Annotated in this window: 54 protein-coding genes, 2 tRNA genes, 2 rRNA genes, 1 pseudogene and 1 riboswitch (2 of these 60 only partly in view); of the genes and pseudogenes, 19 read left to right on the top strand and 40 right to left on the bottom strand. The window is 67.6% G+C overall.

Annotated features, from left to right (window positions below):
* The 4 genes in view from H0B43_RS32165 to H0B43_RS32150 are tightly spaced (each overlapping or abutting the next) and all read left to right on the top strand, a layout consistent with a single transcriptional unit that may run on beyond the window.
* Positions 1 to 17: the end of a heme oxygenase (biliverdin-producing) gene (locus tag H0B43_RS32165; protein ID WP_185724246.1), read on the top strand. The gene continues 670 nt to the left of window position 1, outside the view; the window shows 17 of its 687 coding nt (coding positions 671-687); the start codon falls outside the window, past its left edge; it ends in the stop codon at positions 15 to 17.
* Entirely contained in the window at positions 14 to 1051 is a 1038-nt protein-coding gene (locus tag H0B43_RS32160; RefSeq protein ID WP_185724247.1) for a hemin ABC transporter substrate-binding protein, read from the top strand. Before H0B43_RS32165 ends, H0B43_RS32160 begins: the two co-directional genes overlap by 4 nt.
* Complete coding sequence (locus tag H0B43_RS32155; protein WP_185724248.1) at positions 1048 to 2121, top strand: iron ABC transporter permease; 1074 nt, start codon at positions 1048 to 1050, stop codon at positions 2119 to 2121. Before H0B43_RS32160 ends, H0B43_RS32155 begins: the two co-directional genes overlap by 4 nt.
* A complete protein-coding gene (locus tag H0B43_RS32150) occupies positions 2118 to 2996 on the top strand; it encodes a heme ABC transporter ATP-binding protein (RefSeq protein ID WP_185724249.1) in 879 nt (292 codons plus the stop codon). Before H0B43_RS32155 ends, H0B43_RS32150 begins: the two co-directional genes overlap by 4 nt.
* A 9-nt stretch (positions 2997 to 3005) precedes the next feature.
* On the opposite strand, the gene H0B43_RS32145 is transcribed toward H0B43_RS32150, so the two are convergent.
* Positions 3006 to 3359, bottom strand: coding sequence for a hypothetical protein (locus H0B43_RS32145; protein ID WP_185724250.1), 354 nt, complete (start codon positions 3357 to 3359; stop codon positions 3006 to 3008).
* 185 nt (positions 3360 to 3544) lie between these two features.
* Here H0B43_RS32145 and H0B43_RS32140 point away from each other — a divergent pair, with 185 nt between their 5' ends.
* Genes H0B43_RS32140 through H0B43_RS32130 form a run of 3 tightly spaced genes read left to right on the top strand, consistent with a single transcriptional unit; the run spans position 3545 to position 5882 of the window.
* Positions 3545 to 4555, top strand: coding sequence for a YncE family protein (locus H0B43_RS32140; RefSeq protein ID WP_185724251.1), 1011 nt, complete (start codon positions 3545 to 3547; stop codon positions 4553 to 4555).
* Positions 4556 to 4801 (top strand): DUF5703 family protein, encoded by a 246-nt coding sequence (locus tag H0B43_RS32135; RefSeq protein ID WP_185724252.1) that lies wholly within the window; start codon positions 4556 to 4558, stop codon positions 4799 to 4801.
* A gap of 10 nt (positions 4802 to 4811) precedes the next feature.
* Positions 4812 to 5882: a quinone-dependent dihydroorotate dehydrogenase gene (locus H0B43_RS32130; protein ID WP_185724253.1), complete on the top strand. Its 1071-nt coding sequence runs from the start codon at positions 4812 to 4814 to the stop codon at positions 5880 to 5882.
* A gap of 70 nt (positions 5883 to 5952) precedes the next feature.
* On the opposite strand, the gene H0B43_RS32125 is transcribed toward H0B43_RS32130, so the two are convergent.
* Together H0B43_RS32125 and H0B43_RS32120 are read right to left on the bottom strand one after the other, a co-directional pair.
* Positions 5953 to 6483: a YbhB/YbcL family Raf kinase inhibitor-like protein gene (locus H0B43_RS32125; protein WP_185724254.1), complete on the bottom strand. Its 531-nt coding sequence runs from the start codon at positions 6481 to 6483 to the stop codon at positions 5953 to 5955.
* 34 nt (positions 6484 to 6517) lie between these two features.
* Positions 6518 to 7870 (bottom strand): M20/M25/M40 family metallo-hydrolase, encoded by a 1353-nt coding sequence (locus H0B43_RS32120; protein WP_185724255.1) that lies wholly within the window; start codon positions 7868 to 7870, stop codon positions 6518 to 6520.
* A gap of 111 nt (positions 7871 to 7981) precedes the next feature.
* On the opposite strand from H0B43_RS32120, the gene H0B43_RS32115 reads away from it, so the two are divergent.
* The 9 genes from H0B43_RS32115 to H0B43_RS32075 all read left to right on the top strand — a co-directional run bounded on the left by H0B43_RS32115 (position 7982) and on the right by H0B43_RS32075 (position 18489).
* Positions 7982 to 8067 (top strand) — tRNA-Leu (locus H0B43_RS32115).
* 72 nt (positions 8068 to 8139) lie between these two features.
* Positions 8140 to 9594: an SDR family NAD(P)-dependent oxidoreductase gene (locus H0B43_RS32110; RefSeq protein WP_185724256.1), complete on the top strand. Its 1455-nt coding sequence runs from the start codon at positions 8140 to 8142 to the stop codon at positions 9592 to 9594.
* Between the two features lie 104 nt (positions 9595 to 9698).
* The gene (locus tag H0B43_RS32105) at positions 9699 to 10115 is read left to right on the top strand and encodes a universal stress protein (protein WP_185724257.1); all 417 of its coding nucleotides are present in this window, start codon (positions 9699 to 9701) and stop codon (positions 10113 to 10115) included.
* A 75-nt stretch (positions 10116 to 10190) separates the two neighbouring features.
* Complete coding sequence (locus H0B43_RS32100) at positions 10191 to 10601, top strand: DUF2784 domain-containing protein (RefSeq protein WP_185724258.1); 411 nt, start codon at positions 10191 to 10193, stop codon at positions 10599 to 10601.
* Positions 10602 to 10637: 36 nt separating this feature from the next.
* Positions 10638 to 11882 carry a trans-acting enoyl reductase family protein gene (locus H0B43_RS32095; protein ID WP_185724259.1) on the top strand — a complete coding sequence of 415 codons (1245 nt, stop codon included), beginning with the start codon at positions 10638 to 10640 and terminating at the stop codon, positions 11880 to 11882.
* Between the two features lie 262 nt (positions 11883 to 12144).
* The gene (locus H0B43_RS32090) at positions 12145 to 13110 is read left to right on the top strand and encodes a sulfite exporter TauE/SafE family protein (protein WP_185724260.1); all 966 of its coding nucleotides are present in this window, start codon (positions 12145 to 12147) and stop codon (positions 13108 to 13110) included.
* A gap of 130 nt (positions 13111 to 13240) precedes the next feature.
* Positions 13241 to 15424: a malate synthase G gene (locus tag H0B43_RS32085; RefSeq protein ID WP_185724261.1), complete on the top strand. Its 2184-nt coding sequence runs from the start codon at positions 13241 to 13243 to the stop codon at positions 15422 to 15424.
* Positions 15425 to 15550: 126 nt separating this feature from the next.
* The gene (locus H0B43_RS32080; RefSeq protein ID WP_185724262.1) at positions 15551 to 17338 is read left to right on the top strand and encodes a substrate-binding domain-containing protein; all 1788 of its coding nucleotides are present in this window, start codon (positions 15551 to 15553) and stop codon (positions 17336 to 17338) included.
* Positions 17335 to 18489: a metallophosphoesterase gene (locus tag H0B43_RS32075; RefSeq protein ID WP_185724263.1), complete on the top strand. Its 1155-nt coding sequence runs from the start codon at positions 17335 to 17337 to the stop codon at positions 18487 to 18489. The genes H0B43_RS32080 and H0B43_RS32075 overlap by 4 nt, the downstream gene beginning before the upstream one ends.
* Positions 18490 to 18534: 45 nt before the next feature.
* Here the strand turns inward: H0B43_RS32075 and gcvP are convergent, their stop codons facing one another.
* The 15 genes from gcvP to H0B43_RS32000 form a co-directional block, all read right to left on the bottom strand.
* Entirely contained in the window at positions 18535 to 21387 is a 2853-nt protein-coding gene (gcvP, locus tag H0B43_RS32070) for an aminomethyl-transferring glycine dehydrogenase (protein ID WP_185724264.1), read from the bottom strand.
* 175 nt (positions 21388 to 21562) lie between these two features.
* Positions 21563 to 21684: riboswitch (glycine riboswitch) on the bottom strand.
* A 69-nt stretch (positions 21685 to 21753) separates the two neighbouring features.
* Positions 21754 to 22374: a MerR family transcriptional regulator gene (locus tag H0B43_RS32065; protein ID WP_185724265.1), complete on the bottom strand. Its 621-nt coding sequence runs from the start codon at positions 22372 to 22374 to the stop codon at positions 21754 to 21756.
* 283 nt (positions 22375 to 22657) lie between these two features.
* Positions 22658 to 23131 (bottom strand): bifunctional nuclease family protein, encoded by a 474-nt coding sequence (locus H0B43_RS32060; RefSeq protein WP_105422646.1) that lies wholly within the window; start codon positions 23129 to 23131, stop codon positions 22658 to 22660.
* A gap of 141 nt (positions 23132 to 23272) precedes the next feature.
* Positions 23273 to 24013 (bottom strand): MerR family transcriptional regulator, encoded by a 741-nt coding sequence (locus tag H0B43_RS32055; RefSeq protein ID WP_185724266.1) that lies wholly within the window; start codon positions 24011 to 24013, stop codon positions 23273 to 23275.
* Positions 24010 to 24510, bottom strand: coding sequence for a glycogen accumulation regulator GarA (garA, locus tag H0B43_RS32050; RefSeq protein ID WP_185724267.1), 501 nt, complete (start codon positions 24508 to 24510; stop codon positions 24010 to 24012). Before garA ends, H0B43_RS32055 begins: the two co-directional genes overlap by 4 nt.
* Before the next feature lie 318 nt (positions 24511 to 24828).
* Positions 24829 to 25233, bottom strand: a complete 405-nt coding sequence (gene gcvH, locus H0B43_RS32045; protein ID WP_185724268.1) for a glycine cleavage system protein GcvH — start codon at positions 25231 to 25233, stop codon at positions 24829 to 24831.
* A gap of 42 nt (positions 25234 to 25275) precedes the next feature.
* Complete coding sequence (locus tag H0B43_RS32040) at positions 25276 to 26022, bottom strand: DUF881 domain-containing protein (protein ID WP_185724269.1); 747 nt, start codon at positions 26020 to 26022, stop codon at positions 25276 to 25278.
* 7 nt (positions 26023 to 26029) lie between these two features.
* The gene (locus tag H0B43_RS32035) at positions 26030 to 26392 is read right to left on the bottom strand and encodes a small basic family protein (RefSeq protein ID WP_073367324.1); all 363 of its coding nucleotides are present in this window, start codon (positions 26390 to 26392) and stop codon (positions 26030 to 26032) included.
* A gap of 32 nt (positions 26393 to 26424) precedes the next feature.
* Positions 26425 to 27288 (bottom strand): DUF881 domain-containing protein, encoded by an 864-nt coding sequence (locus H0B43_RS32030; protein WP_185724270.1) that lies wholly within the window; start codon positions 27286 to 27288, stop codon positions 26425 to 26427.
* A complete protein-coding gene (locus H0B43_RS32025) occupies positions 27288 to 27911 on the bottom strand; it encodes a CDP-alcohol phosphatidyltransferase family protein (RefSeq protein WP_185724271.1) in 624 nt (207 codons plus the stop codon). The genes H0B43_RS32030 and H0B43_RS32025 overlap by 1 nt, the downstream gene beginning before the upstream one ends.
* 115 nt (positions 27912 to 28026) lie before the next feature.
* Positions 28027 to 29073: an SMP-30/gluconolactonase/LRE family protein gene (locus H0B43_RS32020; protein ID WP_185724272.1), complete on the bottom strand. Its 1047-nt coding sequence runs from the start codon at positions 29071 to 29073 to the stop codon at positions 28027 to 28029.
* A 41-nt stretch (positions 29074 to 29114) separates the two neighbouring features.
* Positions 29115 to 29732, bottom strand: a complete 618-nt coding sequence (locus tag H0B43_RS32015) for a CoA pyrophosphatase (protein ID WP_185724273.1) — start codon at positions 29730 to 29732, stop codon at positions 29115 to 29117.
* 63 nt (positions 29733 to 29795) lie between these two features.
* Positions 29796 to 31316, bottom strand: coding sequence for a long-chain fatty acid--CoA ligase (locus H0B43_RS32010; RefSeq protein WP_185724274.1), 1521 nt, complete (start codon positions 31314 to 31316; stop codon positions 29796 to 29798).
* A gap of 31 nt (positions 31317 to 31347) precedes the next feature.
* The gene (locus H0B43_RS32005; protein ID WP_185724275.1) at positions 31348 to 32469 is read right to left on the bottom strand and encodes a DUF5938 domain-containing protein; all 1122 of its coding nucleotides are present in this window, start codon (positions 32467 to 32469) and stop codon (positions 31348 to 31350) included.
* A gap of 41 nt (positions 32470 to 32510) precedes the next feature.
* Positions 32511 to 33314 carry an SDR family NAD(P)-dependent oxidoreductase gene (locus tag H0B43_RS32000; protein ID WP_185724276.1) on the bottom strand — a complete coding sequence of 268 codons (804 nt, stop codon included), beginning with the start codon at positions 33312 to 33314 and terminating at the stop codon, positions 32511 to 32513.
* 210 nt (positions 33315 to 33524) lie between these two features.
* On the opposite strand from H0B43_RS32000, the gene H0B43_RS31995 reads away from it, so the two are divergent.
* Positions 33525 to 34160: a TetR/AcrR family transcriptional regulator gene (locus tag H0B43_RS31995; RefSeq protein WP_185724277.1), complete on the top strand. Its 636-nt coding sequence runs from the start codon at positions 33525 to 33527 to the stop codon at positions 34158 to 34160.
* A gap of 6 nt (positions 34161 to 34166) precedes the next feature.
* Here H0B43_RS31995 and H0B43_RS31990 read toward each other — a convergent pair whose 3' ends face one another.
* Positions 34167 to 34607: an SRPBCC family protein gene (locus H0B43_RS31990; protein WP_185724278.1), complete on the bottom strand. Its 441-nt coding sequence runs from the start codon at positions 34605 to 34607 to the stop codon at positions 34167 to 34169.
* Positions 34608 to 34762: 155 nt separating this feature from the next.
* On the opposite strand from H0B43_RS31990, the gene H0B43_RS31985 reads away from it, so the two are divergent.
* A complete protein-coding gene (locus tag H0B43_RS31985; RefSeq protein WP_185724279.1) occupies positions 34763 to 36232 on the top strand; it encodes an MFS transporter in 1470 nt (489 codons plus the stop codon).
* A 14-nt stretch (positions 36233 to 36246) separates the two neighbouring features.
* On the opposite strand, the gene H0B43_RS31980 is transcribed toward H0B43_RS31985, so the two are convergent.
* Positions 36247 to 37128 (bottom strand): sigma-70 family RNA polymerase sigma factor, encoded by an 882-nt coding sequence (locus tag H0B43_RS31980; protein ID WP_185724280.1) that lies wholly within the window; start codon positions 37126 to 37128, stop codon positions 36247 to 36249.
* A 149-nt stretch (positions 37129 to 37277) separates the two neighbouring features.
* Between H0B43_RS31980 and H0B43_RS31975 the strand changes: the two genes are divergently transcribed.
* Positions 37278 to 38072 (top strand): L,D-transpeptidase family protein, encoded by a 795-nt coding sequence (locus H0B43_RS31975; RefSeq protein WP_397517436.1) that lies wholly within the window; start codon positions 37278 to 37280, stop codon positions 38070 to 38072.
* A 67-nt stretch (positions 38073 to 38139) separates the two neighbouring features.
* Here H0B43_RS31975 and H0B43_RS31970 read toward each other — a convergent pair.
* The 20 genes and pseudogenes from H0B43_RS31970 to H0B43_RS31870 form a co-directional block, all read right to left on the bottom strand.
* Positions 38140 to 38216, bottom strand: a tRNA-Pro gene (locus H0B43_RS31970).
* Positions 38217 to 38302: 86 nt separating this feature from the next.
* Positions 38303 to 39730, bottom strand: a complete 1428-nt coding sequence (gene der, locus H0B43_RS31965) for a ribosome biogenesis GTPase Der (protein WP_185724281.1) — start codon at positions 39728 to 39730, stop codon at positions 38303 to 38305.
* Positions 39727 to 40416, bottom strand: coding sequence for a (d)CMP kinase (cmk, locus tag H0B43_RS31960; RefSeq protein WP_185724282.1), 690 nt, complete (start codon positions 40414 to 40416; stop codon positions 39727 to 39729). The genes der and cmk overlap by 4 nt, the downstream gene beginning before the upstream one ends.
* Positions 40413 to 41465 carry a pseudouridine synthase gene (locus H0B43_RS31955; RefSeq protein WP_185724283.1) on the bottom strand — a complete coding sequence of 351 codons (1053 nt, stop codon included), beginning with the start codon at positions 41463 to 41465 and terminating at the stop codon, positions 40413 to 40415. The genes cmk and H0B43_RS31955 overlap by 4 nt, the downstream gene beginning before the upstream one ends.
* Before the next feature lie 16 nt (positions 41466 to 41481).
* The gene (scpB, locus tag H0B43_RS31950; protein WP_185724284.1) at positions 41482 to 42174 is read right to left on the bottom strand and encodes an SMC-Scp complex subunit ScpB; all 693 of its coding nucleotides are present in this window, start codon (positions 42172 to 42174) and stop codon (positions 41482 to 41484) included.
* Positions 42171 to 43043, bottom strand: a complete 873-nt coding sequence (locus tag H0B43_RS31945; RefSeq protein ID WP_185724285.1) for a ScpA family protein — start codon at positions 43041 to 43043, stop codon at positions 42171 to 42173. Before H0B43_RS31945 ends, scpB begins: the two co-directional genes overlap by 4 nt.
* Complete coding sequence (locus H0B43_RS31940) at positions 43044 to 44051, bottom strand: ParA family protein (RefSeq protein WP_185724286.1); 1008 nt, start codon at positions 44049 to 44051, stop codon at positions 43044 to 43046.
* A 58-nt stretch (positions 44052 to 44109) separates the two neighbouring features.
* Positions 44110 to 44319 (bottom strand): annotated as a pseudogene (locus tag H0B43_RS31935) (tyrosine-type recombinase/integrase); the annotation flags it as partial.
* 98 nt (positions 44320 to 44417) lie between these two features.
* Complete coding sequence (locus tag H0B43_RS31925; protein WP_185724287.1) at positions 44418 to 45086, bottom strand: NUDIX hydrolase; 669 nt, start codon at positions 45084 to 45086, stop codon at positions 44418 to 44420.
* Positions 45087 to 45100: 14 nt separating this feature from the next.
* Positions 45101 to 46873, bottom strand: coding sequence for a CTP synthase (locus H0B43_RS31920; protein WP_185724288.1), 1773 nt, complete (start codon positions 46871 to 46873; stop codon positions 45101 to 45103).
* Positions 46874 to 47014: 141 nt separating this feature from the next.
* Positions 47015 to 47965, bottom strand: coding sequence for a copper transporter (locus H0B43_RS31915; RefSeq protein ID WP_185724289.1), 951 nt, complete (start codon positions 47963 to 47965; stop codon positions 47015 to 47017).
* On the bottom strand, positions 47962 to 49146 hold the full coding sequence (gene steA / locus H0B43_RS31910; RefSeq protein WP_185724290.1) for a putative cytokinetic ring protein SteA: 1185 nt from the start codon (positions 49144 to 49146) through the stop codon (positions 47962 to 47964). The genes H0B43_RS31915 and steA overlap by 4 nt, the downstream gene beginning before the upstream one ends.
* Before the next feature lie 98 nt (positions 49147 to 49244).
* Positions 49245 to 51017, bottom strand: a complete 1773-nt coding sequence (gene recN / locus H0B43_RS31905; RefSeq protein ID WP_185724291.1) for a DNA repair protein RecN — start codon at positions 51015 to 51017, stop codon at positions 49245 to 49247.
* 2 nt (positions 51018 to 51019) lie between these two features.
* The gene (locus tag H0B43_RS31900; RefSeq protein WP_185724292.1) at positions 51020 to 51982 is read right to left on the bottom strand and encodes an NAD kinase; all 963 of its coding nucleotides are present in this window, start codon (positions 51980 to 51982) and stop codon (positions 51020 to 51022) included.
* A complete protein-coding gene (locus H0B43_RS31895) occupies positions 51979 to 52809 on the bottom strand; it encodes a TlyA family RNA methyltransferase (protein ID WP_185724293.1) in 831 nt (276 codons plus the stop codon). Before H0B43_RS31895 ends, H0B43_RS31900 begins: the two co-directional genes overlap by 4 nt.
* A 1-nt stretch (position 52810) precedes the next feature.
* Positions 52811 to 53038, bottom strand: a complete 228-nt coding sequence (locus H0B43_RS31890; protein ID WP_043943807.1) for a hypothetical protein — start codon at positions 53036 to 53038, stop codon at positions 52811 to 52813.
* Positions 53039 to 53115: 77 nt separating this feature from the next.
* Positions 53116 to 54111, bottom strand: a complete 996-nt coding sequence (locus H0B43_RS31885; RefSeq protein ID WP_185724294.1) for an HAD-IIA family hydrolase — start codon at positions 54109 to 54111, stop codon at positions 53116 to 53118.
* Positions 54108 to 55073: a M48 family metallopeptidase gene (locus H0B43_RS31880; protein WP_185724295.1), complete on the bottom strand. Its 966-nt coding sequence runs from the start codon at positions 55071 to 55073 to the stop codon at positions 54108 to 54110. Before H0B43_RS31880 ends, H0B43_RS31885 begins: the two co-directional genes overlap by 4 nt.
* Before the next feature lie 60 nt (positions 55074 to 55133).
* A 5S ribosomal RNA gene (rrf, locus tag H0B43_RS31875) occupies positions 55134 to 55250 on the bottom strand.
* Between the two features lie 123 nt (positions 55251 to 55373).
* Positions 55374 to 57671 (bottom strand): 23S ribosomal RNA (locus H0B43_RS31870); it runs 836 nt beyond the window's last position.

Genomic DNA, 57671 nt, shown 5'->3' with positions numbered 1-57671 from the left:
CGTATCTCGCGCGATGACATCGGTGTTCCGGACGCGCACGAACAGGTCACTGTTCGCCGTCCTCGTCCTCCTCCTCGGGTCGCTGGTGGCGGGGGCGGCGTGCAGTTCCGGCGCGGGTGCCGGCGGTGAGGGAACCGGTGCGCGCACCGCGGTCCTGGGCGACCTGAATCCCGAACCTCTCGGGTCCCCCGCCACGCCGGCGCTGCCAGTCACCGTCCGGAGTTTCGACGGAGTCGACGTGACGATCACGGACGCGAGCCGGATCGTCACCGCGGACCGCTACGGGACGCTCACCGAGACGGTCTTCGCGCTGGGGCTCGGCGACAACGTGGTGGGCCGGGACATCGCCTCCGCCTTCCCGGCCGCGCAGGACGTACCGGTGGTGACACCGGGCGGGCAGTCGCTCAACGCGGAGGCCGTCCTCGCCCTGGCACCGACGGTGATCCTCACCGACACCAGCGTCGGACCGCAAGCCGTGCAGGATCAACTGCGGGCCGCCGGCATTCCGGTGGTCTACTTCGACCCGACGCGCACGCTCGACGGCGTCCCCGGCCAGATCACGGCGGTCGCGGACGCGCTGGGCCTGCCCGAGCAGGGCCGCGAACTTGCGGTGCGCACCGAGAACGAGATCGCGGCCGCCCGGAGCCGCGCCCCCGAGGGCGACGATCCGCTGAAGATCGCGTTCCTCTATCTGCGCGGCACCGCGATCACCATGATCGGCGGCCCGGGCTCGGGTGCCGACTCCCTGATCGACGCGCTCGGCGCCGTCGACGCCGGCACCGCCTCCGGCATCACGCAGCAGTTCGCTCCGATCACCAGCGAGGCACTGATTGCCGCCGCCCCCGACGTACTCCTGATGATGACGGGCGGGCTCGACTCGATCGGCGGCGTCGAGGGGCTGGCGAAAATTCCCGGCGTGGCGCAGACGCCGGCGGGCAGAAATCAGCGCGTCGTCGACATGGAGGACGGAGTGCTGCTCAGCTTCGGCCCCAACACGGGTCGCGTCCTGGCTGCGCTGGCCGATGCCGTCTACCCGCCCGCCAATCCATGACGGTCACCGACCTCGACGCGCCCCGCACACCGTCGTCACGTACTCGAACCGGTGCGGTTCTCGGCGGTCTGCTGATCGCCCTCGCCGTCGCCGCGGTGTTCTCGGCCTGCATCGGACAGGTCCCCACCGGCCCGGGAGAGGTTGTCGGCAGCATCCTGCACCGCCTCGGACTCGACCTCGGGCCGATGCCGGCGCACCCCAGCGGTGAAGTGACGCTGTGGGAGGTCCGGTTCCCGCGCGTGGTCCTCGCCATTCTGGTGGGGGCCGCGCTGGGATGCGCGGGAGCACTGCTGCAGGGTGTGTTCGCCAATCCGCTCGCCGAACCCGGCGTCATCGGGGTGTCCGCCGGTGCCGCGGTCGGCGCCAGCGCCGCGATCGTAATCGGTGGTGCGTTCGCTGCCGGGTGGACGGTCGCGGCGGCCGCATTCGTCGCCGGACTGATCACCACCGTCGCCGTCTACGTCCTCGCCCGGCACGAGGGCCGCACCGAGGTGGTCACCCTCGTCCTCACCGGGGTGGCGGTCAACGCGTTCGCGGGCGGTCTCATCGCCTTCTTCACGTTCATCGCATCTCCCGCGGCACGCGATCAGATCGTCTTCTGGCAGCTGGGGAGCCTCAACGGCGCCACCTGGAACGCCGTGGCGGTGGTGGCGCCGATGACCGTCGCCGGCATCGCGGCCACCATGATGATCGCCGGGAAACTCGACCTGCTCTCCCTCGGCGAGAGCGCGGCGCGTCACCTCGGCCTCGACGTCGAACGGCTCCGGCAGATCGCCGTGCTGATCGTCGCCCTGCTCGTCTCGTCCAGCGTGGCCTTCACCGGCATCATCCTGTTCGTCGGACTGGTGGTCCCGCACCTGATGCGGATCGCCGTCGGGCCCGGCCACCGTGCCCTCGTTCCGGCGAGCGCGCTGTGCGGATCACTCGTCCTCCTGCTCGCCGACCTGGGCGCCCGCTCGCTGGTGGCGAATGCGGATCTGCCGCTCGGCATGCTGACGGCACTGGTCGGCGGACCGTTCTTCTTCTGGTTGCTGCGCCGCACCCGGGCCAGCCAGGGCGGGTGGGCATGAGTCCGGCGATCCACGCGTTCCGCACCCGAATCGGCGCGGCCATCGAGCAGAGCCTGTTCCGGCGGACCGATCCGGTGCCCCCGCACCAGCCTGCCGGGTCCGTGACGCTCCGCGCGACGGGAATCGCGGTGGCCCGTGGCGGCCGGACGGTGCTCGACGACGTCTCCGTGGATGTGCGGATCGGTGAGGTCCTCGTCCTCGTCGGCCCCAACGGGGCGGGCAAGTCGACCCTCCTCGCGGCGCTGTCGGGTGATCAGGATGTGCGGTCGGGCAGCGTCACACTCGACGCACGGGACCTCGGCGCCTGGACGGCGCTCGACATGGCTCAGCGCCGGGCGGTCCTCCCCCAGCAGAACACCGTCGGATTCTCGTTCACCGCACGTCAGGTGATCACGATGGGCCGATCCCCGTGGGCACGCACACCCCGCGCCGACGACGACGCTGCCGCGATCGCGGACGCGCTGCGGATCTGCGACGTCGAGCCGTTCGCCGACCGGCCGTTCACCGCGTTGTCGGGGGGCGAACGCGCCCGCGTGGCGCTGGCGCGGGTACTGGCGCAGCGGACCGAGACCATCCTGCTCGACGAGCCGACCGCCGCCCTCGACCTCGGCCACCAGGAGACGGTGATGCGTCTCGCCCGCTCCCGCGCCGCACAGGGCACGGCCGTGGTGGTCGTCCTCCACGACCTTGCGCTCGCCGCGGCGTACGCCGACCGGATCCTGGTCCTCGAACGGGGTCGCGTCGCTGCGGACGGGCCACCCGCCGACGTCCTGTCCGAGGAATTGCTGACCCGGGTGTACGGGCATCCCGTCGAGGTCATCGAACACCCGGTGACCGGTGCGACTCTCGTCCTCCCCCGCCGCGATCACCGCTGAGCGGGGTGGTCAGAGTCCGTCGATGACGACCCCCAGCCTGCTGAGGACCGCCCGCACCGTCATCCCGTCCTCCGGTCGTGCCGACAGGGAGTCGGGATCCGATACTGCGTCTCGCACGACGGCGACGATGCTCCGTTCGTCGGTCAGGTCGATCTCGCGGACCGATCGCCGCGACGACGCCACGATGTCGTCCGGCGCCGGTACCTCGGTTTCGACGTCGGCACGGTAGACCTCGACGTGCATCGTGCTCTTGCGCACCCGGAATGCGTAGGAGTTTCCTTCCGCGGTCCGGCCGAAGCCGTGCGCATGCGGTCCTACCGAGATGTCTTCGACGGTGAACGTCTTCGATTCGGGTATTTCCACGGCCTTCTCCTCGATGACCTGGGCCGGGTGGTCGGGAAACCGCCGGGCGCGGGGTCGATGGTCCTTACGGTATCGCCTCCGAACCCGCTCGGCGCCGACCGAATTCGTAGGCGTTTCGCGGATCAGGGATGCTAGTGGACAGTTGTGCAGGTGTAGGTCGATGAGAGAACCCCGAGGAGCAGCACATGGGTAGACCGGGAGTGCGCGTCGTCGCCTCGTGTATCGGACTGGCGTTTCTGCTGGTCACGGGTTGTTCGTCGAACTCCGACGAGGATCAGGCGATCACGATCGCACCCGCGACTGCCGCGCAGTCCCCCACCCAGAGCACCACCCCCGCGGGAGTCGTCCACCCCGTCGGCTTGCCGATCGATTCCACCACGTACGACCCCGAGACCGGTACGACCGTCGTCCTGGGGGGTGAGAACAACCAGATCCTCCTGTTCCCGGCCGGGGATTTCGCCGCCGCTCCGCGGGTGGTCCCGCTGGACGGCGCCGTTGCGCAGGTCTCGCTCGCGCGCGGCGGTGTCGCGCTCCTGGCCATGAACACGCAGGTAGGACGCCTGGATCTGCGGACGGGCACCGTGACGTTCGTGCCCGCGAGCGGCGATGTGCGCTCGGTGGCCGAACTGCCCGACGGACGGCTCGCAATGGGTCTGAGCAATGGCGAGATTCACATCGTGAACACCGAAACGAACGAATCACAGGTGATCGGCGGCTTGACGTCCGTCGACGGGCTGGCCGTCGTCGACGACTCCCTCACCGCACTCGACCGTGGTCAGACGTCCGTCACCGCCGTCGACGTCCCCGGTTCCGCGCTCGGCGTCGCCTTGCGGGCCGGGGAGGGTGCCACCCAGCTCACGACCGATCATTACGGGCGCATCCTCGTCACCGACACCACCGGCGACGAACTGCTCGCGTACACCACCGACACCCTGATGCTGCGCCAGCGTTTTCCCACCGGCCTCGCGCCGTACGCCGTCGCCTACGACGACACCGCCGACCGGGCGTGGGTCACACTGACCGGGACCAACGAAGTGGTCGGATTCGATCTGTCGAGCGGTGTGGGCGTGGAAACTGCACGCTATCCGACCGTCCGGCAGCCGAACTCCGTCACTGTCGATACCGTGAACGGTGACCTCCTGATCGGATCCGCGACGGGAGACGGCCTGCAGCAGATCCCGACGAGGAGTTCGTAGATGGCATCGCATTCCCATTCACGTCGACTCCCCTCGGGGTGGGAGACCGAATCCGAGGACTTCGAATACGTACCACTGCGGCTGCCACCCGACGTCACGCGCATCAGCGCCTCGATGAGACTTGCCATCCAGGCGGAGTTCGGCGGCTGGGAGCTGTCGCGCGTCCGCCTGTACTCCGACGGAAGCCGCCGTGTCCTGCTCAAGCGAAGGAAAACCGCGCACCATGTCCCCGACCCTGCAATCTAGGGAGACCTCCTTGTACCACCTGCTCTTGAGGGTGATGTTCCGCTTTCCTCCGGAGCGAATTCATCATCTGGCCTTCGCGGCGATGCGCCTGGTCACACGGTTCTCGCCGCTGCGCCGCCTCGTCGGGGGGGTTCTCGTCGTGGACGATCCGGTGCTGCGCAACACCGTGTTCGGACTCGACTTCCCCGCGCCGCTCGGATTGGCCGCCGGGTTCGACAAGGATGCGACCGGCGTGGACACCTGGGGTCCCCTCGGATTCGGGTTCGCCGAGGTGGGCACCGTCACCGCGCAGGCACAGCCCGGCAACCCGTCTCCCCGCTTGTTCCGGCTCCCCGCGGACCGCGCCCTGATCAACCGGATGGGTTTCAACAACCACGGCGCGGGCAACGCAGCCAATCACCTCCGCCGGCGCAGGGCCGGCGTCCCGATCGGCGCGAACATCGGCAAGACCAAGATCGTCGACGCCGCGGACGCCCCGGCCGACTACACGGCCAGCGCGCAACTGCTCGGCCCGCTCGCCGATTTCATGGTGGTCAACGTCAGCTCACCGAACACCCCGGGACTGCGGGACCTGCAGGCCGTCGAATCCCTCCGGCCCCTCCTGCAGGCCGTTCTCGACACCGTGACCGTCCCCGTTCTGGTGAAGATCGCGCCGGACCTGTCCGACGACGACGTCGATGCAGTCGCGGATCTCGCCCTCGAACTCGGTCTCGCCGGGATCGTCGCGACCAACACCACCATCCGCCGCGACGGACTGAACACCCCGGACGCCGAGGTCACGGCGATCGGTGCGGGCGGACTGTCCGGGCCCCCGGTCGCCGAACGATCCCTCGAGGTTCTCCGCCGTCTGCACGCACGGGTCGGTGACCGTCTGGTGCTGATCTCCGTGGGTGGCATCGAGACCGTCGACCAGGCATGGGAACGGATCCTGGCCGGGGCGTCCCTCGTGCAGGGGTACACGGGCTTTATCTACGGGGGGCCCTTCTGGGCCCGGCGAATCCACCGGGGGCTGGCGCGGAAGGTCCGTGAGGCCGGATACTCGTCCGTCGCCGACGCGGTCGGTGCGGGTGCCGTGCGCTGACCCGTTCCGCGCAGAGACCGGTGGCCGGCGAATCCCGAGGATTCGCCGGCCACCCGTGTTCTATCCGGATCTACTGCTCGTACGTCCCCTGGATCTTCGCGCGCGCGATGGCGTGGGAGAACAGGTTGAAACCCAGGAACGCCGGTGTCGAGTCGGCCGTGACCCCGTCGAGGGTCTCCACGTCGAGCGCGTGGACCGCGATGATGTATCGGTGCGGACCGTGACCTTCCGGCGGAGCGGCGCCGAGGAAACGGCGCAGTCCGGCGTCGTTCTTCAGGGTGATCGCCCCGGCCGGGAGCCCGGTTCCGTCGTCGTCGCCCGCGCCGTTCACCAGCGTCGTCGTGTCGGCCGGAATGTTCGCGACCGCCCAGTGCCAGAACCCGGACGCCGTCGGCGCGTCGGGGTCGTACACCGTCACCGCGAAGCTCTTGGTCTCGGCGGGGAATCCCGACCACGACAGCTGCGGTGAGTTGTCGTAGCCGCCGGCGCCGAAGATTCCGCTGACCTGGTCCTTGTTCAGCGGCTGCCCGTCGGTGACGTCGGTGGAGGTCAGCTCGAAACTCGGCAGGTCGGGTAGGGCCTCGTACGGGTCGTGTGACATGCGGGTCCTCTCTTGTCGCGTATCGGTTTTCGGATCAGCTGTGGAGCAGAAAATGTTCCAGCACGCGTGTCCCGAACAGTAGTGCGTCGACGGGTACCCGTTCGTCGACGCCGTGGAACAGCGCACTGAAATCGAGGTCGGCCGGCAACTGCAGCGGAGCGAACCCGAAGCACCGGATGCCGAGCTTCGCGAACGCCTTGGCGTCGGTTCCGCCCGACAGCATGTACGGCACGGTCCGGGCGTCGGGATCGTGCGCGAGGATCGCGTCGTTCATCGCGTCGACGAGGTCCCCGTCGAACGTGGTCTCGTAGGAGTCGAGCTTGGTGATCCATTCACGCGAGACGTCCGGCCCGATGAGTTCGTCGATCGTTGCCTCGAACTCGGCCTGCCTGCCGGGCAGGATGCGGCAGTCGACCACGGCTTCGGCGGTCTGCGGGATGACGTTGGCCTTGTAGCCGGCCGACAGCATGGTCGGGTTCGCGGTGTCGTGGAGCGTGGCGCCGATGATGTTGGCGATGGTGCCGAGTTTCGCGAGGGTGCCGTGGAGGTCCGGCGACGTGGGGTCGAAGTCGAGTCCGGTCTCCTCGCCGGCCGCCGCGAGGAATTCGGCCACCGAGTCGGACATGACCAGCGGGAACGTGTGCGCGCCCAGCCGGGCGACCGCCTGAGCCAGGATGGTGACGGCGTTCTCGCCGTGCAGGAACGAACCGTGTCCGGCCCGCCCCTTGGCCGTGAGCCGCATCCATCCGAGACCCTTCTCCGCGGTCTCCACGAGATAGAGCCTGCGGTCGGTGCCGTCCGGGCGAGCAACGGTCAGGGAGAAGCCGCCGACCTCGCCGACCGCTTCCGTGACGCCCTCGAACAGGTCGGGACGATTCTCGACCAGCCACTGGCAGCCGTACTTGCCACCGGCCTCCTCGTCGGCGACGAACGCGAACACGAGGTCGCGGGGAGGAACGACCCCCTCGGCCTTGAATTGGCGGGCGACCGCCAGGATCATCCCGACCATGTCCTTCATGTCGACTGCGCCGCGACCCCACACGTAACCGTCCTCGACAGCTCCGGAGAACGGGTGGACACGCCAGTCGGCCGGCTCGGCGGGGACGACGTCGAGGTGACCGTGCAGCAGCAACGCGCCGCGGTCGGGGTTCGCACCCTTCAGCCGCGCGAACACGTTGCCGCGGCCGGGTGCCCCCGACTCCACGTACTCGGTCTCGTAACCCACTTCCTGCAGTTGGGCCGCCACCCACTGCGCACACTCGCGCTCGCCCTTCGTCGTGGCGAGTTCTCCGGTGTTGGACGTGTCGAAGCGGATCAGTGAACTGACGAGTTCCACGACTTCGGCTTCGGCGCGACCCTGGCCTGGGGTTTCCTGTGTAGTTGGCACTCCACTTTCCTACCACCGGAGCAGCGGAAACGCTCCGGTGAGAGGGGCGATTTGGGCCGTGGCGGTTCATCGGTTAATCTTTTGCAGCACCCAGGAAATGGGGGCAGGCAAGTCCGAGTGGCGGAATGGCAGACGCGCTAGCTTGAGGTGCTAGTGTCCTATTAACGGACGTGGGGGTTCAAGTCCCCCCTCGGACACTCTGAGTTGAGACAGACGAGAAAGCCCCGGTTCATCGAACCGGGGCTTTCTTCGTGAGAGGGCGAAGTTCGATGGGTGAAACAACGACGACGATCGATCCGGCGGATCTCGAGGTCTGCCTGAAGGTTCTCGATCAGGCGGCGGAACTCGACGATGCGGATCCCGATTCCGTCACGGTCCAGCGTGCCGTCGGTCACCTCTTCAAGAAGCTGAAGAAGCGTCGGCGCATCGCCGCCCGGGACGCCGTCTCCGAGGCCGACCGGCAGGTCGTCGCCGCGACCGCGACCGGGTCACCCGATCGGATCGACGACGAGACCGCGGGCATCCCGCTCACGTCGAACGCCGACGGCGCGTCTGCAGGAACCCTCATCCGGCCCCGCCCCTGCTACATCTGCAAGCAGCGCTACACCAGGGTCGACGCCTTCTACCACCAGCTGTGCCCCGAGTGCGCGACGAAGAGCCGGGCCAAACGGGACGCGCGCGCCGACCTCACCGGACGCCGGGCACTGCTGACCGGTGGCCGCGCCAAGATCGGCATGTACATCGCGCTGCGGTTGCTGCGCGACGGCGCCCACACCACGATCACCACACGGTTCCCCAACGACGCCATCCGCCGGTTCAAGGCGATGGAGGACAGCGACCAGTGGATCCACCGCCTGCGGGTCGTCGGTATCGATCTGCGTGATCCGGCGCAGGTCGTGGCGCTCGCCGATTCCGTTGCAGCGCAGGGCCCGCTGGACATCCTGATCAACAACGCCGCACAGACAGTCCGGCGCTCCCCCGGCGCCTACAGCGCACTCGCGGACGCCGAGTCCGGCGCCCTGCCCTCCGGCGACCTGCCCGACGTCCTGACGTTCGGGAAGACCAGCGATGCCCACCCGGCAGCACTCGCGGGCTCACTGTCCGACGTGTCCGCGATGGCGGGCGCCGCGCTGTCCCCCGACGCCGTGAGCTCGCTCGCGCTGGTCGCGAAGTCGGCGTCGCCCGAACGCATCGACCAGGGTCTCGCGATCGACGCCGGAGGCCTGTTGCCCGATCTGGCGCACACCAACAGCTGGGTCCAGACGGTCGAGGAGGTCGACCCGATCGAGCTGCTCGAGGTGCAGTTGTGCAACTCGGTCGCGCCGTTCATTCTCGTGTCCCGCCTGCGTCCCACGATGGCGGCGGCCGGCGCCCGCCGCAAGTACGTGGTGAACGTCTCCGCGATGGAGGGACAGTTCAGCCGCGCCTACAAGGGTCCGGGGCATCCGCACACCAACATGGCGAAGGCCGCGCTGAACATGCTCACCCGCACGAGCGCCAAGGAGATGCTCGACGACGGCATCCTCATGACCGCCGTGGACACCGGGTGGATCACCGACGAGCGGCCGCACTACACCAAGATGCGCCTGGCCGACGAGGGGTTCCACGCCCCGCTCGACCTCGTCGACGGCGCCGCCCGCGTCTACGATCCCATCGTCCAGGGTGAGCAGGGCGTCGATCTGCACGGCTGTTTCCTGAAGGACTACGAGCCCTCACCGTGGTGATCGAGCACCGTCCGGATCCGCCGACGAGAGCATCGACACAGTGGGAGCATTCTCCGGCACGGGGATAATGGGGTCGTACCGATCCTTGAACAGGGAGGCCCTTCATGGCGATAGCCGTTGTCCACCGAGACAGCCCGGAAGGCCGGGCGGCCATCGTCCACGCGGCCCGCGAGGCGGTGCAACGACGGGAACAGCTACTCGTCCTCCACGTCCTCGACGACGACCCCGAGCAGGACGCCGAGTCCGACCGGTCCGCTCTGCGCGCCGAGATCCAGGCCACGCTCGAGGCTGGCGGGGTCGGCGAGTCGTCCTGGGAACTGCGCACCAACGAACACGACGGAGATCAGGTGAGCGCGCTGCGCACCCTGGTCGACAGCAGCGGTGCGGATCTTCTCGTCGTCGGTACCCGGCGCATGTCGCCGGTCGGCAAATTCCTGCTGGAACGATGGCTGCAGCGGCTCCTCCTCGAGGTCGACATTCCGATCCTGGTGGTCAAGGAAGACCTGCGCGGCACCGCCTGAACCGATACCGCGCGGACCCGGCCGGGCGACGCCTACGATGGCGTAGGGAACACTTCGGACGTCAGGGGTGCATCGATGGGGAGCGTGGTCTTCTATGAGATCGGCGCCGACGTCACAGTCGTCGCGCACCTGATCTTCATCCTGTACGTCGTCTGCGGCGGGTTCCTCGCCTGGCACTGGCCGCGCACGATTGCACTCCACCTCGCTGCCGTGGCCTGGGGTTTCACCGGTCTCCTCGTCGGTATCGACTGCCCACTCACGCACCTGGAGAGCTGGGCCCGGGTTCGTGCCGGGCAGGAACCACTCCCCTCGTCCGGTTTCATCGCCCATTACCTCACCGGGGTCGTCTATCCGGAATCGGCCGCCGGCGCGGTCGAGACGCTCGTCGCGCTGGGCGTCGTCACCTCCTGGGTCGGGTACCTCGTCCTCCGCATGCGCACCCGGACGCCCCTCGCACCTACCCGCCCCGGCGGTGCCGGAGTCTGAGCCCACCCACTCCCTACCGGCGAGTAGGGTCGTGCCATGACAGACAGCGCACGTGAATTGGATCTCGTCGTCTACGGGGCCACCGGTTTCGTCGGCAAACTTCTCGCCGACTATCTCGCGCAGCACGCCCCGGACGGCGTGCGGATCGCGCTCGCCGGGCGAACGGCGGCCAAACTCGAGGCGGTACGGTCGTCGCTCGGCCCGCGGGCGGCCGACTGGCCCGTCATCGTCGCGAATTCCGACGACGCCGCATCGCTGGCCGCCCTGGCCGGACGCACCCGCGTGGTCGCGACGACGGTCGGCCCCTACGCCAAGTACGGCCACGCTCTCGCCTCCGCCTGCGCCGAGGCGGGCACGGACTACGTCGACCTCACCGGGGAGGTACTGTTCGCCCGCGAGAGCATCGACGCCAACCACGACCGGGCCCGCGAGACCGGCGCCCGGATCGTCCATTCCTGCGGTTTCGATTCCGTTCCCTCCGACATCGGCGTGCACGTGCTGCACGGGAAGGTCCAGGCCGACGGCGCCGGCGAGCTCACGGACACCACGCTGGTGGTCACGTCCGTACGCGGCGGTGTCAGCGGCGGCACGATCGATTCCTTGCGCACCCAGGTGGACGTGTCGAAGAAGGATCCGGCGCTGCGGCGCCTCGCAGCGTCGCCATACTCGCTGAGCCCCGACCTCGCGAAGGAACCGGACCTCGGTAGGCAGTCGGACATGAACGTGGTCAACGGCACGGACATCGCTCCCGATCTGAAGGGCTGGAAGGCGCCCTTCTTCATGGGGCCCTACAACACCCGGATCGTGCGGCGCAGCAATGCGCTCCGGGACTGGGCGTACGGCCGGCAGTTCAAATACCGGGAGGTCATGAACGTCGGAAGCTCGCCGCTCACACCGGTCGTCGCGGGTGCGGTCGCGGCCGGACTCGGCGCGATGGTCGTCGGGATGGCGATCCCACCCACGCGCTACCTCCTCGACCGCGTCCTGCCCTCGCCGGGCGACGGGCCCAGCGAGGACGCGCAGCGGAAGGGCCACTTCACCATCGACCTGTACACGACCACCTCCACGGGGGCGCACTACACGTCACGGGTGAAGGCGAAGGGCGACCCCGGTTACAGCGCCACCGCGGTGATGCTCGGTGAATCCGCGCTGAGTCTCGTCCTCGGCGGCGACGCGCTTCCGGACGCGGCCGGCGTCCTCACTCCCGCGACGGCACTCGGCGACGTGCTGGTGGCACGACTGCGGGACGCGGGGTTCGAGATTTCCGCACGTAAATTGTGAGGGGATCGGGCGCGTGTGAAGATGACACGCGCCCACCACTCCCGCTAATGTCGACCCTTGTGCGCGGACAACCTCGCGCGAGACGAGAGATCCGGGAGTCCGAGTGAACGGCACGAGCGCGCAGGCAGGCCCCGCGGCCTCGCTCGCCCTCGAGCCTTTCTGGCCCTCCCGCCGAGGCCACGCCTTCGACCAGGGATGTTGCTGACCAGCCTGCTCGCTGGTGTTGCTGCCCTGACGGTTCGTTCTCTCGGTCGGAGTCTCGATGTTCAAGCTCTTGATTTTCACGCTGGTCGGCGTGGGTGCCCAGCTGGTCGACGGCGCTCTCGGCATGGCCTTCGGCGTGACTGCGACCACCCTGCTCGTGTTCAGCGGCGTCGGACCCGCGCACGCCAGCGCGGCGGTGCACTTCGCGGAAGTCGGGACCACCCTCGCCTCCGGTGCGTCGCACTGGCGGTTCAAGAACATCGACTGGCCCCTCGTGCTTCGACTGGGCGTCCCCGGCGCCATCGGCGCGTTCCTCGGCGCCACGGTGCTGTCCCAGCTGTCGACGGCCGCCGCCGTACCCGTGACGTCCACGATCCTGCTGGCGATCGGCGTCTACGTCCTCCTCCGCTTCTCGATCCGACCGCCGGCCGTCAACGACGCCCGAACCTCGCCGCACACGGCGAAGTTCCTCTCGCCGCTCGGGCTGTTCGGCGGTTTCATCGACGCGAGCGGCGGCGGCGGTTGGGGGCCGATCACCACCAGCACGCTGTTGTCGCGAGGAAAGACTGCGCCGCGTACCGTCATCGGTTCGGTCAGCGCATCGGAGTTTTTGGTGTCGGCCGCGGCAAGCATCGGATTCATCTTCGGTCTGGGCAGCGACTTCTTCGACAACATCCCCATCATCGCCGGCCTGGCCCTCGGCGGCATGCTGGCCGCACCCATCGCCGCGTGGCTCGTCAGCCGGGTGCCGGCGACCCTGCTGGGAACCGGTGTCGGCGGAATCATCATCATCACCAACGCGCAGAAGCTGTTCAAGACGTTCGACGTGGCCGGCGTCGCCGCCGCCTTCGGATACAGTGCGCTCGTCGCGGTCTGGGCCGGGTTGCTCGTCGTCGCGTGGCGCCGTTCGCGTCTCAGCGCTGCCGAAGCGGCCGGGGACTTGCACCGGATCGACGCCGACCACGACACTCCGGTCGAGTCGAACGCCCCCGCGTTCGAGCCGTCCACCGGCGAGAAGGCCTGACCACACCGTTCACTCGCTCTCCGGCATTCGCCGCCGGACATCGCCACACTGCATCCCTACCAGCGGGTAACATTGCTCCTGGTTCATGGCACCTGTCCGGTGCTCCGAAAACGGAACAGTGAGGCTTTTCATGACTGAGCGTGTTGAGGTCGGCGGTCTGCAGGTCGCGAAGGTGCTCTACGACTTCGTGAACGAGGAGGCGTTGCCGGGGACCGGGATCGACGTCGACGGGTTCTGGTCGGGTGCGGTGAAGGTGTTCGACGACCTGGCGCCGAGGAACCGGGCGCTGCTCGCCACCCGCGACGACCTGCAGGCGCGGATCGACACCTGGCACCGCGACCGGGCCGGGCAGCCGATCGACCCGGCCGAGTACCGGGCGTTTCTGACCGAGATCGGGTACCTGGTGCCCGAACCGGCCCCGTTCACGGTGTCCACGGCGAACGTGGACACCGAGATCACTTTCACCGCCGGCCCGCAGCTGGTGGTCCCGGTCCTCAACGCCCGCTTCGCCCTCAACGCCTCCAACGCCCGCTGGGGGTCGCTGTACGACGCCCTGTACGGCACCAACGCCATCCCCGAGGACGGTGGCGCGGAGCCGGGCAGCTCGTACAACAAGGTCCGCGGCGACCGGGTCATCGCCTGGGCCCGGCGGTTCCTCGACACCGCCGCCCCGCTGAGCGCCGGGTCGCACGCCGACGCCGTCCGCTACACCGTCGACGGCACCACCCTGGCGGTGGAGCTGGCCGACGGCACGGTCACCGGGCTGGCGGAGCCGGGCAAGTTCGTCGGCTACCTCGGCGACCCCACCGCCCCCACCAGTGTGTTGTTGCGCAATCACGGGTTGCACGCGGAAATCGTGATCGACCCCACCTCCCCGATCGGATCCACGGATGCGGCCGGGGTCAAGGATGTGGTGCTCGAGTCCGCGGTCACCACCATCATGGACTTCGAGGACTCCGTCGCCGCCGTCGACGCCGACGACAAGGTGGTCGGCTACCGCAACTGGCTCGGCCTCAACCGCGGGGATCTGACCGAGGAGCTGACCAAGGGCGGGCAGGCGTTCACCCGCCGCCTCAACCCGGACCGCACCTACACCGCCCCGGACGGGTCCGAGCTGACCCTGCACGGGCGGTCGCTGCTGTTCGTCCGCAACGTCGGGCATCTGATGAGCACCCCGGCGATCCTGCACGCGGACGGCACCGAGGTCCCCGAGGGCATCCTCGACGCCCTGCTCACCTCCCTGTGCGCGATCCACGGACTCGGCAAGTCCGAGGCGACGGGGCCGTGGGACAACTCCCGCACCGGGTCGATCTACATCGTCAAACCCAAACAGCACGGCCCCGACGAGGTCGCGTTCACCACCGAACTGTTCGGCCGCGTCGAGCAGGTCCTCGGGCTGCCCGCCAACACCCTCAAGGTCGGCATCATGGACGAGGAACGGCGCACCACCGTCAACCTCGCCGCCTGCATCAAGGAGGCCGCCGAGCGGGTGGTGTTCATCAACACCGGGTTCCTCGACCGCACCGGCGACGAGATCCACACCTCGATGGAGGCCGGGCCGATGATCCGCAAGGCCGAGATGAAACAGCAGACCTGGATCACCGCCTACGAGGACTGGAACGTCGACGTCGGCCTGGCCTGCGGCCTGCAGGGCAAGGCGCAGATCGGCAAGGGCATGTGGGCGATGACCGAACTGATGGCCGAGATGCTCGAGCAGAAGATCGGCCACCCCAAGGCCGGCGCGAACACCGCCTGGGTGCCGTCCCCGACCGGGGCCACCCTGCACGCCACCCACTACCACCAGGTCGACGTGTTCGCCGTCCAAGACCGGCTCGAGGGCACCCGGCGGGCCACCCTCGACCAGATCCTGACCATCCCGCTGGCCCCGGACACCGACTGGACCGAGACCGAGAAGCAGGAGGAACTCGACAACAACTGCCAGTCCATCCTCGGCTATGTGGTCCGCTGGATCGACGCCGGCGTCGGCTGCTCCAAGGTCCCCGACATCCACGACGTCGCCCTGATGGAGGACCGCGCCACCCTCCGCATCTCCTCCCAGCTGCTCGCCAACTGGATCCGGCACGGTGTGGTCACCGCCGAGCAGGTCGTGGCCTCACTGCAACGGATGGCCCCGATCGTGGACCGGCAGAACCAGGACGACCCGACCTACCGGCCGCTGGCCCCGGACTTCGACACCAACATCGCCTTCCAGGCCGCCAAGGAACTCATCCTCGACGGCACCAACCAACCGTCGGGCTACACCGAACCGATCCTGCACCGCCGCCGCCGCGAATACAAAGCCGCCAACGCCTGACCTCCGCGCTCGACGATCGGCCCCGTCACCTGCCTGGTGGCGGGGCCGATTTTCTCGGGGCGATCTCGCGCATCACTACACTGCGAGGGTCAACGTCGAACCCGTCGGACAGGAGCAGGAAAGCACGTGGGGCAACATCGCGGCGAATCGCGCGCCAGGGGTATCAGCAAGGGACCTTTGATTGCGCTCGGTCTCGTCGTCGTGATCGTGCTGGGGGTGTTCGGCTGGATTCAACTGCGCGACCGGATCAACGATCAGGGTGTGGCTGCGGCGGGTGCGTGCGTCGAGGGCGAGGCCGAACTCGCGGTGGCTGCGGATCCCGACATCGCGCCCCAAATCCAGTCTCTCGCCGAGCGCTACACGGCGACGGCGCCGGTGATCCGCGATCAGTGCGTGTCGGTGATCGTCACTCCCGTCGCGTCCGACACCGTGCGCGACGCCTTGTCGAAAGGACCCGACGGTGCCTGGGACTCGGCGGCGCTCGGGCCACGCCCCGCACTGTGGATTCCCTCCAGCTCGCATTCCGTCAAGCAGCTGGCAGCGGCCGGAGTCGTCAGCGGCGAAGCGCGTCCCCTCGCCACCAGCCCGGTGGTGCTTGCGGTCCGGACGGCGTTCGCCGGCGCACCGGCGACCGCGGCGATCGACTGGAAAGACCTGCCGTCGCTGCAGACGGGACGTGATTCCCTCGCGTCTCTCGGGTTGTCCGGCTGGGGCAGCCTGGGCATGGCGCTTCCCGTCGGGCCCGGTGCCGAGAGCACGGAGATGGCGGTCGAAGCGGTCACTGCATCGGTCACGGGGAGCACCACTGGTCCGGTGACGGACGAGCAGGCACGTTCGGTCCCGGTGACGTCGGCACTCACCGGTCTGGCGCTCGGCTACGAGACGACCTCGGGGACGAAACCCGCCACGACGCGTGATGCGCTCACCGCACTTGCGGAGCAGGGTGACCCCGCCACCTCCGCCGTCCACACCGTCGCGGCCACCGAGCAGCAGGTCTACCAGACGTTGCGCGACGCACCCGGAGCCGACATCACCGCATTCATCCCGAAGGGCCCGACTCCTGTGGCAGATCACCCGGCGGCCGTCCTGGCCGGTCCCGCCGTCGACGAGACGCAGAGCCGCGCCGCCGCGCAGTTCGCGGAGTTCGTCCGACAGCCCGAACAGGCTCAGGTCCTGGCCGACGCCGGTTTCCGGGTCGAGGGATCGGCCCGCCCCGGCGACACCACGCTGGCCTTTCCCGGTCTCGGTCCCATCCTGGTCCCTGCCGACGCCACCGCGGCGACCGAGCTGATGCGCGTGATCCGGAACCCGGTCACCGCACGCACCTCGACCGTCCTGCTCGACCTGTCCAGCTCGATGGGACAGGTCGAGGGGTCGTCGACCCGCCTGGAGAACACGACGTCAGCGCTCGCGGCGCACGTCGACCGGTCTCCGGACACCTCGAACCTCGGACTGTGGGAGTACAGCACGGCGCTCGACGGCTCGCGGCCCTACACGACGGTGGTCGCCACCGGTCCCCTCTCCGCAGGCGGTTTCACCGAGGGCACACGCAGGCAGGCCCTCGACGCGCGGCTGGCCAAGGCGACACCGGCCACCGGGTCCTCGACGTACACGTCTCTCGAAGCCGCCTACAAGAGTGCCGTCGACGGGTACACGGCAGGACGCACCAATTCGGTTCTGCTCGTCACCGACGGCGCCAACGACGATTCGGTGTCGCGCGCGGACCTGCTGTCCGCCATCGCCGCGGCCTCGAGTTCGTCCAAGCCGGTGCGCATCGACGTCGTGACGATAGGCCAGAATCCCGACCTCAACACGTTGCAGGCGCTGGCCGATCGCACCGGTGGGTCGCTGGAGAAAGTCGCGTCGTCGGACGGAGCGGCGTTGCCGACCGCGATCAGCAAGCTGCTGTCGTGACGCGGCTTCTCGTCTTCGCGGTCTTCCTCGCACTCGTCACGTGGTGGCTTCATCGGCGACTCGTCCGGGCCACCGGGTTGGGACGTCCGTGGTCGCGGGTCGTGGACCTGACGCTCGTCGTGCTGTGGATTCTCGCCGTCGTCGGCGTCGGCAGCGGCGAAGCCTTCGATCCGGGGTGGGCGCGTCCGCCGGGGTGGGTGGGCTGGGTGTGGCTCGGCGCGATGTTCTATCTGGTGCTCGGGCTGCTCGTTGTCGCCCTGGTGTCCTTGCTGAGCAGGCTGTTCGCCCGCCTGCGCGGTACCGGGAACACCGAACAGGTCGATCTGTCGCGTCGACGCGGCCTGCGCATCGCGACCGCTGCCGTCGTGGTGGGTGCCGTCGGCGCCGCCGTTTACGGGGTGTCGGAGGCTGCGCGACCACGGATCGTGCGCGTCCGGGTGCCACTGCGGCGCCTGCCCGCCGAATTCGACGGTGTGCGTGTGGCGCTCGTGTCCGACCTCCACGTCGGCCCGGCGCGGGGAGTGGATTTCACCCGCCGTGTCGTCGATCTGGTGAACTCCGAGAAGCCGGATCTGGTTGCGATTGCGGGCGATCTGGTCGACGGGACCGTCGCGAAGGTGTCGCCCGACCTGCAACCGCTCGGCGACCTCGACGCCCCGCTGGGGGTGTTCGGGGTCAGCGGCAATCACGAGTTCTACGCCGACGACGGTGGCCGGTGGCTGGATGTGTGGGATCGTCTGGGCATCCGGACGCTGCGCAACGAACACGCGACGCTCACCCGCGGCGGCGCCACCGTCGACATCGCGGGCATCCACGACTATTCGTCGCCGGCCCCGTACGAGCCGGACCTTCCCGCCGCGCTCGCCGGACGCGATCCGTCGAGGTTCGTCGTGCTACTTGCGCACGAGCCACGGCAGGCACTGGAGGCGTCGGATCTCGGTGTGGACCTGCAGTTGTCGGGGCACACGCACGGCGGGCAGATGTGGCCGCTGCGCTATCTGGTGCCGCTGCAGCAGCCGTCGGTGGCGGGTCTCGACCGGATCGGGAACACCGTCCTCTACACGACCCGTGGGGTGGGCGCGTGGGGTCCACCCGTGCGGGTGGGCGCCCCGCCGGAGATCACGATCCTCGAGTTGGTGCCAGAGGACTGACCTCGGCGGCGCCCGCCCCGCTGGAGCGGGACGGGCCGCCCTGCATCAGGCGCCTTCGAACGCGGAGATCGGCGGGCAGGAGCACACGAGGTTGCGGTCGCCGTGTGCGCCGTCGATGCGCCGCACCGCAGGCCACACCTTCGGCCGGGCCTTGCCGCGAGGGAACACGGCCGTCTCCCGGGTGTAGGGGTGGTTCCACTCCGCGGCCAGGCAGCCGGCCGTGTGCGGAGCCCCGCGCAGCGGGTTGTCGTCCACCGGCCATTCCCCCGCGCCCACGCGATCGATCTCGGCGCGGATCGCGATCATCGCCTCGCAGAAGGCATCGATCTCTTCCAGGTTCTCGCTCTCGGTGGGCTCCACCATCAGCGTGCCCGCCACCGGGAAGCTCATGGTCGGTGCGTGGAAACCGTAGTCGGCGAGGCGCTTTGCGACGTCGTCCACGGTCACACCGGTGTCCTTGGTGATCTGCCGGAGGTCGAGGATGCACTCGTGCGCCACCATTCCGCCCTCGCCGGTGTAGAGGACGGGGAAGTACTCGTCCAGGCGGCGCGCGATGTAGTTGGCCGAGGCGATGGCGGTCAGGCTTGCGCGGCGCAGTCCGACGGCGCCCATCATCCGGATGTACGCCCAGGTGATGGGAAGGATCGACGCGCTGCCGTAGGGGGCCGCGGAGATCGGCCCGGCGGTGCCGAGTTCGGGTGCGAGCGGATGTCCGGGCAGGAACGGCGTGAGGTGGGACCGCACGCCGATGGGACCGACACCGGGGCCGCCGCCGCCGTGCGGGATGCAGAACGTCTTGTGCAGATTGAGGTGGCTGACGTCGCCGCCGAACCGGCCCGGTCGGGCCAGGCCGACGAGGGCGTTGAGGTTGGCTCCGTCGACGTACACCTGGCCGCCGGCGTCGTGGACGGCGGCGCAGATGTCGGCGATCTCGTGCTCGTACACACCGTGCGTGGACGGGTAGGTGATCATGATCGCCGCGAGGCGCTCGGCGTGGTCGGCGATCTTCGCCCGCAGATCGTCCAGGTCGACGTCACCGTTCGGGCGGCAGGCGACGACCTCGACGCGCATCCCGGCCATGACCGCGGACGCGGCATTGGTGCCGTGGGCGCTCGACGGGATGAGGCAGGTGTCGCGGTGGTCGTCACCCCGGCTGAGGTGGTAGTTGCGGATCGCGAGCAGTCCCGCGTACTCGCCCTGGCTTCCGGCGTTCGGCTGCAGACTCACCGCGTCGTACCCGGTGACGGCCACGAGCCAGTTCTCGAGGTCCTTGATGATGCGGAGGATGCCCGGGGTGTCCCCGGTCGGCGCGAAGGGGTGCAGTCCGGCGAACGCGGGCCAGGTGATCGCTTCCATCTCGGCGGTGGCGTTGAGCTTCATCGTGCACGAGCCGAGCGGGATCATGCTGCGGTCGAGCGCAATGTCCTTGTCGGACAACGCCCGCAGGTAGCGCAGCATGGCCGTCTCGGTCCGGTAGCGCGTGAATGCCTCGTGCTGGAGGTAGTCGGATCCGCGGAGCTGCGCGTCCGGGACCGCCGTGCCCGTGGCCGCGGCCACGGCGCCGTCGCCGCCGAACGCCGCCAGCACGTGGGCCACGTCCTCCGCGGTGGTGGCCTCGTCGCACGCAACGGCGACGTGATCGGCGTCGACGAGCCGCAGGTTGATGCCGGCGGCCTTCGCCTGCGCCACGACATCCGACGCGCGGCCGTCGACCCGCACGAGAATCGTGTCGAAGAAGTGCTCGTGGACGACCCGGGCCCCGGTCTTGCGGAGTGCGGCAGCCAGGGAGTGTGCCGTGTTCGCGACGCGCAGCGCGATCGCCTTCAGCCCCTCGGCGCCGTGGTAGCTGGCGTACATGGCCGCGAGAATCGCCAGCAGCACCTGAGCGGTGCAGATGTTCGACGTGGCCTTCTCGCGGCGGATGTGCTGCTCGCGCGTCTGCAGCGCCAGCCGGTAGGCCTTGTCTCCGTCCGCGTCGACGGAGACGCCCACCAGACGGCCGGGGAGCTGCCGCGCGTGCTTGGTGTGTACGGCGAGGTAGCCGGCGTGCGGGCCGCCGAAGCCCATCGGGACACCGAAACGCTGGGTGGTGCCGAAGCAGGCGTCCGCACCGATCTCGCCGGGCGGGGTGAGGAGGGTGAGCGACAGCAGGTCGGCACCGACGGCGACCAGCGCGCCGCGCTCGTGGGCGGCGGCGATCACGTCGGTGTAGTCGACGATGCGGCCGGACGCACCGGGCATCTGTCCGAGAACGCCGAAGAAGTCGCCATCTGGCAGTCCGGCAGCCAGGTCGGTTACGACGATCTCGATGCCGAGCGGCTCCGCCCGGGTCTCGACGACGGCGAGGGTCTGCGGGAACAGGTCCGCGTCGACCACGAAGCGCGGTGACTTGCTCTTGCTCGCGCGGCGCAGCAACGTCATCGCCTCGGCTGCGGCGGTGGCCTCGTCGAGCATCGACGAGTTGGCGACCTCCATGCCGGTCAGGTCGGCGACCATCGTCTGGAAGTTGAGGAGGGCTTCGAGTCGGCCCTGGCTGATCTCGGGCTGGTACGGCGTGTAGGCGGTGTACCAGGCCGGGTTCTCGATGATGTTCCTGATCAGGACCGGCGGGGTGAGGGTGTCGTAGTAGCCGAGACCGATCATCGACGTCGCCACGGTGTTCTGGGCGGCGAGCGCAGACAGTTCGGCGAGCGCTTCGTGCTCGGAGACCGGCGCGGGCAAGGCGTCGAGACCGTCGGCGATGCCATCGGTGACGCCGTCCAGGATGACGGCAGGGACGGCCTTCGCTGCGAGATCGTCGAGCGATTCGGCTCCGACCAGTTCGAGAATGTGCGCGAGTTCCGCAGCGTTCGGGCCGACATGACGATCGGCGAATGTACGGCTTCCAGCGTCGATCACGACAACTCCCAAGCAGTTCGGAGGATCAGGACACGCCCCGCGTCGGCGGAACGTCCCTCCCCCTCTGTCGCCTGCTCTCGTCGAGCGCCTGAGAGATTCGGTACCGTCGTTCGCATGCGACGACGGCCCTTTCCCCGTGGGCGGGTGGGTGCTCCCACCGCTTTCCAGAGACGTCGGAGCCCGCACGGTCCTGTCTGCCTGAGAGATTGACGGGGAGGTGTTGCTCCTTCGGCGCCCGAACTCCCGCACACACTGTTTCTGTGCATGCAGTGCCCGGAACTCTCCCGCACGGCGTCGACGCACCGCCAGTCTATGTCACCGCTGCGGATGGCGGCGCAGGCAGCGTCCCGCTCGGATGGATGGAACCTACCCCGTCTTGCGGCTCACGCGGTTCTTGCGCCGCGACGCCAGTTCGTCCTCCGGGCTCTGCTCACTGTCGCCGCCGTCGGCCCGCTCGGCCGGGAAATCGGCGATGGTGCCGGTCAGTTCGCGCATCGCACCGCTGACCGCGATGCCGAACACGCCCTGCCCGCCCTGCAGCAGATCGACGACCTCTTCGGCGGACGTGCACTCGTAGACAGTGGTCCCGTCCGAGAAGAGTGTGATCTTCGCCAAGTCCCGCACTCCGCGCTTCCGGAGGTGGTCGACGGCCACGCGAATGTTCTGCAAGGATATTCCGGTGTCGAGCAGACGCTTGACGATCTTGAGGACGAGGATGTCTTTGAACGAGTACAGCCGCTGGCTTCCCGAACCCGCGGCGCCACGAATGGACGGCACCACGAGGGATGTGCGCGCCCAGTAATCGAGCTGGCGGTACGTGATTCCCGCGATCTGGCAGGCGATGGGGACGCGGTATCCGACGAGGTCGTCGGGCACGGAATCGTCCGGGAAGAGGCCCGGCTGGATCTCTTCGGAGCTGAACTCGGGCTCGGCAACGACGTCGCCGGGCGCAAGATTCAGCGCATTCTCCTGCGGCCGATCTCCCACTGACTACTCCCTCTCGCATGTTGCACTGAACCCGACGATCAGTGCGCCTGTGACGCGCGTCGCCAGTGTCCGCGACGAACCGCGGCACATCGGGCGGCGTGAACGCCACCAGTGACATCGAGCAAGTCCGTACCCTGAACCTACTCAGCGTACGCCCGATGCAATCTGCAGGGCAGAAAATCACTGCACTGAACGCTATGACTCCGAGGAGACCGGGTCAACGCAACGCGCCGGAAGAACCTCAACCGATACTGCGCGCCGAGGCTCATCCGCAGGGTGCAAGCTAGCCGTCAGTGGCCTTGAAATCGTCCGGCGACACGGACTCGAGGAATTCCTTGAACTTCTCGACCTCGTCTTCGCGCTCGTCCGGCATGACCAGACCGGCCTCGGTGAGCACCGCTTCTTCCGCGAAGATCGGCACCCCGATCCGGAGTGCGATGGCGATGGAATCGGACGGCCGGGCAGAGACCCGGGTGTTCTGGTCGAACACGAGGTCGGCATAGAACGTGCCCTCGCGGAGGTCCACGATGCGAACCTCTTTCAGAGTGCGTCCGAAAGCTTCGATCAGGTTCTTGATCAGGTCGTGGGTCAGCGGGCGCGCCGGCTCGACCCCCTGCTGTTCGAGCGCGATCGCGGTGGCCTCGGTCTGACCGATCCAGATGGGGAGGTACCGCTCGCCGTCGGTTTCACGCAACAGCAGAACAGGCTGACTTTGGGGCTGCTCGACACGAACTCCGATCACGTGCATTTCGCTCATCGCGTCTGCCTCCACCCTGCAATGGTCCGTCCGCGGCACACAATGCCGTACCAGGATTCTATTCGATTCGTGTCTGCTCTTCGACCGTACAGCCGTTCGAGCGCAGCGTCGTTGGGAAGTGTTCTCGGTGGGCGAACTCACTTACCGATCGAGCGCACCCCGGACTGCCGACTTCACCAGGCACGTGTGCAACGTGAGGGACAACGCGGCGAGTTCGCGCACCATCTCCTCGGCGCGATCCCGCGCACCGGCGTCGCGGCCCTTGGCCACCGGCCCGGCGATCTGCGCGACCAACCCGGCCTCACGGTCGGCCGCCAGTTTGAACGCACGCAGATGCCGCACCTCGAGCCCGAACTCGGACATGGCCCTCGCGGTGCGCGCCAGTGTCACTGCGTCCTCGTCGAAGAACCCCGCCGGTCCGGGAACGACCAGTCCCCCACGGGTCAGTTCGCCGAGGAACTTCTCGTCGATCCCGGCCCGCGCGATCAGGTCGTCGCGGCTGATCCGCACCTCGCGGTCGGTGAGGAACTCCTCCGGCGACACCTCGCCGGGCGCCACGGTGAGCGTCCGCGGCCGGCGCGGCGACGAATCGCCGGCGCCGACCGTGGCCACACCCCTGTCGATGGCCTCGAGTTGCTCCTTGATGACCTTCAGCGGCAGATACTGATCGCGCTGCGCGGTAAGGACGTAACGCAGTCGTTCACAGTCGGCGATCGAGAAACGCCGATACCCCGAGGGAGTGCGCTGCGGGCTGATGAGACCCTCGGCTTCGAGGAATCGGATCTTCGAGATCGTCACATCAGGAAAATCGGGGCGCAGTCGATCCAGCACCGAGCCGATCGACATCCCCGACTGCGCCTGCTGCTGCCGCACCGCGGTCATTGGCTACCCGCACCAGCTGACGTCTCACCGATCTGCGAACCACCGGCCGTGGTCCGGGGGCCGGTCAGGAAGACCAGCCTGAACTTCCCGATCTGGACCTCGTCACCATTGGCCAGCACAGCCGAATCGACCGGCTCCCGGTTGACGTAGGTGCCGTTGAGGCTGCCGACGTCGACAACCTGGAACTCGTCGTCCTCCTGGCGGAACTCCGCATGACGACGGCTGACCGTCACGTCGTCGAGGAAGATGTCGCTGTCGGGGTGCCGTCCCGCCGACGTCGTCGGCTGGTCGAGCAGAAAGCGCGACCCCGCGTTCGGGCCGCGCTTGACGACGAGCAGAGCAGAGCCCGCGGGCAGTCCCTCCACACCCGACACCGGGGCCTCCGGAGCCTGCGTTGCCGAGGAGCTGTCGAGCTCATTGAGAAAGTCCGCGCGGAAGACCGACGTGGTTTCCGCCGGCGACTCCCCATAGACCGCGTCGTTGCCGTTCTCGCTCACCGTTTCTCCTCCTAGTTCGATCATCCAGCAATATTCGCTGGACTACGCAATGCCACTCGGTACTACATAATTCGGTTCCCGTGCACATTAACTTCTGTGCAAACTCCCACGATCACATTCAAACTACGGACCTGCGCCCCGACACGGCACATGCGTTCACTTCGACCGTACCCTGCGCGCGCCGGTGCGTGTAGTGAGACAGGCCGCCAGCACATTACGAACCGGTATTCCGACAGCGGATTTCTCCGGCAACCCGGTTTTCCGGGCTGTCGGCGCGGTCCGCCGCGGTTTGATTACCGTTTCGCGGGTTCCCGGGAATCAGCCCGCCGCAATCTCGCCGTAGCCGGCGGCGTCCAGCATGTCGCCGAGGGCCGCGTCGAGGGTCGCCTCGTCGTCGACGGCGAGTTCCACCAGCCACCCCTGCCCGTAGGGGGCGGAGTTCACCAGTTCCGGGTTGCCGTCCAGATCAGCGTTGGCGGCAACAACTTTCGCCGTCAGCGGGGCGTAGATGTCGGAGACGCTCTTGGTCGATTCCACCTCGCCGAACGACTCGCCCGCCGTCACGTCCTCGTCGACTGCCGGAAGCTGGACGAAGACGACGTCGCCGAGTTGGGACTGCGCGAAATCGGTGATGCCGACGCGTACCGTCGTGGGCCCCGTCCGCTCGACCCACTCGTGTTCGGCGGTGTACCGACGATCGGCGGGGATTTCGAGCTCACTCACAGTGGCTTCCTTTCGATGGCATTCCGCGGGCGGATGCGAAGATCAATTTCCGGGCTGAGCGTATTGGCGAGGTTTCGCCTCTCGCAAGGCGGAGATCGTGACCTGCTGTGATTGTTCGATCGTCAGCTGGCCGCCGCTGCGCGCGACGGTGTCTACGACCCCTCCGGGAATGTTCAGGGCCGCCGCCAGAGTGGGCGGATCACCGATCGCGACCACGCCGTACGGTGCGCCGATCTTCCGGCCGTCCACCGACACACCGCCGGGCGAACCCGACACCCAGGAGTCGACACCGATCCGGATGGGTGCGCCGTCGGCGCCCTGGATCTGGACGGCCTCGGCGCCGGCGGCGCGCAATTCCTGCACGAGATCGAGCAGCACCTCGGAGCCGACCCCCTTGTTGGGATCGGTGATGCGCAGCGTCACGCCGGGGCCGGTGGCCGGTGCGCTTCCGACCTGGATCGACAGGGCCGTCAGGCGTGCCTGCGCCTCGTCGAGCGCAGCTCCGGAACTCCCGCTCTGTTGCAACGTGGCCAAGGTCTGTTCCAGCCCCGCGATCTCCTGGCGCAGGGCCGCCTCGCGTTGATTCAGGGTGTCCAGGACGACCAGCAGATCCGCGGGGCTCGCCGAGTCGAGGGTGTCGCCGGATCCGGTGTTCTTCACCTGCGTCACGATCGCAATTCCCAGTCCGCCGAGCAGGAGCGCGGCCAGGAGCGCGAAGACGACGTGCGAGCGCCGCGACGTCGCCGGTTCGTCCCCGTGCAGTTCGTGCTTGCCTTCGTGCCCGCTCATGTCCCGCTCACGCCCCGAACAGGCGCCGCCGGAGCGCCGCCGCGTTGCCGAAGATCCGGATGCCCAGCACCACGACGATCGCGGTCGACAACTGGGTTCCGACACCGAGTTGGTCACCGAGCCACACGATCAGAGCGGCCACCAGCACATTGAACACGAACGAGACGACGAACACCTTCGAGTCGAAGATCTCGTCGAGGTACGCGCGCAATCCGCCGAACACCGCATCGAGGGCGGCGACGACGGCGATGGGCAGGTAGGGCTGCACCGCGTCGGGCACTTGCGGGCTGAAGACCACTCCCAGCACGATGCCCACCATCAGGGCGAGCACCCCGTAGATCGCGGATCCACCCTTCAGTGCTGCCTTCATTCGTGTGACGCCTCCGTTCGACTCCGCGGTTGTCATCGTGTTCCTGCTTCCCGGGCCGCACGCACTTCCCGCGCCGGGGCAGCGGGCAGGTGGAGATCGTCGGCCTCCACCACCGCGAATCCGATGCCGTACAGCTGCGCCACGCTGGACATCCGCAGGTAGGCGTCGCTCACGACGAATCCGGTCTGCATCGGCCCCTGGGGGCCGATCGCCGACACCACATAGGGCGAGAACACCGGCTGATTGTCCACGAGCATTGCGCCACCGGCCTGCCGGATCGTCACGGACGGCCCCACCCGGACGTCGCCGACCGCGATGGCCTCCGCACCGCTCGCCCACAGCGAATTGACCACCGACTGCAGGTCGCGATCGAGCACCACGGCCTTCCCTCCGACGCTGCGCTGCGACGAATCGGACAGGTTGGGTTTGGCCGCCGGGTCCGTCAAGGTCACCGCCAGGCCCGGGCCGTGCACGGCCTCGAGTGCGGCGTCGCCTTCGAGGCCACGGAGCTCGCCGAGCAGCGCCGCACCGCGGGCGTCGCCCGCCAGCGCGGTGGCACGGGCGTCGTCGGCCTGCCCCGACAGTGTGTCCCGGGTGCCGGCGAGAGCGCCCGCGCGATCCTCGGCGTCGTGCACCTTGCCGAGAAGTTCGGAGCGCACCTGCTCGGTGCCGGGGATTCGCTCGGTGGCCTGCCGGTACGCGACCGACAGCACGAGACCAACAAGCAGTGCACCGATCGCGATCCACACCTGCCGGCCGACGCGAGTCTGCCGGGAATGGCCCTGCTCACGGTCCTCGGCGGCGCCTTCGTACCCGGGGTCCAGATGGTCGTTCATCAGGGACCTGAGCAGGGACGGCATCGGATTCCTGCGGATGCCGGAATCTGTCCGCTTCATCACTCGGCCCCGCGTTCATCGCCGCCCGGTCCTCGCACGGGAACGGTGCGCGCGACGGTCAGCGCGTTGAGGGTGTAGAGCAGTCCGGTCCAGACGTACAGCACCGTGCCCCAGATCAGCAGAGCCGCGCCGAGCGGTTGAGCCACGGTCGCGATACTCCAGTCACCGTGCGCCGCCAGGATCATCGGCAGCGCGAACATCAGCAGGAACGTCGCGCCCTTGCCGAGATACATGACGTCCGGGGGCGGCAGGCCGCGGCGGCGGTAGATGAACAGGGTGAGCGCGAGCACCGCGTCGCGGACGATCAGGATCGCGGCCACCCACCACGGGATGAAGCCGCGGATGACGAACGTGACCAGTGTGGTGACCACGTACAGGCGATCGACGAAGGGGTCGAGGAGCGCACCCAGCTTCGACGACTGGTCGAGGATTCGCGCCAGTTTCCCGTCGAGCCAGTCGGTGAAGCCGCTGATCATGAGGATCGCGAGCGCCCAACCGTCGGAGTGGGTGACGAGCAGCAGGTACACGAACAACGGCACGCCGAGGAGCCGGATCACGCTCAGGAGGTTCGGGACCGTCACGATCCGGTCCGACCGCGCAGTGTCCCGGTCCACCGAATTCACCAAAATCTCCCCAGCGTCGAGTGCGGACCTGTTTCGGGCGCTCGTCGCACCGCTCTCGCCACTCTTCCACAACCGCGCCGGCGCCCGGTCGATCGTCCCGCCCGGCCGGCTCGTGTCACGCGCCCGGCGATGGCGGGACCCGGACGCGCGCGACGGCGTCGGCGGACAGACTCCCCAGGTACAGCCACCCGTCGTGTTCCCGCACCCCGGTCACGGGTGAGTAGCTCCCCTTACCTCCGCGCAGGCTGTGCACGATCCTGCCCTCCGCGTCGAGCGCGATCACCCAGCCGGCATGCTCGGGATCCGGTTGAACGGCCTCCGGCAGGTTCGCCGTCACGATGCGCAGCGTGGGGTAGGGCGCGATCATGTCCAGCAGTCTCATACGCGGACTGTAGAGCGCCACCCAGAACAGCCCGCCGCGCGTCTGCGACGTCATGTTGTCCGGGATGCCGGGCAGATTCCCGGCCCACACCGAGGCCCGGCCCTGCGACGGGCCGGTGAGGTCGACGCGGGAGATCTGGTAGGACCCGGTCTCGGCGACGAGGACGAACGATTCGTCCGATGCCAACCCGACGCCGTTGGCGAATTGCAGTCCCTCGGCGAGGAGGTCGGTCTCCCCGGTGCGCGGGTCGAGCCGCAGGAGGCGACCGGTTCCCCGGTGCTCGAGGAGGTCGTAGCGGTGGTCGGCGATCGTGAAATGCGCGGAGGAGTCGGTGAAGTACACGGTCCCGTCCCGGCCGACCGCCGAATTGTTGCACGCCACGAGCGGACGTCCGGCCGCGGAGTCGGCGAGCACGTCTACGCGCCCCTTCTCGTCGACCCTCAGCACGCCGCGTTCGGCGTCGCAGACCAGGAACCGCCCGTCGTCGAGTACCTCGACACCGAGGGGCCGCCCGCGGGTGTTCGCGAGTTCGGTTGCCGTGCCGTCGTGGTCGAACCGCCAGATCCGCCCGTCGTTGCCTCCCGTGACCACCCGGCCGTCGTGATCGACGGCCACGTCCTCGGGACCTTCCCCCGTGGGCAGAGCCCATCGTTGTATGCCGTCGAGAAGCCGGTTGGGAGCGAGAACTCCGGTCAGCGGTGGCGGCGACGGCGGATGCCAGGCGACGGGGTCGACACCGGTGCGGTCGAGCTTGCGGGCAAGAGACTCGAAGAGGGTCACGAACTGTGAGGTTAGTCGCTCCCGCAGTCGCCGTGTCCTCGCTAACGCCAGGCGAAGACAGGCTGGTCGAAACCGTCGATCCGGGTGTGCCGCCCGTGCAGCGCGACCTCCCGGAACTGGTATACGACCGCGCCGGTCGGGGCGTGCACGAGGTGGCGCCGAAACGGCCACTGAATCACCGGTTTCGACGATTCGGGAATCTCGACGAAACGCGGCTCGGCATCGATCTCGGGCACGGCCACCGAGAACACTTCCGCCACTTCCTCGCGATTGGGGACGAGCGACGTGATCGGCTGATCCGACCACACGACGAACGGTGTGATGACGTATCCGGATCGGGTGACGTAGTCGTCGAGCCTGCCGAGCACCGCGGACGGCTCCACGTCCAGTCCGAGTTCCTCGTGCAATTCCCGTCGGGCCGCGTCCTCGCCGGTCTCCCCCGGATCCACCCCGCCGCCGGGCAACGCGAACTGGCCCGGATGGGCGCGCATCTTGCTCGGACGTTTGGTCAGCGGAACGGCTTGACCGCCGGCGCCGTCGTTCATCACGGCGATCACGACCGCCGCGGACCGTCGATTCGTGGGGTCCACTATCCGGGGTTCGAAGCGCGCCAGCGCGCCGGCGAGCAGTTCCCTGCTGAGTATGTGCCCAGTCACCATCACCCGACAGTATCGCCCGTCGCCGCGAAACCCACGTTCCGTATCCCCCGCGTTGCGAGCGGGCTACCCGAGCAGTTGCTGCTTGATCTCGTTCTTGAGGACCTTCCCGAGTTTGGACCTGGGCAGATCGGGCCAGACCAGGATCTCTTTCGGGGTCTTCACGCTGCCGATGCGTGCCTTCACGAACGCCGTGAGTTCGTCGGCCGCGATCTGCGAATCGGCCCGCGACTGGACGACGGCAACGACACGTTCCCCCCACTTCTCGTCGGGAAGCCCGATCACGCCGCAGTCCTGCACCCCGGGGTAGGCCATGAGCGCCTGTTCCACCTCGACGGAGTAGACGTTGAATCCGCCGGTGATGATCATGTCCTTGGCCCGGTCGACGATGTACAGGAAGTTGTCGTCGTCGAGATACCCGATGTCGCCCGTGTGATGCCAGCCGTGTGCCGACGCCTCCTGCGTCGCAACGGGATTCTTGTAATACCCCCTCATGACGAGTGAGCTGCGCACCACCACCTCGCCCCGCTCGCCGGCCGGGAGCAGCGTCCCCTGCCCGTCCATGATCGCAACCGTGACCAGCGGGGAGGGCCTGCCCGCGGAGCTCAGCCGGGTGGTCGCGACCGAGCCGTCCGCGTGGAAATGATCCTTCGGCGCCATGGTCGCGATCATCATCGGCGCCTCGCTCTGCCCGAACAGTTGGGCCATCACGGGCCCGATCCGGGTCATCGCTTCCTCGAGCCGTGTCGGCGAGATCGGCGCCGCGCCGTACCAGAAGCATTGCAGCGAACCCAATTCCGTGTTCTGCAGGTCGGGGTGGTCGAGCAGCATGTAGATCAGGGTCGGCGGCAGGAAGGTGTGGGTGACGCGTTCCCGGCCGATGTGGGCGAGGAACTGCCCCAGGTCGGGCGAGGGCATGATGACCACCTGCCCGCCGAGTGTGAGGATCGGAAAGCACAAGACACCGGCCGCGTGCGTCAGCGGCGCGAGGGCGAGATACACGGGTCTGCCCTCGAACGGGTAGCTCATCAAGGTCAGCGCGGACATGGTCTCGATGTTCCGGTCGGTGAGCATCACCCCCTTCGGCCGACCCGTGGTCCCGCCCGTCCCGACGATCATGGCGAGGTCGTCGACGGGATCGGCGTCGAGGAGGTCCGTGCCCAGCCAGTCGTCGAACGAGTGGGCGTAGTCCTCGTCACCGCCCAGACACACGAACGTCGTCAACAACGGCAACTGGTCGCGAATCCGATCGACCAAGGGCGCGAACGCTTTCTGGAAGATCAGGCAGCGACAGTCGAAGAGGTCGAGCAGATCCCGATTCTCCGCCGCCTCGTTCCTCGGATTGATCGGGCACCACACCGCCCCCGCCCGGCTGATCCCGAACACGCAGGAGAACGCGGTCGGGTCGTTGCCGGACAGGATGGCGACCGTGTCGCCCGGGGCGATCCCCGACCGCGCCAGAGCCGCCGCGACGCGGCGGCTCAGGTGCTGGACGTCCGCGTACGTCAGTGTGCGGTCGCCCATTGTCAGGCACGGCGCCGCTGGACCGAGCGAGGCACCCTTGTCGAGGTAGTCGGTCAAGCGCATCGTGCGGTCCTCCTCGAAGCCGCCGGGTCGATCATTTCTGCACGGTGAGGACGGGCTCCATCACGAGGCCGAAGCTGCGCAGGATCCCCAGGAGTTCGCGGTGCCCGAAGGCCTGGCATGCCGACGCGAGGCCGGTCTTCTTCGGCGGTTGTTGCAGCAGGGAGTACGCGGCATACGCCTGCAGGAGGCCGGTCTGCTTGTAATTGCAGTTGCCGTGGATGACGCAGTGCGCACGACCCAGCGGCCCCGACGCGTACACGGAGTCGAGGGAGGTGTTGACCCGCGGGTTCTCCCGCGGCGGCATCCCGGCCTGCACGGAACCGGCGATCTCCGCGAGCGCCGCGTCCTGCTCGTCCGCCGGGAGGGTCTTGATCTGCTCCTCGACCATCTTCTGCGTCGCGACGACGCCCTCCATCACGGAGCGATCGAACACACCGCCTGCCGCCTTCACGTTGGCCACCCGCGGATCGTCCTTGAACCACACCGGATGGCAGGTGCCGCCCCAGGGCAGTGCGAGCGCCATCTGGTGCTGTCCCGGAACGACGACGTCGAATGTGGTACCGGGGTCCCACTTCGCGTACCGGTTCTGCTCCAGGTAGTACCAGTCGGCCTTGAGGATCGTGAAGATCGTCTGCGTGGACGCGTAGGTGGGAAAACCCTTCCACAGCACCAGGATGTCGAGTGTGTCCAACCCCGGCGTCTCCAGTGCGATGTTCGCGGCGATCTCGCCGGTCGTGTACATCTGCGCGACGCCGGGAGACAGCAACAGGCCCTTCTCTGCGTATTTGTCGCCGAACTTCGCCTGCACGTCCAGAACCCAGTCCTGCTCACCGGTCGTGTCGGTGTAATGGCATCCTGCGGCGAGGGCCGCCTCCACGACGACGGCGCCGTGTTTGATGAACGGGCCGACCATGTTGCTGACCACCCGTGCCCCACTGAACAGTTCGGTCAGCGCCGGGACGGTGTGCTCGACCTCGACCACCTCGTGGTCGACGGTGTCGAGTCCGGGGATGCGGTCGAGTACTTCCTGGATCCGCTTCTTGTCCCGGCCTGCGGCGACGAACGGAATGGCGAACTCCCGCAGATACTCACACACGAGTCGTCCCGTGTATCCGGAGACTCCGTAGACGATGACGGGTTTCTTGTCGGTCATGACGTGCCTTTCGAAAGATGAGATGGGTGCGGGGAGATCGGTTACATGCCCATGCCACCGTCGACCGGCAGGCCGATGCCGGTGACGAAACGGGCGGCGTCGGAGGCCAGGAAGACGACGGTGTCCGCGATGTCCGCGACCTCACCGAGTCGCCCGAGTGGCGTGAGGCCGATCACGTCGGCGACCGCGGCGTCGGCGCTGGGCCACAGTCCGAGCCTCTCCATGTCCGCCGCCAGGCCGAGCCCCATCTCGGTGGCGACGAGCCCGGGGTACACGCAGTTCACGCGTACGCCGTACCCGAGTTTCCCGGACTCCTGGGCCGCCACCCGGGTCAGGCGGTCGACGGCGGACTTCGTGGCGGAGTACCCGGCGATGCCGGGAAACGGGATCGTCGCGGCCACCGAGGAGACGTTGACGATCGAACCGCCAGCACCGGCAACGCCCCCGGGACGCATGGCGCGCAGGCCGTGCTTCAGACCGAGTGCGACACCGAGGATGTTCACGTCGCACATCCGGCGGACGTCAGCGGGGTCGATGTCGACCACGAGTGACGAGATCTCGATGCCCGCGTTGTTGACGAGGAGGTCGAGTCCGCCGAGTTGCTCCATGGTGGCAGCGACGGCACGCTCCCAGTTGCCGTCGTCGGTGACGTCGAGTTGTACGAATCCGGTCTCGACACCGGACTTCCCGATGGAATCGGCAGTCGCGCGCCCTTCGTCCTCCAGGACGTCACCGATCATCACCGCCGCCCCGGCGGTGGCGAGTGCGGTGGCCATGCCGGCCCCCAGACCTTTCGCACCCCCGGTGACCAGCGCTTTCCGTCCTGCAAGATCACACACGCTCATTCCGACCTGCCTTCGTACCGAGACGATTCGCGGAAACCACGTCGCGGGCCCGAAGCCGCACTGTGGTGTGGATCACAGAGTATTCGACTTTGGACGACTGTCAAGAATTCCCTTGACGACTGTCAAGTTTTTGTTACACAGTCGTCAAGGAACCCGGGCTACACTGAGCCACACCGTGCTGGACCTCGCGAGCCGAACAGGAAGAACGCCGTGACACCCGTCGCCGAGAAGAACGCCGACCGGGTCTCCCGCCGCCAGGTCGACAAATTCGCCGAGCGCCGCGATCAGCTCGCCGAGGCCGCGTTGCAGACCCTCTCGGAACTGGGCTACGCCCGCACCAGCCTTCGCGAGATCGCGCAGAACTCCGCGTTCTCCCACGGCGTCCTGCACTACTACTTCAGCGACAAGGTCGATCTGATCACGCACTGCGTCCGCCACTACAAGGCGCACTGCGTCACCCGCTACGACGGCGTGGTCGCCACGGCGCAGACTCCCGAGGAGCTGAGAGCGGGGTTCGGCCGGGTGCTGGTGGAATCGCTCCGCGACGAGGCGTCCATGCACCGCCTCTGGTACGACCTCCGCTCGCAGTCGCTGTTCGAGGAATCGTTCCGCGCAGATGTCGCCGCGATCGACCAGAGCCTGGAAAACATGATCTGGCGCATCGTGTCCCGGTATGCGGAACTGGCGGGACGTCCGGTCACCCTCGCACCGTCCACCCTGTACGCCGTCTTCGACGGACTGTTCCAGCAGAGCCTCGCGAGGCATCTGTCCGGCGACAGCGGCGCTGCGGACGCTCTCGCGGCGCACGTCGATCAGGTTCTGGCGCTGGTCGTTCCGGCGCCGTGACACCCGCTACTTCTCGGCTGCGGCCTTGATCCGCTGCGCGAAATCGGGTGCGTCCTTGCGGGCCGCCCGAAGCGCGAGGGGCGCGATCAGCTTTCCGATGCCGTGGCCTTCCAGCACGTTGAAGATCGTCACCTTGGTGCCTGCGCCCGACGGTTCGAGATCGTAACCGCCTTCCTTCGCGGTCACGGTGTTCTTCGAACGCTCGGCCCAGCGGATCTTCCGCGGTGCCTCGAATTCGGTGATTTCGAACTCCCGCTTCGTGGTCATCCCGGCATCCTTCACGGTGCTGGCGAACACGGTTCCGACTCCGGGCGGGCCGTCGGTCTTCTTCACGATTTCCTGCACCCGCGGGCTGAAGTCCCGGTCGTTGACTCCGGCAGCGAGGTACTCGAACACTTCCTCGATGGGCCGATTGATCACCACAGTGCCTTCGAACCGTCCAGCCATGCCAGCCTCCCGTTGCCGTGACCTGCCGGGTTCCGACAGTACTCGCGACTCGGCGCCGGCGCGGTCACATCGTCGCCCTGCGGCCGGTCATACACGGTGACGCCGCACGATCCGGCGTCTCCCCCCAGGGATCTCGTGCACAGGAAGGCCTCGACATGGACATCTCGATCACCGGCACGTCCGGGTCGCGACACGGAGCGTCGGCACCCCCGTTTCTCTCCACCACCCGCGGCAGACTCACCCTGACATTGTTGTGCGCCGTTGCTTTTCTGGACTTCGTCGACGCCTCCATCGTCAACATCGCCCTGCCCGACATACGCGCCGACCTCGACTTCTCGGTGCAGCAACTGCAGTGGGTGCCGAGCGCCTATCTCCTCACGTACGGCGGTGTCATGCTGCTCGGCGGTCGCCTCGCCGACCTGCTCGGTCGCCGTCGCGTCCTCGTCACCGGCACCGTCGTCATCGGATTGTCTTCGCTGATCGGTGGTTTCGCCGCCAACGCGGAAGTTCTGATCGGCGCCCGGCTCGCCCAGGGAGTCGGTGCCGCGCTCATGCTTCCGGCCGCCCTGTCGATCCTCACGACGACGTTCGAGGAGGGCCCCGAACGTCATACCGCGCTCGGCGTCTGGGCCGGAGTGGGCGGTCTCGCGTCCGCGGTCGGCGTGTTTCTCAGTGGCCTGCTGACGGAGGGTCCGGGCTGGCGGTGGGTATTGTTCGTCAACCCGCTGGCGTGCGTTCTCGTGCTGCCCGCGGTCTATGCGCTGATTCCCGGCGACCGGCGGCGCGCCGGGTTCGCAAACTTCGACGTCGTCGGCGGCGTGGTCGGCACCGCCGGAGTGCTGCTCCTCGTCCATGCCCTGGTCGAGGCACCGGACCAGGGCTGGGGTGCCGCCCGCACCATCGGCGAGTTCGTCGGAGCGTTCCTGCTGATCGCCGTGTTCCTGCTGAACGAACAGCGCAGCACCCATCCACTGCTGCCGCTGTCGATCTTCCGAATCAAGGGCCTGGCGGCGGCAAATGTCACGGGGCTGATCTCCTTCGCCGGCCTGCTCGCGATGTTCTTCTTCCTGACCCTGTACATGCAGAATGTTCTCGGGTACTCCCCGATGCAGACCGGTGCGGCCTACCTTCCGCTCTGTCTGGGTGTCGCCGTCGCCGCGGGGATCTCGTCCCAATTGCTCACCCGGACAGGAACCCGCCCAGTCATCGTCGTGGGCGCTCTGGTGGCATCGGCGGGCCTGTACCTACTGTCCCGCATCCCCGTCGACGGTTCCTATCTCACGGATCTGCTTCCGGGGCTGATGATCGTGTCGTTCGGTCTCGGCGCCGTCTTCGTCGGCGTCACCACCGCTGCCAATGCGGGCGTGCCTGCCGAGGAGGCCGGGCTCGCGGCAGCGTTGCTGAACGCTTCCCAGCAGGTCGGCAGCGCACTCGGGCTGGCGATCTTCGCCGCCATCGCGACCTCGCAGTCCCGGCACCTGATGGCAGCGAATTCCCCTGTGCCCGAGGCACTCACCTCCGGGTTCGAGCGAGCGCTGCTCGCGGGCAGCATCTTTCTCGTCGCCGCGGCACTGATCGCGCTGCGGACCGGCAACACCCGTGGAGACGGCGCGCGAGCAAAATAACCCCGGCGGGCTCGTCAGTCGAGGTTCTCGACGACGAGCCCGGCGAGACGCTCCCGGTCGGCGAGGATGTCGATCTCCACGATCATCCCCTTCCGGATCGTGACGCCCAGGACGGACAGCAGTTGTCCGTCGGAGATCGCGACCACTCCGGCTGTCCCGTTGACGAGCGCGGGATGCGCGAACCGAGCCAACCGCGCGAACCCGAGAACCCGGCCCGCGACGGTCTCCGCGCCGCGCACCGTCGTGGATGCGCCGGCCGGGAGTGCGCCGGTGTCCGCCCGGAGCACCACGTCCGGATCGAGTACGGACACGAGTGCGTCGAAGTCGCCGCCTCTCGCGGCCGCCAGGAACGCGTCGACGACCGCACGCTGCCGGACCGGGTCGGTGTCGTCGGGAACGGGCGCCCCCTGCAGGCGACGCCGTGCGCGGCTGGCCAGTTGCCGGGCGGCGACCGGGGTTCGCTCGACGATCGGGGCGATGTCCTCGAACGGCACGGCGAACATGTCGTGCAGCACGAACGCCAGCCGCTCTGCGGGAGTGAGCGTGCCCAGAACCACGAGCAACGCGAGACCGACCGAATCGGCGAGCACCGCCTCCTGTTCGGGGTCACTGCCGTCCGACAGGGCCACGATCGGGTCGGGCACGGCCGCATCCAGCGAATCTTCCCGCCGCGACCGGCGCGACTGCAGCATGTTCAGGCACACCCGCGCCACTACCGTGGTCAGCCAGCCGCCCAGATTCTGCACCGAATCGGTCTCCGTGCGACTCAGGCGCAGCCAGGATTCCTGCACGGCGTCCTCGGCCTCGCTGAGCGAGCCGAGCATCCGGTAGGCCACCGCCCGCAGGTGCGGACGATGGGTCTCGAACTGCTGCGCGAGCACGTCGTTCTCGTTCATCGGTCACGTCCCTCCGTTTTCGTCTGTCACCTCTGTGACCGGCGAAACGCGGCCGATGTGACAGCGGCGCGCCGTCGGTGGCCCACTCCAGCGCGGAACAGGTCCAGTTTCCCCGGTTCCGCTGTCCGATATCGCCGTGGTTAACTGAAATGACGCTCACAGTCTCTGAAGGGCTGGACGGCATGTGGAGATCGCAGCACGTCGGACGTCTGTTTCTCGTCTCGGTACTCGCGGCACTGGCCGTGTGCGCCGTGAGCGCCACCGCGTCGGCGCAGTCCCCGGCCGTCACCGGAAAAGTCATCGCACCGACGCTCTCCCCCGCGTCCGGGCAGGTCGTCGGCGTCGCTCATCCCGTCGTGATCCGGTTCGCGACACCGGTGTCCGACCGCGCGTCCGCCGAACGCGGTGTCCAGATCACCCCATCGACACCGGTGACCGGGCGGTTCTCCTGGATCGACGACCACTCGCTGCAATGGACGCCCGACCGTTTCTGGCCGGCGCACACCGCGGTGACCGTTCAGGCCGCGGGCGCCAGATCGCAATTCCAGGTGGGTGACGCTCTGGTCGCGGTCGCGAACACGACGACGCACCAGTTCACGGTCAGCATCAACGATCAGGTCGTGCAGACCATTCCGGCGTCTATGGGCAAACCAGGGTACGAGACGCCGCTCGGCACGTTCCCCGTCATCGAGCAGTTCCGGGACATGATCATGGACTCGTCGACCTACGGCGTCCCGGTCGACTCGGAGGAGGGCTACCGGCTCTACGTCGAGTACGCCACCCGCATCACGTGGGGCGGGATCTTCGTGCACGCCGCGCCGTGGTCGGTGAACTCCCAGGGCTACGAGAACGTCAGCCACGGCTGCATCAATCTCAGCACCGACAACGCGCGGTGGTTCTACGACAACGCCAAGATCGGCGACCCAGTCATCGTCACGGACTGACATCCGGCGTTCCGGAAACACAGAAAGGCGGTTCCCCGTTTCCGGGAAACCGCCTTCGCCGATCATCTGGTCGGGCTGACAGGATTTGAACCTGCGACCACTTGACCCCCAGTCAAGTGCGCTACCAAGCTGCGCCACAGCCCGTCCACACCCTCGTTCAGGTGCTCGATGAGATTACATCAGTGGCAGTCCGGAACGCTAATCGCCTGGTCAGAGCGCATTCGACCGGATCAACGACTGCGCCGCTCGCGCTTTTCCCGGACACGCACCGAGATGCGGACAGGGCTGCCGTCGAAATTGAACTCCTCGCGCAGCCGCCGCTCCAGGAACCGGCGGTACCCTGCCTCGAGAAACCCGGTGGTGAACAGCACGAACGTCGGCGGACGCGTTCCAGCTTGCGTGGCGAACATGACGCGCGGCAGTCGGCCACCTCGCATCGGCGGCGGAGTCGCGGCGACGACTTCCTTGAGCCAGGTGTTGAGCCGGCCCGTCGGAATGCGCTTGTCCCAGGACTCCAGCGCCGTGTCCAGCGCGGGAACCAGCTTCTGCACCGCACGCCCGGTCTGCGCCGAGATGTTGACGCGCTGCGCCCACGGCACCCGCACCAGATCTCGATCCACTTCGCGATCGAGCTGGAGACGACGGTCCTCGTCGACCAGGTCCCACTTGTTGAACGCGACGACGAGCGCCCGGCCTGCATCCGCGACCATGCTGAGCACCCTGAGGTCCTGCTCCGAGATCGGCTCGGACGCGTCGATCAGCAGAATCGCGACCTCGGCCGCCTCGATGGCGCTCTTCGTCCGGAGCGATGCGTAGAACTCGGCGCCGCTCGCGTGACTGACCCGCTTGCGCAGACCCGCGGTGTCGACGAAACGCCACGGTCTGCCGCCGAGTTCCACGATCGAGTCGACCGGATCCACGGTGGTGCCCGCAACGTTGTGCACGACCGAACGCTCGTCGCCCGACAGCTTGTTCAGCAGGCTCGACTTTCCGACGTTCGGCTTGCCGACCAGAGCGACACGCCGCGGACCGCCCCCGGGGATTCCCTCGCGGGGTGTTTCCGGGAGCGCGGCGAGCACCTCGTCGAGGAGGTCGCCGGTGCCGCGGCCGTGCGTTGCGCTGACCGAGTGCGGCTGCCCGAGACCCAGCGACCACAGTGCGGCCACTTCGGATTCGGTGCGTCCGTCGTCGACCTTGTTGGCCACCAGGAGAACCGGGGTCTTGGAGCGGCGCAGCACCTTGGCCACGGCCTCGTCCGTGGCGGTGGCGCCGACGACGGCGTCGACCACGAGGAGGATCGCGTCCGCCGTCTGCATCGCCAGTTCCGCCTGGCGCGCCACCGACTGCTGCAGGCCCTTGGCGTCGGGTTCCCAACCGCCGGTGTCCTGCACCATGAATCGGCGCCCACTCCAGTTCGCCTCATAGGAGACGCGGTCGCGGGTCACCCCGGGGATGTCCTCGACCACAGCTTCGCGGCGGCCGATGATCCGGTTGACCAGTGTGGACTTACCGACGTTCGGACGCCCGACCACCGCGAGGGTGGGAACCGGGACGTGGGCTTCGCCGTCGCCACCGTCTTCGAGGTCCAGGACCTCCCAGTCCGATTCCTCACTCCAGGTTCCGTCGCCTGCGAACTCGGTTGTGAATTGTTCGGTCACTGCCCTGCTCCACTTCTGTCGCTTACCACCAGCAGCAACCTGCCGATCACGTCGTCGATTCCGAGTTCGCTGGTGTCGACCAGCACGGAATCGTCGGCCGGTCGCAGCGGCGACACGGCGCGCGTGGAGTCGAGGTGGTCACGACGCTGCACGTCGGCCAGTACGGCCGCGTAGTCGTCGCCTCGCCCTTCCGCGAGATTTTGCGCATTCCTGCGCTGCGCCCGGGCTTCCGCCGAGGCGGTCAGGTAGATCTTCACGTCGGCGTCCGGGAGTACGACGGTGCCGATGTCCCGGCCCTCGACGACGATCCGCTCCGTCTCGCCGGTGAGGCGACGTTGCGCCGCGACGAGTAGCGCGCGCACCGCCGGGACTGCGGAGACAGCCGAGACGGCCTTGGTCACCGCGTCGCCGCGGATCTCCTCCCCCACGTCCTCACCGTCGAGCAGCACCTGCTCGCGGGTCGGGTCGGTGCCGATCGACCACGGCAGACCGGCCGTCGCGTCGGCGATCGCGTCGGGGTCGGCGAGATCCACGCCCTTCCTCAGAACATGCAGTGTCGCGATCCGGTACATGGCGCCGGTGTCGAGGTACCGTGCGCCGAGCCGCTGCGCCAGCAGTCGCGAGACGCTCGACTTCCCGGTCCCGGACGGACCGTCCATCGCGACGATCAAGGACGATGTGCTCACAGGCCCACCGCCCCGTAGAGTCCGCCGACCTCGCCGCGACCAAGGACGCGCAGCGTGCCGGGACGTTGATCGCCGAGAGCGACCGCCCCGATGTCCGTCCGGACGAGCCGGATGACGGGGTGCCCCACGGCGTCGAACAGGCGGCGCACGATGTGCTTGCGACCTTCGTGCAGCGTCACGCGGACCAGCGATTTGCCCTCGTTGATGTCGAGGAGCGTGAACGTGTCGACCTTCGCCGGACCGTCGTCGAGTTCGACGCCCTCCTTGAGCTTCTTTCCGACGCCGCGTTCGAGGGCACCCGATACGGTCGCCAGATACGTCTTCGACACCTCGAACGAGGGGTGCATCAATCGATGCGCGAGGTCGCCGTCGTTGGTGAGCAGCAGCAGTCCCTCGGTGTCGGCGTCCAGACGACCGACGTGGAACAACCGCTGACCGGCGGCGACGCGCTCGGAGACGATGTCGCCGACGCAGGGGCGGCCGAGGTCGTCCGACATCGTCGACTGCCAGCCGCGCGGCTTGTTCAGTGCGAGGTGGACGAGATCCTTCTGCACCACCACGCGGATTCCGTCGACGCGGACGACCGCGTTCTCGGGGTCGATCCGCAGTCCCTGCTCGATGACGATGCGGCCGTCGACCTCGACGCGACCCTGGGAAATCAGTTCTTCGGCCGCGCGACGCGACGCGACACCGGCCTGCGCGAGAACCTTCTGCAACCGCATGCCGTCACCCTGCGGGGGTCCGGCCGGCCGGTCGGCGTCGGAGTACTGGTGCCGGGCCGGCTTCGCGTTGCTGATCTTCGGCGCCTGGGCCTGGGCACGTTGCGGTTTGGCCGACTTCGGCTTGCCACGCTTGTTCTTCGCGGCCGGGTCTGGCCTGCCGGGCTTACCCTTGGCGGCGTCGGGCCGACCTGATCGGTGACCGGTCTCAGCCCTGTCCGGACGTCCTCCGGTCTCCGACCTGGTGCGTCCTCCGGTCTCGGACCTGGTGGGGCGCTGCTTCTTGTTGTTGCGATCCGGTGTGCCATCTCGGCGAGCGGGTTTCTTCACTTTTGTACTATCCCTGTCAGTCTTCGGTGTCCGGCCCGGTGTCCAACTCTTCTGTGGAAACCGTAGCTTTGTTCATTCTCGCAAATCGTGGGTCAGATTCCAGGCTGTCACTGATGTCATCTATCAGATCCACGTCCGGCAACAGCGGAGCCAAGGCAGGAAGGTCGGCGAGAGACGCCAAGCCGAGCCGCTCCAGGAAGAGCTCCGTCGTCGAGTACTGCGTGGCGTTGGTATCGGGATCGACGCCGGCTTCGGCGATCAATCCACGAGCGAGAAGTGTGCGCACCACACCATCCACGTTGACGCCGCGCACCGCACTGATCCGTGCGCGAGTCAACGGTTGACGGTATGCCACCACGGCCAGAGTTTCCAACGCCGCCCTCGTCAGTTTGGACCGGGCGCCGTCGAGCAGGAGCCGCTCCACGTAGGGCGCGTACGCGGTGCGGGTGTAGAGACGCCAACCGTCACCGGCATATCGGAGGTCCATCCCGCTCCCGCGGGCGGTGAGCTCGGCCGACATGCGGTGCAGTGTCTCCGTGATGCGATTCACAGAGGCACCGGTCGCGGAGGCGAGCTGTTCCACCCCGGCTGGCGTGTCGACGATCAGGAGCAGCGACTCGAGAACCGCTTCGAGTTCGGTATCCGACAGTTCGGGATCCGCGTCGACGGCGCCCTGGTCGTCCGACTCGTCGAACGGGGCCGAACTCATCCGTAATCCTCCTCGGTCACGGGGGCGCGGGTGCCCTCCCCGGTCCAGGTCACCAACAATTGTCCGAGCGGCTCCGGCTGCTCGAACAGCACCGACTGCTCTCGGTACAGCTCGAGCAACGCGAGGAACCGTGCGACGATCTCTACGGTCACCTCGCACTCGGAGACCAGGTCGCCGAAGCTCGCCCACTCCCCGGCCCCCCGTTCGCGGAGAAGCTCCAGCATCCGCGCCGCCTGTTCGGGCACCGACACCGCGTGCATGTCGTGCAGGTGGTCGAGTCCGACCGTCGGCTTCGGACGGGGCGTGAACGCGGTCGCGGCGATTTCCGCGAACCGCTGCGGGTCGACGCCGAGCAGCACTTCCGGCAGCAGCCGGGTGAAGTGGTCCTCCAGGGCAACCGAACGCGGATACCGCCGCAGCGCGGCCGCCTCCAGTTCCCCGAAGAGTTGCGCCACTTGTTTGTACGCGCGGTACTGCAGCAGCCGGGCGAACAGGAGGTCGCGTGCCTCGAGGAGCGCCAGGTCCTCCGCGTCCTCCACCTGCCCCGCGGGAAGCAGCCGAGCCGCCTTCAGATCGAGCAGAGTCGCGGCGACCACCAGGAATTCGGTGGTCTGATCGAGGCCCACCTCGGCGCCGAGTGTGCGGGTGTAGGCGATGAAGTCGTCCGTCACCTGATGGAGCGCCACTTCCGTCACGTCCAGCTGTCGCTGGTTGATGAGGGTGAGGAGCAGATCGAACGGTCCCTCGAAGTTCCGCAGCGTGACCCGGAAACCGGGTTTGGCCGGCGTGCGGTCATCCCCGGTCTGCTGATTCTCGGTCTGCTGATTCTCGGTGTGGGGTGGAGCCGGAATGTTTTGCGTCTCCACCACTTACCGGCCGGACCGGTGAATGACTTCGCGTGCCAGCGCCCGATACGCCTCGGCGCCGGTCGACTTCGGCGCCCACGTGGTGATCGGCTCCCCGGCGACCGAGGTCTCGGGGAAACGCACGGTCCGGTTGATCACGGTGTCGTAGACGAGTTCACCGAACACCTCCACCACCCGGGCCATCACCTCGCGGGCGTGTAGGGTACGCGCGTCGAACATCGTCACGACGATGCCGGCGAGTTCGAGGCGCGGGTTGAGCCGGTCGTGGACCTTCTCGACCGTGTCGTTGAGCAACGCCAGCCCACGCAGGCTGAAGTACTCGCACTCCATCGGGATGATCACCGAGTCCGCGCAGGCCAGCGCGTTGACCGTGAGCAGGCCGAGCGAGGGCTGGCAGTCGATGAGGACGTAGTCGTACCGGTCGAGGACGGGATGCAGCACCCGCCCCAGCGTCTGCTCCCGGCCGACCTCGGTGACGAGCTGGATCTCCGCCGCCGACAGGTCGATGTTGCTGGGCAGAAGGTCGAGGCCCTCGACCCTCGTGCGCATCAGGACGTCGTCGATCGAGACGCGGGGTTCGACGAGCAGGTTGTGGACGGTCAGTTCGAGGTCGTGATGCGCCACCCCGAGACCCGCGGACAGTGCCCCCTGCGGATCGAGGTCGACCAGCAGGACGCGCCGACCGTACTCGGCGAGGGAAGCACCCAGGTTGATGGTCGAGGTCGTCTTGCCGACGCCGCCCTTCTGGTTGCACATCGCGACGATCCTGGCGGGGCCGTGAGTAGGCAGCGGGGCCGGTTCCGGCACTTCGCGTGTCGGGCGCCCCGTGGGCCCGAGCGCACCCTGATCGACCACAGCGTCGTCCTCCTCGAACAAGGCTGCGGTACCGGTCTGCCGCGCGTCGAACATGTCGCCCTCCGATTGCGAGTGCTCAGACTCCGCCGCTGGCGGCTGCGGTGTCACCACGGTCCGATGATCCCCTGTTCTCTCGCTGGTCGCTGCCGATCTCACATCGTTATACGAACGCTACCGCTTCGTACCGTGAAATTTCCCCTCGACACGCATTCGGTCAGCGCGCCCGGGGGTGCGCGCCGGCCCACACTTCGCGCAGCGCACCCACTGTGACCAGCGTGTATATCTGAGTGGTCGTCACCGAAGCGTGCCCCAGCAGCTCTTGGACCATCCGAACGTCGGCGCCGCCGTCCAGCAGATGGGTCGCGAACGAGTGCCGGAGCGTGTGCGGTGACACCCCGGTCCGCGAGGAACTGCGTGTACCGCTCGAGGTCGCGGCGGTAGGAACCGAGGGTGTTGCGGGCGGCTCCCCGTTCGACGGCCATGTGGTCGAGGTATGAATCCACCTGCCGTGTCATCACCACGTCATGCTCGCGCGGTTTCGTCCCCGGCGGCGCGTGATCGTTTCCTCTCACCGAACCTCTCGGGGCGATCGACCCACGGTGCGGTCACGTCGCGGAGTTCGCCCAGACCGCCGGCGCGGGACCGGGCGGCGGCGAGGGCCATCACCCCGGACACGGCCGTGGCGTTGACGATGGTCCCGTTCGACACCATCGACACCACGTCGTCGAGCGGAATCCGCTCGATCTCGAGGTCCGCTTCCTCATTTTCGGGGTCGGGCCGGTCCACTTCGTACAGATCCCGGGCGAGGAACACCCGCACGGATTCGTCCGTGAACCCGGGTGACAGAACGACATCCACGAGGACGGACCAGCGGCGGGCCCCGAGCCCGGTCTCCTCCGCCAGTTCGCGTCCGGCGGCGTCGACGGGGTCCTCCCCCGGTTCGTCGAGCAGACCTGCCGGGATCTCCCACAGCCGGCGTCCCACCGGATGCCGGTACTGGTGGATGAGGACGACGCGGTCCTCGTCGTCGAGCACCACGACGGCGACTGCCCCGTGGTGCTCGACGACCTCACGTTCCGCCGTCCGGCCGTCGGGCATCGCGACGTGATCGACCCGCAGAGCCAGAATGGCGCCGCTGTAGACGGTGCGTGAATCGAGCGTCGTGAATTCGTGCCTACCGGCGTCGGTCATGATTCGGTTCGCTTCTATCCGGCGCTGTCGACCGACGCGACCTCGTCGCGGTCGACGGACTCGGCGACGTCGTCGTCCGCGGCGACGCCACGCTCCTCACCGTGCACGTCGACGGGCAGTCGCTCTTCGAGCTTGTGCTTGAGAGCAGCGTCGACGAACGCCGCGAACAGCGGGTGCGGACGCGTCGGACGGCTCTTCAGCTCGGGGTGTGCCTGCGTCGCGACGAAGAACGGGTGCTGGTCGGCCGGGTACTCGACGAACTCGACGAGGTGACCGTCGGGAGAGGTGCCGCTGAACCGGAGTCCGCTCTTGGCGATCCGGTCCCGGTACGCGTTGTTGACCTCGTAGCGGTGACGGTGCCGTTCCGACACCTCTTCGCTGCCGTATGCCCTGGCGACGACGGAGCCCTTCGTCAGGACGGCCGGGTAGGCGCCGAGGCGCATCGTGCCGCCGAGGTCGGCCTCACCGGCGATGACGTCTTCCTGGTCGGCCATCGTGGAGATCACGGGGTGCGTGGTCTCGGGCTCGAACTCGGCGGAGTTGGCGTCGTCGAGACCCACGCTGCGCGCGGCCTCGATCACGACGCACTGGAGTCCGAGGCACAATCCGAGCAGCGGGATCTTCCGGTGGCGGGCATACCGGATCGCGCCCAGCTTGCCCTCGATACCGCGGATGCCGAAGCCACCGGGAATCAGCACGCCGTCGACGTCGCCGAGTGCGGCCTGCGCTCCCGCCTCCGTCTCGCACGCATCCGACGGCACCCAGGAGATCTCGACCTTCGATCGGTTCGCGAATCCGCCGGCGCGCAGCGCCTCGGTGACGGACAGGTAGGCGTCCGGCAGGTCGACGTACTTCCCGACCAGGGCGATCCGAACCGTCTCGCGGGGCTGGTGGACGCGCTCGAGCAGGTTTCCCCACACGGTCCAGTCCACGTCGCGGAACGGAAGACCCAGCTGACGCACGACGTACGCGTCGAGTCCCTCGCTGTGCAGCACCTTCGGGATGTCGTAGATCGAGGGGGCGTCGGGGGTCGAGATACAACCGTCGACGTCGACGTCGCACATGAGCGCGATCTTGTTCTTCAGCCCCGGTGGGACCTCGCGGTCGCAGCGCAGGATCAGAGCATCCGGCTGGATACCGATGTTCCGCAGCGCGGCAACCGAATGCTGAGTGGGCTTCGTCTTGAGCTCGCCCGACGGCGCCAGGTACGGGACCAACGAGACGTGGAGGAAGAACACGTTGTCGCGACCGACGTCGTGACGCACCTGACGGGCCGCCTCGAGGAACGGCTGCGATTCGATGTCGCCGACGGTGCCGCCGATCTCCGTGATGACGACGTCGGGCCGGTGTCCCTGCAGATCCGGGCCGCTCATCGCCAGGATGCGGCTCTTGATCTCGTCGGTGATGTGCGGAATGACCTGGACGGTGTCGCCCAGGTATTCGCCGCGGCGCTCCTTGGCGATGACGGTCGAATACACCTGGCCGGTGGTCACATTCGCCTGCCCCGACAGGTCGCGGTCGAGGAACCGCTCGTAGTGGCCGACATCGAGGTCGGTCTCGGCGCCGTCCTCGGTGACGAACACTTCACCGTGCTGGAAGGGGTTCATCGTGCCCGGATCGACGTTGAGATACGGATCCAGCTTCTGCATGGTCACGCGCATTCCCCGCGCGGTCAGCAATTGCCCGAGGCTCGAGGCTGTGAGGCCCTTGCCGAGTGAGGAGGCGACGCCGCCGCTCACGAAGATGTGCTTGGTAGCGGTACGCGAATGAGTGCGTGACTGTGGCAAAGGGGCTCCCGTGACGACTGTGCAGGGCTTGGTCTGTTCGAGCAATGCTGGGGCCTGCCGACCCACGGGACTTCACGGTAACACCTCAATGGACGTCCCGGAAACAACGCGCCGCGATTGCCGGGCCCGATGTGACCGGCGCTACGCCGGTGTCGCTCCCACGGTGACTCCGGTCGTGCCGGGTCCGGTGCCGTACCGGCCGGCGCCGCCGCCCAGTTGCTCCTGGAGCGCGAGCGGCACCGTGATCTTGCCCGCCTCCCGGTCGATGTTGTCGATCGTGGTGAGCGCCGCCGAGAGGGCCGCGTCGGCCCGAGCAACCGCCACCGCACCGTTGCCTTGTGCCGAGGCCGGACGCCCGGCCAGTACCGCCCCGGCGCCGCGTGAATCCAGCGCGCCCGCGAACCGGGCCACCACCGCACCACGGTTGCCGCTGACACCGTCCTCCGCGTCACGGTCGCCGGTGAGCACCACCGCGAGCTGAGCGGGTCGGACCGCTCCGTCGTCGTAACTGACGAAACCCGCTCCGCGGAGGGTCTCGAGAGCGAGCGCCATCTCCTGTGCGGAACTCTGCGGCTGACCGCTCTCCTTGCCGAGCATGAGGACGGAACCCAGCAGATCCCCCGCGAGGCTGCCTTGATCGACGGCGCCCGTTTTCAGCGTGACCCCCGCGGGGATCACGTTGTTGACGACTGTTCGCAACCGGTCGCCGCCGGTGGCGTCCACGAACGAATCGGTCAACGACACCCGGCCGGTCACCGATCCACCCGCCTGGGCGATCATGCGGGTCACACCGTCGAGGTCCGCAGGGTCGGCGTCGGGTGTCGTCACGACCATCACCGTGCGTTGCGCGAGCGAATCGGCGACCACCCTGCCACCCACGGCGGAGTCGAAGCCGTCCGCCGAGTTCAACTGTTCGGTCAGTTGGTTGTTGCGTTCGTTCGCCTTCTCCACGTCGGTCTGCAGGTCCGCCTTGTCGTCGCGCAGTCCCGAGACGAGACCACTCGACAGCAGGCCGGACCCCATGACCACGCCGATCGCCAGAGCCAGAAAGATCGCCGCTATGGAAATGGCATGTTGACGCAGAGAAATCACTTGAAGAACCCCTGAACCCACAACGCAAAGCTGTTCCAGGTTGCCACGGCCCAGTCGAGTGCCTCACCGCCCACGTTGGACACGACCAGAGCCACGATCACCGCGATCAGCGCGGCGAGCACGAGCAGCGCGATCGCGCCGCCCGACACCCGGCTCCGGTACAGCGTCGCCACGGCCTTGGCGTCCACCAGCTTCGGACCCACCTTCAGGCGGGTCATGAACGCCGACGGGTTGCTGTCGCGGCGCCCGCGGTCGAAGAACTCGTCGAGGGAGACCGTGCTGCCGACCGTGACGATCAGCGACGCACCGTGGTGATCGGCCAGCAGCAACGCCAGGTCGGACGGCGATCCCGAGGCCGGGAACGTCATCGCTCCGATCCCGAGGTCCTGGATCCGCGACAGCCCGGGTGCGTGACCGTCCTGGTCGGCGGGGAGAACCACTTCGGCACCCGACTTCAAAGTCGCGCTGGTGATGTCCTCGGGGTCGCCGACGATGAGATCGGGACGGTATCCCGCCGACTTCAGGACGTCGGCGCCCGCCCCGACACCGATGAGGATCGGCGAGTACTCCTTGATGAACGGTTTGAGGTTCTTGAGGTCGGACACGTGGTCGGGACCGTCGGACACGATCACGACGTGCCGTTCCTTCATGTCGACGTCCACGTCGGGCACTCCGACACCGTCGATCAGAAGGGGACTCTCGGTGCGGATGAACTCGATGGTGTTGCCGGAGAACGCCTCGAGGTGGTCGACCAGACCGGTCTTCGCCTCGATCATCCGGTCGGAGATCTCCGCCTCGGTCTGCTCGTCACCCTTGGCGATGCGCCGCTCGCCGGTGTAGACACCGCCCCCGTTCACCCGGACCTTGCTGCCGTCCTTGATGCTCTTGAAGATCTCGGTGCCCGCCGAATCCACGAGGAGGATTCCGTTGGCGACGATCACTTCCGGGCCCAAGTTGGGGTATCGCCCCGATATGGAGGGCGAAGCGTTGATCACTGCGAGGACGCCGGCCTTCACCAGGGCGTCCGCGGTTCCGCGATCGAGGTCGAGCTCGTCGAGAACGACGATGTCGCCGGGTCCGACGCGTCGCAGCAACTTGGCCGTGTTGCGATCCACCCTGGCGATGCCGCTGACCCCAGGCAAAGTTTCGGTGTTACGTGACAGCAGTGCCGGCATCTTCATGGATTCGATGATGGACCGGAAGCGCGACCGACCTGTGGAGGCGCGCCGAACCGTCTACCACATCAGTCACACCATTACCACGGGTGCGCGCAGGCGGATCAGGCGGAGCGCTCAGCGTTGGCGGTGGCCAGCAGCTCCTCCGCGTGGGCACGGCCGGTCTCCGTGTCGTCGAGTCCGGCCAGCATCCGGGCGAGTTCCACGACGCGTTCGTCGTCGGTGAGCGTGTGCACGCCGCTGCTGACGACGCCGTCCGCGTCGTCGACCTTGTCGACCACCAGGTGGGTGTCCGCGAATGCCGCGACCTGCGGCAGGTGCGTGACCACGATGACCTGGTGGGTCCGGGCGAGTCGCGCCAGCCGCCGGCCGATCTCGACCGCCGCGCGGCCGCCGACGCCGGCGTCGACCTCGTCGAACACCATCGTCGCGCCCGAATCGGAACCGGCGAGGACCACCTCGAGTGCGAGCATCACCCGCGAGAGCTCACCACCTGACGCGCTCTTGCTGATCGGCAGCGACTGCGCGCCGCTGTGCGCCGACAGCCGGAACTCCACCTCGTCGACGCCGGACGACCCCGCGTGCAGCTCCGTGCCATCGACGACGAGCGGCGCCGTGTCCTGCGGGCCGGCGATCCGCGGTCGGACCGTCACCTCGAGAGCGGCCCGTCCCATCGCCAGGCCCGCGAGTTCGGCACTGACGGCCTTGGCGAGCTTGGCCGCCGCCTTGACGCGGGCCGCGGTCAGTTTCGATGCGGCCTCGGCGGTGGACGCAGCCGATTCCTCCACCTGCTTCGTCAGGGCCGCCAACGCGTCGGAGGACACGTCGATCTTCTCGAGCCTCGCGCGGGCGGTGTCTGCCCATTCCAGTACGCCGTCGACATCGGCGGCGTACTTGCGGGTGAGATTCTTCAATTCCGCCTGCCGCGACAACAGCGAGTCGAGCGCACCCGGATCCGCCGGAAGCCCGGCGAGATACGTGGTCAGGTCGGCCGAGACATCGGTGACCACGGCAATCGCCTCGGCGAGGCGCGGGGCGAGCCCGTCCAGTTCGGGGTCGGTGGCCGATTCGATGCGGGCCCGCGCCTCCGACAGCAAGTCCAGCGCAGGGGCCGCTCCGGCGTCGCCGTCCATGTCGTCGCCACCGGTGAGGGCGGCGTGCGCCTCCTCCGCCGCCGACCGCAGCGAGTCGAGCTCACTGAGCCTGCGTACCTCTGACACGATCGACTCGTCCTCACCGGGAGTCGGAGCGACGCCGTCGATCTCGTTGAGGGCGAACGTCAGCTGGTCGGCCTCCTGCGCGAGTTCCCGGGTACGCCCGGTCCGTTCGATCAGCTCGGATCGCGCGGTCACCCACTCGTCCCGGTGCTTGCGGTACCGGGCCTTCAGCGGGCCGACGGTCTTGTCGGCGAACCTGTCGAGGGCTGCGCACTGCTGGTCCGGGCGGAGCAGCCGTAGCTGATCGTTCTGCCCGTGGACGGTGAGCAGCGGATCGGTGAACTCGGACAGGACGCCCGCCGGAACGCTACGCCCACCCAGGTGAGCCCGGGACCGTCCGTCGCTTCCCACGGTGCGCACCGCGATGATGGTGCCGTCCTCGTCCCGCTCGGCACCGGTGGATTCGAGCAACCGGGCGACGGCACGTTCGACGTGCTCCGAGCCCTCGTCCGTCATGAACCGGCCCTCGACCACCGCGCGGGGAGCGCCGAGGCGGACCCGGCCCGCATCCGCCCGCGCACCGCTGAGCAGATGGAGGCTCGTCACCACCATCGTCTTGCCCGCACCGGTCTCACCGGTGAGGACCGTCAAACCTTCGTGGAACTGCGCCGACGCCTCGGAGATCACGCCGAGGTTGTCGATCCTGATCTCTGCCAGCACGTCTAGGGCTTCCTTCCTCGCCACCCGGTGACGGGCAGCTCGAACTTTCGCACCATCCGGTCCGCGAACGGGGCCGAATCCAGTCGTACCCAACGAACGGGTTCCTTACCGCGCACCACTTCGACGCGGGCGCCTGCCGGCAGCTCCAGCGTTCGGCGCCCGTCGCAGAACACCAGTCCGTCGTGACTGCCTGCCACCGTCTCCACGGCGATCAGCGAGTCGGGGCTCGTCACGAGCGGTCGCGCGAACAACGCGTGTGCGTTGCTCGGGACCACCAGCAGGGCCTCGAGTTCCGGCCACACCACGGGGCCGCCGGCCGAGAACGCGTACGCCGTCGAACCGGTGGGCGTGGAGATGAGGACGCCGTCGCAGCCGAAGGCCGACACGGGACGGCCGTCCACTTCGAGAACCACCTCGAGAACCCCGAGCCGCGACCGGTTCTCGATGCTCGCCTCGTTGAGCGCCCACCCTCGTTCGATGATCTCGTCGTCCACGCGGACCAGCACGTCCAGCGTCATCCGATGCTCGATGCGGTACTCGCGGCGCACCACCTGGGCGAGGGCCTCGTCGAGGTGCTCGGCCTCGGTTTCCGCGAGGAACCCGATCCGTCCCAGGTTGATGCCCAGAACCGGAATCGACGCCGCCTGGGCGAGTTCCGCAGCCCGGAGGAATGTTCCGTCCCCGCCGAGGACGAGGACCATCTCGCAACCGAGGGCCGCGTCGGGGCCTGCCTGAACGATGGTGACCTCCAGTCCGGGGACCAGGAATTCGTCGGCCGCCATGGCGTCCATCGGTTCGATGCGGGTGCTGTCGACCTCGTCGACGAGCACGCGCAGTCCGATACCGGCACGCTCGAAGATCTTGCCCACCCGCCGCGCGGTCTCCGTGATCTCGGCGCGGCCCGGGTGCGCCACGAGCAGGATCTCCCGCTCGCGTCGCTGGGTGCCTCTGCTTCCCCCGCTCACTGTGGTCCCTCCTGCACCGCGGTGCGGATCAACTCTTCTACCGACTCGACCGGTACATCATCCGTCTCGGGTGTGACATCCGCGCGCAGCCACAGGAAGTATTCGACGTTGCCCGATGGTCCCGGCAGCGGACTCGCCACTGCACCGACGGTACGCAGCCCCAGCGACGCCGCGGTCTTCGCGACGTCCAGCACCGCGGCGACCCGCAGTTCCGGGTCGCGCACCACTCCCCCGGAACCCACGTGGTCCTTGCCGACCTCGAACTGCGGTTTCACCATCGGGATCAGATCTGCACCCGCGGCCACGCATGCGACGAACGCCGGGAGCACGAGCTTGAGGGAGATGAACGACAGATCCGCGACCACCAGATCCACGGGACCGCCGATCTGCTCGGCGACGATGGATCGCACGTTGGTGCGGTCCACGACGTGGACCCGGTCGTCGGATTGCAGCCGCCACACCAGCTGGCCGTAGCCGACGTCCACCGCGACGACTTCTCGCGCGCCGCGGTGGAGCAGCACGTCGGTGAATCCGCCCGTCGACGCGCCTGCGTCGAGGCAGCGCTTGGCCTCGACATCGAGTCCGCGAGGGCCGAACGCCTCGAGCGCACCGAGGAGTTTGTGCGCCCCGCGCGACGCCCAGGACACCTCGTTGTCGACCTCGACCACGCGCAGCGGAGTTCCCGCTTCGATGGCGGTGGCGGGTTTGGTCGCTGCCGCTCCCGAAATCAGCACTCGGCCGGAGGCGATGAGTTCCTGCGCGTGCTCGCGGGACCGGGCCAGTCCCCGCCGAACGAGTTCGGCATCCACCCGTGCTCTTCGGGCCACGTCAGATCTTGTCCACCGTGGCCAGGGCCTCCACCAGCACGTCGTGCGCCTTCTCGAGAAGATGGGCCTTGCGCGGGATGACCCCGACGCCGTGCTCGTCATCCGGATCCGGTTCGACGGCTCCGAGCCGCGACAGCAATCCGTCGACCTCCGTGTGGATCTTCTCGGGGTCGACACTCTGAGGAGGCCCAGGTAGATGGGCTCCCGGGCGCGGTATTGGCGTGCTCATCGGGCACAACGCTAGTCCATCGCGTTCCGATACGCATACAGCGAATCGCGTGACGAACAACGCGGGTTTTCCGGGTTTCAGGCACCCCAGCCGGATACGACCGCGCTCACAGCGGGGGTCGTCGACGTGACGTGCGCGAAGTCGGGGAACTTCCAGGCGCCGACCGCGACGGCCCGCAGCAGCGCGGCCGAATCCACCGGCTCCGCCGAATCGGTAGCCCGTTCGATTACCAGATCGGCGCCGTCGAACTCGACGGACCAGCGCCTGTCCTCACCGACGCGCGACTCCTCGGCCGGCCGATTGAGGGCGTCCAGGTCGGCGGCCAGGTAGGTGGGACGCTGGGCCGGGGCGGCACGCAGTACGTCGACCGCGGTACTCACTCCGGTGAGCACCAGCAACGAGTCGAGGCCGACGGTGTACGCACCTTCGATGTCGGTGTCCAGCCTGTCCCCGACGACGAGCGGACGCGCACAACCACTTCGGCGCATCGCGTCTTCCATCAGCGGCGCCGCCGGTTTACCCGCGACGAGGGGTTCGCGGGACGTCGCCGTCCGCAACGCAGCAACCATCGAACCGTTTCCGAGCACGAGACCGCGCTCGGTGGGCAGGGTCGAGTCCAGGTTTGCCGCCACCCAGATCGCACCGGCGCGGATCGCCAGGGTCGCCTCGGCGAGAATCGCCCAGTCCGTGGTCGGAGAGTGTCCCTGCACCACCGCAATGGGCGCATCCTCGAACGACCGCACGGGCAGCAGCCCGACATGGCGTACTTCGTCGGCGAGCGCTTCGGTGCCGACGACGAGCACCGATGAACCGGGTGCGACGTTCTCCGCGAGCAACCTGGCCGCGGTCTGCGAACTCGTCACCACCGTCGACTCGTCCGCGGCGAAGCCCAGTTCCGTCAGGTGTTCCGCAACCTCGCCGGGTCTGCGGCTGGCGTTATTGGTCACGTAGTAGAGCGCTTGATCCCCGACCGCCAATGCGTCTCGCGCACCAGGGATTTCGAGCGGACCCTGGTACAGGGTGCCGTCGAGATCGAGTAGCAGAGCGTCGTAGGAGTCGCGCAGAGCCATCACTGATTGTCTCCGGTCAGCTCGGCCACACGCTCCTCCGCATCGGTGTCGCCCTCGAGATCCGCTGCCGCCGAATTGAGGAACCACTTCAGACCGTCCTCGATCCGACCGGCCGCCACCAGGGCGTCCGCGTATGCGTAGAACAGGCGAGCCGCACCGGGACCGGTCCGCGAGGCATCGAGGTCGGGAGTCTGCAGCGTGACCACGGCCTGATCGAACTGGCCGAGGTCCATGCGCGCTCCGGCGACCACCATGCGCAGCTCGGCGGCCTCGTCGCCCGACAGGGCGGCAGCCTCGTCGCTTCGCCCCAGTTCGATCGCGCGCTCGGGACGGCCCAGTCCCCGTTCGCAGTCCGCCATCACCGCGAGCAGTCCGGGGCCGCCCGCCATGCGACGAGCAGCGCGCAGTTCGGATAGTGCCTCCGCCCATTCGCCGGCGTGATACGCCGTGATACCCGCGGCCTCGCGGACAACCGCGATGCGACCGGCGCGTTGACGTGCAGCCCGAGCGTGTGCCAGCGCAAGGCGCGGATCGTCGTCGACGAGTTTGCCCGCCATCACCAGGTGTCGCGCCACCGTGTTCGCATTCGTCTTGTCCAAGCTCAGAAGATCGCGACGAACACCGGGATCGAGTTCGCCGGCCTCGACGTTCTCGGGCAGATCCGGTTCGTCCGGACGAGCCTGCTGCCGCTGCGGACGGTCACCTTCACGTCCGCGCGGCGCGAAGCCGCCCTCGCCACCACGACGGGGTGCGCCGCCACGGCGATCGCCGCCGGCACCGCCACGGTTGTCGCGCGAATCGCGACGGGGACCGCCCGACGAGCCGCCACGGCCCGAACCGACGGCACCACGGTTGTCACCGGAGGCTCCGCCCCGATTGCTGTTGGAGGCACCGCCCCGATTATCACGGGAGGCACTACCTCCGCGGAAGGATCGACGTCCGTCGTCACTCTCCGACACAGTCATTCCTTTCACACAAACCACGAAAGGGGACCCAGTATATTGGGTCCCCTTTCGGTAACGGATGTTCGGCGGTGTCCTACTCTCCCACACCCTGTCGGGTGCAGTACCATCGGCGCTGGAGGGCTTAGCTTCCGGGTTCGGAATGGGACCGAGCGTTTCCCCTCCGCTATGGCCGCCGTAACTCTATGAAACTGTCACACGGAACATCGGCGAAGATCCCACCACCCAGGTGGTGGTGTTCTTCGTGGTCTGCTCCGAAACGTGTGTTGTTTCAGATACCGCACAGTGGACGCGTAGCTTCTTTGTGGTAAGTCCTCGGCCTATTAGTACCAGTCACCTGCATCCGTTACCGGACTTCCAGTTCTGGCCTATCAACCCGGTGGTCTGCCGGGGGCCTTACCCCCTCGAGGGGGTGAGAAACCTCATCTTGGAACAGGCTTCCCGCTTAGATGCTTTCAGCGGTTATCCCTTCCGAACGTAGCTAACCAGCGGTGCTCCTGGTGGAACAACTGGCACACCAGAGGTTCGTCCGTCCCGGTCCTCTCGTACTAGGGACAGCCTTCCTCAAGTTTCTAACGCGCGCGGCGGATAGAGACCGAACTGTCTCACGACGTTCTAAACCCAGCTCGCGTGCCGCTTTAATGGGCGAACAGCCCAACCCTTGGGACCTACTCCAGCCCCAGGATGCGACGAGCCGACATCGAGGTGCCAAACCATCCCGTCGATATGGACTCTTGGGGAAGATCAGCCTGTTATCCCCGGGGTACCTTTTATCCGTTGAGCGACACCGCTTCCACTTGCCGGTGCCGGATCACTAGTCCCGACTTTCGTCCCTGCTCGACCTGTCAGTCTCACAGTCAAGCTCCCTTGTGCACTTGCACTCGACACCTGATTGCCAACCAGGCTGAGGGAACCTTTGGGCGCCTCCGTTACATTTTGGGAGGCAACCGCCCCAGTTAAACTACCCACCAGGCACTGTCCCTGAACCAGATCATGGTCCGAGGTTAGAGGTCCAATACGATCAGAGTGGTATTTCAACAACGACTCCACACTCACTGGCGTGAGCGCTTCACAGTCTCCCACCTATCCTACACAAACCGAACCGAACACCAATACCAAGCTGTAGTGAAGGTCCCGGGGTCTTTTCGTCCTGCCGCGCGTAACGAGCATCTTTACTCGTAATGCAATTTCGCCGAGTCTATGGTTGAGACAGCTGAGAAGTCGTTACGCCATTCGTGCAGGTCGGAACTTACCCGACAAGGAATTTCGCTACCTTAGGATGGTTATAGTTACCACCGCCGTTTACTGGGGCTTAAATTCTCAGCTTCGCTCCGAGGAGCTAACCGGTCCTCTTAACCTTCCAGCACCGGGCAGGCGTCAGTCCGTATACATCGTCTTACGACTTCGCACGGACCTGTGTTTTTAGTAAACAGTCGCTTCTCACTGGTCTCTGCGGCCCCACCCAGCTCACACTGCAAGAGTGATCACCGGACGAGGCCCCCCTTCTCCCGAAGTTACGGGGGCATTTTGCCGAGTTCCTTAACCATAGTTATCTCGATCGCCTTAGTATTCTCTACCTGACCACCTGTGTCGGTTTGGGGTACGGGCCGTGTGAAAGCTCGCTAGAGGCTTTTCTCGGCAGCATAGGATCACTGAATTCGCCTCATTCGGCTATGCGTCACCTCTCAGGCTGTGTGAATGGCGGATTTGCCTACCATTCGCCCTACAGGCTTACACCAGTATTACCACTGACTGGCTCAGCTACCTTCCTGCGTCACCCCATCGCTTGGCTACTACCAGATCAGGTCCCATGCATCCACGTCCAGGGCCCCCGAAGGGACGTAAGGACGCTTCAGGATGGTTAGTATCACTGATTCACCAGGGGCGCGTTCACACGGGTACGGGAATATCAACCCGTTGTCCATCGGCTACGCCTGTCGGCCTCGTCTTAGGTCCCGACTCACCCTGGGCGGATTAACCTGGCCCAGGAACCCTTGGTCATTCGGCGGACGAGTTTCTCACTCGTCTTTCGCTACTCATGCCTGCATTCTCACTCGTGTGGCCTCCACGGCTGGGTCACCCCGCCGCTTCCATGGCCACACGACGCTCCCCTACCCATCCACACCACTGCCCACGACTCCGCAGAATCGCAGGGGTGCATTGTGTGAATGCCGCAGCTTCGGTGGTGTACTTGAGCCCCGCTACATTGTCGGCGCAGGATCACTTGACCAGTGAGCTATTACGCACTCTTTCAAGGGTGGCTGCTTCTAAGCCAACCTCCTGGTTGTCTTCGCGACCCCACATCCTTTTCCACTTAGTACACGCTTAGGGACCTTAGCTGGCGATCTGGGCTGTTTCCCTCTCGACTACGAACCTTATCGCCCGCAGTCTCACTGCCGCGCTCTCACTCACCGGCATTCGGAGTTTGGCTGATTTCGGTAAGCTTGTGGGCCCCCTAGACCATCCAGTAGCTCTACCTCCGGTGAGAAACACGCGACGCTGCACCTAAATGCATTTCGGGGAGAACCAGCTATCACGGAGTTTGATTGGCCTTTCACCCCTACCCACAGCTCATCCCCTCAGTTTTCAACCTAAGTGGGT

Source organism: Rhodococcus sp. 4CII (assembly GCF_014256275.1).
Lineage (GTDB): Bacteria > Actinomycetota > Actinomycetes > Mycobacteriales > Mycobacteriaceae > Rhodococcus_F > Rhodococcus_F wratislaviensis_A.
Note: the sequence above shows the minus strand (reverse complement) of the source record. Positions and strands in the feature narration are given on the sequence as shown.

Excerpts from the sequence above, each read along its gene's own strand:
- H0B43_RS32160 (WP_185724247.1), top strand. The coding sequence starts at position 14 with ATGACATCGGTGTTCCGGACGCGCACGAACAGGTCACTGTTCGCCGTC.
- H0B43_RS32155 (WP_185724248.1), top strand. The coding sequence starts at position 1,048 with ATGACGGTCACCGACCTCGACGCGCCCCGCACACCGTCGTCACGTACT.
- H0B43_RS32150 (WP_185724249.1), top strand. The coding sequence starts at position 2,118 with ATGAGTCCGGCGATCCACGCGTTCCGCACCCGAATCGGCGCGGCCATC.
- H0B43_RS32140 (WP_185724251.1), top strand. The coding sequence starts at position 3,545 with ATGGGTAGACCGGGAGTGCGCGTCGTCGCCTCGTGTATCGGACTGGCG.
- H0B43_RS32135 (WP_185724252.1), top strand. The coding sequence starts at position 4,556 with ATGGCATCGCATTCCCATTCACGTCGACTCCCCTCGGGGTGGGAGACC.
- H0B43_RS32125 (WP_185724254.1), bottom strand. The coding sequence starts at position 6,483 with ATGTCACACGACCCGTACGAGGCCCTACCCGACCTGCCGAGTTTCGAG.
- H0B43_RS32110 (WP_185724256.1), top strand. The coding sequence starts at position 8,140 with ATGGGTGAAACAACGACGACGATCGATCCGGCGGATCTCGAGGTCTGC.
- H0B43_RS32105 (WP_185724257.1), top strand. The coding sequence starts at position 9,699 with ATGGCGATAGCCGTTGTCCACCGAGACAGCCCGGAAGGCCGGGCGGCC.
- H0B43_RS32100 (WP_185724258.1), top strand. The coding sequence starts at position 10,191 with ATGGGGAGCGTGGTCTTCTATGAGATCGGCGCCGACGTCACAGTCGTC.
- H0B43_RS32095 (WP_185724259.1), top strand. The coding sequence starts at position 10,638 with ATGACAGACAGCGCACGTGAATTGGATCTCGTCGTCTACGGGGCCACC.
- H0B43_RS32090 (WP_185724260.1), top strand. The coding sequence starts at position 12,145 with ATGTTCAAGCTCTTGATTTTCACGCTGGTCGGCGTGGGTGCCCAGCTG.
- H0B43_RS32085 (WP_185724261.1), top strand. The coding sequence starts at position 13,241 with ATGACTGAGCGTGTTGAGGTCGGCGGTCTGCAGGTCGCGAAGGTGCTC.
- H0B43_RS32060 (WP_105422646.1), bottom strand. The coding sequence starts at position 23,131 with ATGAGCGAAATGCACGTGATCGGAGTTCGTGTCGAGCAGCCCCAAAGT.
- H0B43_RS32055 (WP_185724266.1), bottom strand. The coding sequence starts at position 24,013 with ATGACCGCGGTGCGGCAGCAGCAGGCGCAGTCGGGGATGTCGATCGGC.
- H0B43_RS32040 (WP_185724269.1), bottom strand. The coding sequence starts at position 26,022 with ATGAGCGGGCACGAAGGCAAGCACGAACTGCACGGGGACGAACCGGCG.
- H0B43_RS32035 (WP_073367324.1), bottom strand. The coding sequence starts at position 26,392 with ATGAAGGCAGCACTGAAGGGTGGATCCGCGATCTACGGGGTGCTCGCC.
- H0B43_RS32030 (WP_185724270.1), bottom strand. The coding sequence starts at position 27,288 with ATGAAGCGGACAGATTCCGGCATCCGCAGGAATCCGATGCCGTCCCTG.
- H0B43_RS32015 (WP_185724273.1), bottom strand. The coding sequence starts at position 29,732 with ATGGTGACTGGGCACATACTCAGCAGGGAACTGCTCGCCGGCGCGCTG.
- H0B43_RS32010 (WP_185724274.1), bottom strand. The coding sequence starts at position 31,316 with ATGCGCTTGACCGACTACCTCGACAAGGGTGCCTCGCTCGGTCCAGCG.
- H0B43_RS32005 (WP_185724275.1), bottom strand. The coding sequence starts at position 32,469 with ATGACCGACAAGAAACCCGTCATCGTCTACGGAGTCTCCGGATACACG.
- H0B43_RS32000 (WP_185724276.1), bottom strand. The coding sequence starts at position 33,314 with ATGAGCGTGTGTGATCTTGCAGGACGGAAAGCGCTGGTCACCGGGGGT.
- H0B43_RS31990 (WP_185724278.1), bottom strand. The coding sequence starts at position 34,607 with ATGGCTGGACGGTTCGAAGGCACTGTGGTGATCAATCGGCCCATCGAG.
- H0B43_RS31985 (WP_185724279.1), top strand. The coding sequence starts at position 34,763 with ATGGACATCTCGATCACCGGCACGTCCGGGTCGCGACACGGAGCGTCG.
- H0B43_RS31980 (WP_185724280.1), bottom strand. The coding sequence starts at position 37,128 with ATGAACGAGAACGACGTGCTCGCGCAGCAGTTCGAGACCCATCGTCCG.
- H0B43_RS31975 (WP_397517436.1), top strand. The coding sequence starts at position 37,278 with ATGACGCTCACAGTCTCTGAAGGGCTGGACGGCATGTGGAGATCGCAG.
- scpB (WP_185724284.1), bottom strand. The coding sequence starts at position 42,174 with ATGAGTTCGGCCCCGTTCGACGAGTCGGACGACCAGGGCGCCGTCGAC.
- H0B43_RS31925 (WP_185724287.1), bottom strand. The coding sequence starts at position 45,086 with ATGACCGACGCCGGTAGGCACGAATTCACGACGCTCGATTCACGCACC.
- steA (WP_185724290.1), bottom strand. The coding sequence starts at position 49,146 with ATGAAGATGCCGGCACTGCTGTCACGTAACACCGAAACTTTGCCTGGG.
- H0B43_RS31890 (WP_043943807.1), bottom strand. The coding sequence starts at position 53,038 with ATGAGCACGCCAATACCGCGCCCGGGAGCCCATCTACCTGGGCCTCCT.
- H0B43_RS31880 (WP_185724295.1), bottom strand. The coding sequence starts at position 55,073 with ATGACTGTGTCGGAGAGTGACGACGGACGTCGATCCTTCCGCGGAGGT.